Origin of the sequence: Streptomyces sp. NPDC051677, assembly GCF_044453465.1 — a bacterium.
Taxonomy (GTDB): Bacteria; Actinomycetota; Actinomycetes; order Streptomycetales; family Streptomycetaceae; genus Streptomyces.
The window spans coordinates 1-42,802 of sequence record NZ_JBITCT010000063.1 but is presented as its reverse complement, the minus strand read 5'-3'; the positions used below and the strand labels follow the sequence as shown (position 1 = coordinate 42,802).

Genomic DNA, 42,802 nt, shown 5'->3' with positions numbered 1-42,802 from the left:
ACCGACCCCAACCTGGTCGCCGCCGGCGCCCTGCTCACCGCGATCCCCACCCTGATCGTCTACTTCGTCCTCCAGCGCCAGTTCGTCAGCGGCCTCACGCTCGGCGCCAACAAGGGCTGAGCGGGCAGCTGAGCAGGCCGAGCCGTCCCGTTGTGAAAGAGACCTCCGTGCAGCACCCCTTCACCCACGTCGCCACCGTCCCCGTGGACCCGCGGCGCGCCCGCGTCCACGAGGAGGGCTGGCAGTCCTGGAGCCCCAGCGGCGCCTACGCCCTCGACGCCGCCCCGTACCGCCCGACCGACGCCAACTGGGCGACGGTCTGCTACCGGCCGGGCGTGACCGTGCCCGCCGGGGTCTTCCAGGGGGAGGGACTGCTGGCCCTCGCCCCCAAGGGCGAGGACGGACCGATCGTCGTGTGCGCGGCGGTGGATCCGCTGCGGTCCGTGCCCTCCATCCGGCTGGAGACACACGAGGACCGTGCGGCGATCAGCGCCGACGGCAAGGTGGACTTCTACTCCTACCTGGGCCCCGGCGGCATCCAGGGCGCCCTCGCCGACTGGGCCGACAGCCTCGGCCTGGAGGCGCCCCGCCCGGCCCCCACCGTCTGGTGCTCCTGGTACGAGTACTTCACCGCCGTCACCGAGGACGACATCCACGAGAACCTTCGTGCCATGGACACCCTCGACCTGCCCGTCGACGTCGTCCAGATCGACGACGGCTACCAGCGCGCCCTCGGTGACTGGCTCACGCTCTCCGGCCGCTTCCGCTCGCGTGCCGGCATCGCCGACGCCATCCGCGCCCGGGGTCGCCGGGCCGGCATCTGGACGGCGCCCTTCCTCGTCGACCCCAGCAGCGAACTGGCCGCCGAGCACCCCGACTGGCTGGTCGCTTCCGCCGCCGGCGGCTTCGCGCACGCCGGCCACAACTGGGGCCACGACCTGCGCGTCCTCGACACCACCCACCCGGAGGCGGCCGCGTACCTGACGGACGTCTTCCGCACCCTGCGCGCCGAGGGCTACGACTACTTCAAGGTCGACTTCCTGTACGCGGGCGCCCTGGACGGCGTCCGGCACGACCGGACCGCGGACCCCCTGACGGCCTACCGCTCAGGCATCGAACTCATCAGGGCGGCGATCGGCCCGGAGTCCTACCTCCTGGGCTGCGGCGCGCCGATCCTCCCCTCCCTCGGCCTGTTCGACGCGATGCGGGTCAGCCCCGACACGGCGCCGCACCGCCGTCCCGAGGCCGACGACTACAGCCAGCCCGGCCAGGACCCGGCCGAGTTCACCGGCGCCGGCCGCCAGTGGCAGCACGGCCGCCTCTGGGTGAACGACCCGGACTGCCTGATGGCCCGCCCGGCGGTGGAGACCCGCGAGCAGTGGGCGGCGCACGTCGAGGCGACGGGCGGCCTGATGGCCTCCAGCGACCGCCTGCTGTCGCTCGACGAGTGGGGCGTGCACACCACGCGCCGTCTCCTGTCGGGAGGCGAGTGATGGAGCGCGCTCTGAACGTCCCCGGCATCGCCTACGGCGGCGACTACAACCCCGAGCAGTGGTCCGAGGAGGTCTGGGCCGAGGACATGCGGCTCATGGCCGAGGCCGGCGTGACCATGGTCAGCGTCAACATCTTCTCGTGGGCGCTGCTGGAGCCCGCCGAGGGCGCGTACGACTTCTCGCACCTCGACCGCATCCTCGACATGCTCTACGCCCACGGCATCGCCGCCGACCTGGCCACCCCGACGGCCGCGCCACCGGCGTGGTTCTTCCGGGCCCACCCCGAGGCACTGCCGGTGGACCAGGACGGCCGGGGACTGTCGTACGGCAGTCGCCAGACGTTCTGCCCGTCGAGCCCCGCCTACCGGGAGGCGGCGCTGCGGATCGCCCGTGCGCTGGGCGAGCGGTACGCCGACCACCCCGCGGTCGTCATGTGGCACGTCCACAACGAGTACGGCTGCCACAACGCCGAGTGCTTCTGCGACACGAGCGCGCAGGCGTTCCGCCGCTGGCTGCGCACCAGGTACGCCGATGACCTGAAGGCGCTCAACGACGCCTGGGGCACCGCCTTCTGGAGCCAGTGGTACTACGACTGGGACGAGATCCTCCCGCCCCGCGCGACCGGCGCCGTCCCCAACCCCACCCACCGGCTGGACTGGCGCCGCTTCTGCTCGGACGAACTGCTGTCGCTGTGCACGGCGGAGCGAGACGTGCTGCGGGCGGCCGCCCCGTCGACGCCCGCCACCACCAACTTCATGGTGATGTACAACTTCGACGCGCTGGACTACTGGCGTTGGGCGCCCCAGCTGGACATCGTCTCCAACGACCACTACCTCCGCTCCACGGACCCCGAGTCGGAGATCGACATCGCGATGAGCGGCGACCTGGTCCGCTCCCTGGCCGGTGGCCGGCCCTGGCTGCTGATGGAGCACTCGACCGGCGCGGTGAACTGGCAGCCCGTCAACAGGGCGAAGACCGCAGGGGAGTTGCGCCGCAACGCGCTCGCGCACGTCGCCCACGGCGCCGACGGCATCGCCTACTTCCAGTGGCGGGCGGCGAAGGCGGGCGCCGAGCAGTGGCACTCGGCGATGCTGCCGCACGCGGGCACGGACAGCGTGATCTGGCGGGACGTCGTGGCGCTCGGCGCGGATCTGAAGGCGCTGGCCGAGGTGCGCGGCAGCACGGGCACGGCCGAGACGGCGATCGTCTGGGACTGGGACGCGAAGTGGGCGCTGGAACTCCCGTCCCAGCCAAGTGAGTCGATCCGGTACCTGGACCTGGTGCGCGCCTGGTACGAGCCGCTGTGGCGGGCGGGCGTCGCCGTGGACTTCGTCCGCCCGGACGCGGACCTGTCGGCGTACCGCCTGGTCCTCGCCCCGAGCCTGTACCTGGTCGACGACGCGGGCGCGACGAACCTGACGGCGTTCGCCGAGCAGGGCGGCACGCTGGCGGTCGGCTTCCACAGCGGGGCGGTGGACGAGAACTGCCATGTACGGCTGGGCGGTTACCCGGGCGCGTTCCGCGAGGCGCTCGGCGTCCGCACGGACGAACTGTTCCCGCTGCTGCCGGGCGAGACGGTGGGCCTGGACGGCGGCGGCACGGGCTCCCTGTGGTCGGAGCGGGTGCGGCCGGCCGGTGCGCAGACGGTGTCCTCGTACACGGAGGGCCCGCTGAAGGGCGTCCCGGCGATCACCCGGCACGGCTACGGCACGGGCACGGCCTGGTACGTGGCGACCCTGCCCGACCCGCCGACGCTGGCGGCGCTGCTGGACCGTGTCCGGCAGGAGACGGGCGTACGACCGGTGCTGGAGGGAGGTGTGCCGACGGGCGTGGAGGCGGTCCGCCGCCGGGGGAAGGACGCCGACTACCTCTTCCTCATCGACCACGGCGGCACAGGAGCGAAGGTGACCGTCGCCGCCGAGGCACTCGAACTCCTCACCGGAAACCCGGTACCGGACGGTTCGGTGACGTTGCCGCCGGGCGGCGCCGCGGTCGTACGGGAGCCGCACGGGGCATAGCCGGGGAGAGGACGGCGGGGCGCGGCACGCCCCCACCGCGTGCCGCGCCCCGTTCCCCGCTCCCCGGGTCAGGTGGTCATCAGGTGGCCATGTGCGGCCGAGTCATCAGGCCCTTTCGAGGTCAGGCCGTCTCGAGCCCCGGCAGGGTTCCCGTGCGGGCTGCCTCGCCGTACCACCGGGCGCTCGACTTCGGGGTGCGGGTCAGCGTCGCGTAGTCCACGTACACCGCGCCGAACCGCTTCTCGTAGCCGTACGCCCACTCGAAGTTGTCCAGCAGGGACCACAGGTAGTAGCCCCGGACGTCCGCGCCGTCGGCGATGGCTCGGTGGACCGCGGAGAGGTGGCCGTGCAGGTAGGCGATGCGCTCCGGGTCGTGGACACGGCCGTCGGGGTCGGGCTTGTCGTCGTAGGCGGCGCCGTTCTCCGTCACGTACAGCGGCAGGCCCGGGGCCTCCCGGGTGTAGCGCATGATCAGCTCGTGCAGGCCGGTCGGGTCGATCGTCCAGCCCATCTCCGTGCGGTCGCCGGGCGTCTGGTGGAAGGCGACGTCGTCGGCGGCCGGCCAGGGGGAGTGGTCGCTCGCGCCGTGGCCGTCCGTGCGCGGGCCCTTCACCGTGGCGTCCGCCGCCGAGACCAGCGTGGGCGTGTAGTAGTTCAACCCCAGCGCGTCCAGCGGCTGGTTGATGGCGCGCAGATCGCCGTCCAGGACGTACGACCAGTCCGTCAGGGACGAGGTCGCCGCCAGCAGGGTCTCCGGGTACGCGCCCCGCAGGATCGGGTCGTGGAAGACGCCGTTCGCCAGGTCGTCGATCTTCCGGACCGCCGCGAGGTCCGCCGGGTCGCCCGGGGAGAGCGGGCGCACCACCGACGAGTTGAGGCTGATCGCCACCGCGTTGCGGGCCGGCATGGCCGCGCGCAGCGCCGAGGTGCCGAGGCCGTGCGCCAGGTTCAGGTGGTGGGCCGCCTTCAGCGAGGCCGCCGGGTCCGTGCGCCCCGGCGCGTGCACCCCGGAGGCGTAGCCCAGGAACGCGCTGCACCACGGCTCGTTCAGCGTGATCCAGTTCTCCACGCGGTCGCCGAGCGCCTCCCCGACGATCTGCGCGTACTCCGCGAACCGGTACGCCGTGTCCCGCTCCGGCCAGCCGCCCGCGTCCTCCAACTCCTGCGGGAGGTCCCAGTGGTAGAGGGTGACGGCGGGCTTGATGCCCTTCGCCAGCAGCTCGTCCACCAGTCGGCGGTAGAAGTCCAGGCCCACCTGCACCGCGGGACCGCGTCCCGTCGGCTGGACCCGCGACCAGGAGATCGAGAAGCGGTACGCCGTGAGGCCCAGCTCCGCCATCAGCGCCACGTCGTCGCGGTAGCGGTGGTAGTGGTCGACAGCGATGTCACCGTGCTCGCCGCCGGCCGTCTTGCCCGGCGTATGGCTGAAGGTGTCCCAGATCGAGGGCGTGCGGCCGTCCTCGCGCACCGCCCCCTCGATCTGGTACGCGGACGTCGCCGCGCCCCAGAGGAAAGCGGAGGGAAAGGTCACCGGGGTGACGGGCTCAGGCATGGAAGCGCTCCCATGAAAGGTCGTCGAGACCGACGAAGGTTGGGGGGAAGTGGTGCGAAGGGGGCCGAGGCGGCGGTGACCCGGCCCCCGGGGAAGTCACGGGCGGGGGGCGTCGTACGGCGAGGCGGGCGTCGTCACCCCTTCACCGCGCCCTGCATGATGCCGCCCACGATCTGCTTGCCGAAGATCGCGAAGACCACCAGCAGCGGCAGCGTGCCCAGCAGCGCGCCCGCCATGATCAGGGACTGGTCCGGGGTGTAGCCACGGCCCAGGCCCGCGACCGCGACCTGCACGGTCGGGTTGCCGGTCTGGCTCAGCACCAGGAACGGCCACAGGAAGTCGTTCCACGTCTGGACGAACATCAGCATGCCCAGCACCGCCATCGCGGGGCGCGCCGCGGGGAACACCACGTGCCACACCACGCGCCAGCTGCTCGCGCCGTCCACCCGCGCCGCCTCGATGATCTCGTCGGGCAGCGCCTGGATCAGGTACTGCCGCATGAAGAACACCCCGAACGCGCTCACCAGCGACGGCAGGATCACCGCCTGCAGCTGGTCCGTCCACTCCAGCTTGGCGACCATCATGTACAGCGGGATCACGCTCAGCTGCGGCGGCACCATCATCGTGCCGATCACGATCAGCATCAGCGCGCCCCGGCCCCGGAACCGCAGCTTGGCGAAGGCGAACCCGGCGATCGTCGACAGGAAGACGATCGTCGCCGCCGACGTGCCCGCCACGATCGTCGTGTTGACGAACGCCTTGCCCAGGTTCGCGTCGTTCCAGGCCACGTCCAGGTTGTGGAAGAGGTTCGAGCCGAACACGAACGGCGGCGGGTTCTGCGCCAGCCGGTTGTTGTCCCGGGAGGCGGCGATCGCCGTCCACACCAGCGGGAACAGCGAAACGATGGTGAACAGGATCAGGATCGCGTACGCGATCGGGCCGCCGTGCATCTGCCCGCCCGCCCGCGCGGACTTCGGCCGGCGCACCTTGCGGGCCGCCGGTACGGCGTCCTCGGGCTCCACGGTCTTCGCGGTCGTTGTCGTCGTCGTCACGGCCGGTACTCCTAACTACTGGCGCGCAGCCGGCGCGAGATGACGTAGTTGACGATGCCGACCACGATCAGGATCAGGAACATCGTCCAGGCGATCGCCGAGGCCCGGCCCAGGTGCTGGTTCACCCAGCCCTGCTCGTACAGGTACAGCCCCAGCGTCTGGAACTGGTGCTCCGCGCCGCCCGAAGCGCCCTTGTTCGCGTCGAACAGCAGCGGCTCGCCGAAGACCTGAGAGGCGCCGATCGTCGACACGACGACCGTGAACAGGATCGTCGGCCGCAGCGACGGCAGCGTGACGTGCAGGAACTGCCTCCAGCGGCTCGCGCCGTCCAGCGCCGCCGACTCGTAGAGGTCCTGCGGGATCGCCTGCATCGCGGCCAGATAGATCAGCGCGTTGTAGCCCGTCCACCGCCAGATGACGATCGACGACACCGCGATCTGCGACGGCCACTTGTCGTTCTGCCAGTCGATCGCGTCGATCCCGACGAAGTGCAGCGCCCAGTTGATCATGCCGTAGTCGCGCCCGAAGAGCAGCACGAAGACGAGCGAGGCCGCCGCGATCGACGTCGCGTACGGCGCGAGCATCGCGACCCGGTAGAAGGTCGAGGCCCGCAGCCTGTAGTTGAGGATGTGGGCCAGGCCCATGGCCATCAGCAGCTGCGGAACGGTGGAGATGATCCCGATCGTCAGGGTGTTCTTCGCCGCGTTCCAGAAGAAGTCGTCGTCGAAGATGCGCGTGTAGTTGCGCATCCCCACCCACGTCATGTCGGTGGGCGCGGTCAGCTCCACCTGGTGCAGCGAGGCCCAGCCGGTGTAGAGCAGCGGGAACAGGCCGAACGCGAGGAACAGCAGGAAGAACGGCGAGACGAACGCGTACGGGCTCCAGCGCATGTCGCGCTGCCAGCGGCGGGAGAGCCGGGCCCGGCGCCGCTGTTCCGCCTCCGGTGAGACGGCGGGCGGGCGGCCCGGGGCCGCGCCCCCCTCCTTGACGGGGGGCGCGGCGGTGTCGTGGCGGGTGGCCATGCGGGTCACTTGTCCAGGTTGTTGTCGATGGTCTTGGTCGCCGTGTTCCAGGCTTCCGCCGCCGACTTGCCCTTCGTCACGAGGAAGACGCCGTTGTCGGACAGGCCCTGCTGGATGATCTGGTCCTTCGGGCCGATCACCTGCACCGGGGCGGTCTTGGCCGCCTCGGAGAAGACCGTGCCGACCGGCGAGTCACCGGTCATCGCGTTCTTGGCGCCGGTGACTTCGGGCATCGTGTACGTGGCCGGCGCGCTCGGGAAGTTGCCCTGCACCTTGAAGAGCTTCGCCTGCTGCTCGGGCGCGGTCAGCCACTTGACGAGCTCTTCGGCCTCCTTCACGTGCTTGCCGCTCTTGGGCACGCCCAGGAAGGAGCCGCCCCAGTTGCCGGACTTGGGTGCGACGGCCACGTCCCACTTGCCGGCGTCCTCGGCCTTCGCGTTGCCCTTGATGGTGCCGAGCATCCACGGCGGGCAGGCGATGGTGGCGAACTTGCTCTGGGCGATCGTCGTGTTCCAGGCCGGCTGGAACTGCGTCTGGGGCTGGACCAGGCCCTCCTCGGCGGCCTTCGCGGTCAGGTCGAAGGCGGCCTTCACGGCCGGGTTCGTCTTGTAGATGACCTCGCCGGAGGAGTCGTAGAACTTCTCCTTCTCACTGCTGAGGATCGCGTTGATCAGACCGCCGGGGGAGTCCATGAAGAACGTGCCCGCCTTGGCCTTCTTCTTGTACTGCTCGCCGGCGGCGATGAACTTGTTCCAGTCGCCGGCCCACAGCTTGCCGACCGCCTCACGGTCGGTGGGCAGACCGGCCGCCTGGAAGAGGTCCTTGCGGTAGCAGAGGGCCATCGGGCCGACGTCGGTGCCGAGGCCGATCGTCTGGCCGTCCTTGGTGGTGGCCTGCGACCACTTCCAGCCCAGCCACTGGCTCTTGTCGACGCCCGAGACCTTCGACATGTCCTCGAACTTGGCCGCCTGGGTGGCCACGACCTCGGCGATGTTGCCCACCTCGATGGCCTGGACGTCCATCAGGCCGCTGTTGGTGGTGAGGTGGTTGACCAGCGCCGGGTAGTAGTTCTCGTTCTTCTCCGTGACATTCTCGGCGATCTTGATGTCGGGGTGGAGCTTCTCGTACTCGGTGTAGAGGCCGGCCTCCTTGAAGCCGAAGGTGCCGAACAGACCCAGCGTGATCGTGGTCTTGCCCTTGCCGCCGCCCGACGACGCGCCGTCGGAGGCGTTGTCGTCGCCGCTGTCGTCGGCACAGCCGGCCAGCAGACCGGCGCCCAGTGTCGCGACGGTCGCGAGGACTACCGCCCGGCGGGCGGTTCGGGTACGTGCTCGCATTGCGTCCTCCTGTTGCCCTGACGTGCCGACCCCCCGGCCAACTGCATTGTTGGGCCCGTTAGTTACTCGCTGCGGCTCGGGCGGGGAACGTGCGGGATGTGTATGTGTCAGGTACCGTGGGAGCGCTCCCACAGGTGATGTGTTGAAGAGTCGTCGGTTCGGGCGGGGGTGTCAAGGGCGGGGGACCGGAGAGATGCGTTCAGTTATCGGCCCGTTAGCTAACTCGCCGGGACAGCGCTTTCCCGCCAGGGGAGGGCGAGTTGGGCCCGTCCGGCGCGGGGCGCCGACGGCCCGCGCGGCGGCGCCGCGGCGCAGGCCCCCGGCGACGGTGGCCCGACCGGGCCGGACCGGGCAGGACTGTTAGATTCCAGGCCAGCGCGAACAACGGCGGGAAGGCGGAGCCCATGGCAAGCCACGGAACGCGGGGGCGGAGCGGTGGTCGGCCGACCCTCGAAGAGGTGGCCGCACGTGCCGGCGTCGGCCGCGGCACGGTCTCCCGGGTGATCAACGGCTCGCCCCGGGTCAGCGACGCGACCCGCGCGGCGGTGGAGGCGGCGGTCGCCGAGCTCGGCTATGTCCCGAACACCGCGGCCCGCGCCCTCGCCGCCAACCGCACGGACGCGATCGCGTTGGTCGTCCCCGAGCCGGAGACCCGTTTCTTCGCGGAACCGTACTTCTCGGACATGCTGCGCGGCGTCGGCGCGGAACTCTCCGAAACCGAGATGCAGCTGCTGCTGATCTTCGCGGGTAGCGACCGCGAACGCCGCCGACTGGCCCAGTACCTGGCGGCGCACCGTGTGGACGGCGTCCTGCTGGTCTCGGTCCACGCCGACGACCCCCTGCCCGACCTGCTCGCCCAACTGGAGATCCCGGCGGTGATCAGCGGCCCCCGCTCGGCCGGGGAGACGCTGCCCTCGGTGGACTCCGACAACTACGGCGGCGGCCGCTCGGCGGTCGAGCACCTGCTCTCCCGCGGTCGCACCCGCATCGCCCACATCACCGGCCGCCTCGACGTCTACGGCGCCCAGCGGCGCGTCGACGGCTACCGCGACGCCCTGCGCGACGCGGGGTACGAGGTGGACGAGGGCCTCATCGCCCCGGGCGACTTCACCGAGGAGGGCGGCCACCGCGCGATGCGCGAACTCCTCGCCCGCACCCCCGCCCCCGACGCGGTCTTCGCCGGTTCCGACGTCATGGCCGCCGGCGCCCGCCAGGCGCTGCGCGAGGCGGGCCTGCGCATCCCGGAGGACGTCGCCCTGGTCGGCTACGACGACTCGGCCATCGCGCGCCACATGGACCCGCCGCTGACCAGCGTCCGCCAGCCCATCGAGGAGATGGGCCGCAGGATGCTGGACCTCCTGCTGACCGAGATCGCGGACCGCCGCCCGGCGGTGTCCCGGGGCCTGGAACGCCGACAGGTGGTGCTGGCCACGGAGTTGGTGGGGCGGGCCTCGTCCTGAGGCCGCTTTCGTGTGGGGGAGGGCTTCGCCGCGGTCGGGAGTGCCGGCGCCGGGCGGTGCGGGTCACTGCAGCAAAGACGACCGCCACCGGATCTCGCCGTCGTGTTCCTCGCCCGTCGGGGACAGTCCCGCCGCCGTGGCGACGGCGGCCGAGGCGTGGTGGTCCGGGTGGATGTGGGCGATGACCGTGTGCACGCCCTGCTCCCGCAGCCACCCCACGAGCCCCCGCGCCGCCTCCGCGGCGAGGCCCCGGCCCTGCCAGGGGACGCCGGTCACCCAGGCGATCTCGGCGGTGCGGCCCCGGTCCGTGATCGTCGCCTGGACGGTGCCGGTCAGGCAGCCGGCGTCGCGCAGGCGCAGGACCCAGTTGCACCAGGAGACGGCCGGGTCCGGGGAGCCGGCGACGAGACGTCCGTAGCGGGCGTGCAGGGCTTCCGGGCTGCTGGGGGCGCCGCCGATGAAGGTGTGCAGGGCGGGATCGGCCAGGACGGTCGCCATCTCCGCCGCGTGGTCCACGCGCAGGGGGAGGAGGTCGAGACGGGCGGTGCTGATCGGTTGGGCGTGGACTGCCGGCCCCATGGACGAACGCCCCCGTTCTCGGAAACACATCAGCCGGTGACCTCCCTTACGGGAAGTCACCGGCTGATGACTCAGGGTGAGTGACGGGACTCGAACCCGCGGCATCCTGGACCACAACCAGGTGCTCTACCAGCTGAGCTACACCCACCACGCCCGGCAGTTGGACTTTGCGGTCTCCCTACCGGCCGAGAAAAAGTGTACAGGGTCCGAAGGGGTGCTCGCGCACGGCTTTTCCGGGCGCCTCCCGCGGCCCCCTACTGGGCGGGCAGGACGTGCTTCGCGGCGATGGCCTTGGCCGTGTCGGAGTCCGGGCCGGGCTGCGGTACGAAGACGGCCTCGCGGTAGTAGCGCAGTTCCGCGATGGACTCGCGGATGTCGGCGAGCGCGCGGTGGTTGCCGTTCTTCTCCGGGCTGTTGAAGTACGCCCGCGGGTACCAGCGCCGGGCGAGCTCCTTGATGGAGGAGACGTCCACGATGCGGTAGTGGAGGTAGTTCTCCAGGGCCGCCATGTCCCGCGCCAGGAAACCGCGGTCGGTGCCGACGGAGTTGCCGCACAGCGGCGCCTTGCCGGGCTCCTTCACGTGCTTGCGCACATACGCCAGCACCTGCTCCTCGGCCTCCGCGAGCGTCGTCCCGCCGGCCAGCTCGTCGAGCAGCCCGGACGAGGTGTGCATCTCGCGCACCACCTCCGGCATCGTCTCCAGTGCCTTGGCCGGCGGGCGGATGACGATGTCCACACCGTCGCCGAGGATGTTCAGCTCGGAGTCGGTGACGAGGGCGGCAACCTCGATGAGAGCGTCGTCGGACAGCGAGAGGCCGGTCATCTCGCAGTCGATCCACACCATGCGATCGTTCATGCGACCACCCTAAAGCTGACGTCGGCTTTTCGGACGCCCCGCGTTTGTGTGGGCCTTGTCCACAAGGGACGCGACCGTGAGGTCCACGCCGAACGCCGGACGGGTCGAGTCGGTCCCGTCCGGCGTCACGAGGTACGTGCTCAGCTACCGCTGCGCTGCCCCGGCAGACTCGCCCGCGAGCTGGCGTACGCCTCGCGCGCGTGCTCGGACGGCAGGGACGCCGACGAGCCCACCGCGCCGGCCGCCGCGGTCGCCGTGCGCCGGACCTGCGGCGGGACCGGCCCCGGCCCCTCCGGGTGCAGCGACGGCGGCGGTGGCGGCGGCGACGGCTCGCTGTCCGTCGTGCGTTCGCCCTGTGGCCTGCGCGCCCGGTACGCCGCCCGGTACGCCGCCGGGGACGAGCCCAGCTGGCGCCGGAAGTGGCCGCGCAGGGCCACCGGCGAGCGGAAGCCGCACCGGCCCGCGACCTCGTCCACCGAGTAGTCCGACGTCTCCAGCAGACGCTGCGCCTGCAGCACCCGCTGGGTGATCAGCCACTGCAGTGGCGCGCTGCCGGTCAGCGACCGGAAGCGGCGGTCGAAGGTGCGGCGGCTCATATAGGCGCGTGCCGCCAGCGTCTCCACGTCGAACTGCTCGTGGAGGTGTTCCAGCGCCCAGGCGACGACCTCGGCGAGCGGGTCGGCGCCGATCTCCTCCGGTAAAGACCGGTCGAGATAGCGCTCCTGGCCGCCGGATCGGCGCGGTGGGACGACGAGACGCCGGGCCAGCGCGCCCGCCGCCTCGTTGCCGTGATCTGTCCGCACGATGTGCAGACAGAGATCGATTCCGGCCGCGGTGCCCGCCGACGTCAGGACGTCGCCGTCGTCCACGAAGAGTTCTCGTGGATCGACGTGCACCGACGGGTAGCGCTTGGCCAGCGTCGGTGCGTACATCCAGTGGGTCGTCGCCGGGCGGCCGTCGAGCAGGCCTGCGGCGGCCAGCACGAACGCGCCGGTGCACAGGCCCACGATGCGGGCGCCCTCTTCGTGCGCCCGGCGCAGCGCGTCGAGCGCCTCCTCCGGCGGCGGCGAGGTGATCGAACGCCAGGCCGGCACGACGACCGTGCCCGCCCGTGAGATCGCCTCCAGGCCGTGTGGCGCGGTGAGTTCCAGGCCCCCCGTGGTCCGCAGCGGGCCTTCTTCGCCGCCGCACACCAACAAGCGGTAGCGCGGCACGCCGGCGTCCTGGCGGTCAATCCCGAACACCGACAGCGGAATGGAACTCTCGAAAATGGGGCCGCCGCTGAACAGCAGCACCGCGACGATCTCCTTGCGGCGTCGCCCGGACAGTTTCCGGGCCGCGGCTTCCGGCGCGGCAGTGGAGTCGTGGCTCATCCTGCTAAGCCCCCCTCGGTGGTCGCGGCTCCTCGGTTGTGTCGCTCCTGCACGTTTCCCCTCGGTCCTGCACGAGTCCCCCGCCGTAGACAGTCAAGATCGAATCTACTGTGTCGCATGATGCCGGCGTGGCCAGTTCACCACCCGGCAGATTGTCGACATGGCAACTTGGCGTGAAGCATTCGATCACGAAGCGTTGCACTAGTGGGCCGTGCAGGGAAGTGCGCCTCGGTGCGGTGGCCAATCCACGTAGGGTGCGCAGGGCCCCTGAGGCCCTTTCCGTGCAGGTGGAACGGGGGGTGGGGGGTGGTTACGGCAAGGAATGCACAGGGTCGGGAAGTTGGCTGAAAAGATGCGGGTCCGTGCGCGAAAACCGGTCAACCGACCGGTGAGTTTCCCCCAGAGTGACGACCGCCACGACGGGACCCCGTTCCGGTGCGCTGACGGCGCCCCCGGTGGTGCGCCTGCGGCGCGTGCTCCTCGTCGAGCAACCGGGCCGCGCACCGCTCGGACCGGCGCAGCAACACCCGGCAGACGGCCGTGACGGCGGCGAGGCCGAGGGCGGTGCCGGCGGCGCCGGCCAGCGAGGCGCCGTACCAGAGGAGGACCACCGGGACCAGGACGCAGCTGAAGGCCGCCCAGCGCATCAGGTCGGTCGTCCGGTCGTCGCGGGGGTCACTGTCGCGGGTGGCGCGGGACGAGGGCACGGGGCGGGCTCCTTCCTGGGGCGGCGGTACGGCGGGCGGTGCGCGGGCGATGGTGCACGGGGTTGGCGGCGGTGCACGGGGTTCAACGTCCGTCCGGGCGGTCGGTCACTGTCGGGGTCGGTTCCGCGTAAATGAATCCTGTGCAAACCGCCTGTACGGGGCAGCAACCATTGCGTTACGGGCGTCCGCTCGTGCATGCTCCCTGGAACCCCCACCGGGGGCGTGCGGGATCTGGGCCCAGGAGGCGTGCCGCCGTACCCTTGGGGGTATGGGGTTGGGAAGACAATTCCCGGACAGCTCCGCCGCTCACCGCCGTCCCACCCGTATAAGGATCGATACGCCGAGACAGCCATGGCCGGTCACGAATTCTTCGAACCCGCGGACCGCAAGCGGCCCGTCGCCGACCCTACGGCGGCCGAGCCCCTGGCGGCGGAAGACGCACGCCACTCCTGCGATCCCGCCTTCAAGCACGGCGTGGTCGTCGGCTTCGACGGCTCCACGTCCAGTGAGCGCGCGCTCGCGTACGCCATCGGCATGGCCCATCGCTCCGGCTCGGGCCTGATCATCGTCCACGTCGCCAACCGGCTGCCCACCACGGTGTGGGCCGGCTGCGAGCCGCCCGTCTTCGTCGACGTGCCGGACCATCGCACCGAGGTGCTCGGTCTGGAGCTCGCGTGCGCGGAGTACCTCGCCGAGGTGCCCTGGATCCTGGTCGAGCGCGGCGGCGACATCTGCCACGAACTCGAAGAGGTGGGGCGGGAGTACGAGGCCGACGCGATCGTCGTCGGCTCGACCCACGGCATCGTCGGGCGCATCTTCGGCTCCGTCGCGGGGCGGCTCGCCAAGCGGGCGAAGCGGCCCGTCATCGTCATTCCGTAACGCGCCGCTCTCCGGGCGAGAGCCGCTCTCCGGGAGAGATGAGATCCGGGCGCCTCGCCCTCCTGCCGTCCACTCCCTTTGTGCGCAGCGTAATACTACCGACGCGTAGAGGTGTTTGTGCCCTTGTGAAGGGCATATATCGCTCACACACCTGCACATGCGTGAAGCATGAAGCGTGAAGGGAGCTTGCCGTGGACAACGACGTCTCTGCGGGAAGCAGCATCACCACCATCGCCGGCCGACTCGCCCTCGGCGTCACCCTGTTGGCCTTCGGCCTCGGGTACACCGACCTCATCGACGGCGTGACGGCTGCGGACGCCGTATCCATCGCCCACTACGTCGGCGGTGTCGCGCTGTTCGTCGCCGGCCTGTTCGCCCTCCGGGACCGCGATACGGCCACCGGAACCGCCTACACCGTGCTCGGCGCCTTCTGGTTCACCTGGGCGGTCTCCGCCGGGACCCAGGTCTCCGACAACGCCGCGGGGCTCTTCCTGGTCCTGTTCGCCCTCGTGGCGCTCTCCCTGACCGTCGCGGGCGGCGACCAACTGACCCAGGGCACCTACGGGTTGTTCCTCGTCGGGCTCGTCCTGCTCGCCGTCGCCCGGTTCGCCGGCAGCGACGGTCTCACCAAGGCCGGCGGCTGGTTCGCCGTCGCGGCGGGGGCGGTCGCCTGGTACGCGGCGACGGCGGCGCCGGCCCATTGGCCCACGGCGCTTCCCAGGCGTGCTGCTCGCCCCGGCGTGACGGCCACGGGCTGATCGGCAGCCGCGCCGGGGAGTTGGGCTTCCCCGGCGAACGAGAGCGGACCCCCCGTGACTGGTGGCGTCACGTGGGGGTCCGTTCCGTTCGTCCCGCCTACTCGACCGTTACCGACTTCGCGAGGTTGCGGGGCTTGTCGATGTCCCTGCCGAGGGCCTTCGCCGTGTAGTAGGCGAGGAGTTGGAGGGGGATGCCCATGAGGATCGGGTCGAGTTCGTCCTCGTTCTTCGGGACGACGATCGTCTGGTCGGCCTTCTCCTGGCACTCGTGGGCCACGGCGAGGATCCTGCCGCTGCGGGCCTTGATCTCCTCCAGGGCCGCGCGGTTCTTCTCCAGCAGGTCGTCGTTCGGGACGATCGCGACGGTCGGCAGCGCGGGCTCGATGAGGGCCAGCGGGCCGTGCTTGAGCTCGGAGGCCGGGTAGGCCTCGGCGTGGATGTACGAGACCTCCTTCAGCTTCAGGGAGGCCTCACGGGCGACGGGGTAGCCCCGGACGCGGCCGATGAAGAGCATCGAGCGGGCCTCGGCGAACTCCTCGGCCAGCTTCTTGATCTCCTCCTCGTAGGAGAGGATCTCGGCGATCTGGCCCGGCAGCTTGCGCAGTCCCTCGATGATGCGCTTGCCGTCGCGCACGGAGAGGTCGCGGGTGCGGCCGAGGTGCAGCGCGAGCAGCGCGAAGGCCACCGTGGTGTTCGTGAAGCACTTGGTCGACACGACGCAGACCTCGGGGCCGGCGTGCACGTAGACGCCGCCGTCGGCCTCGCGGGCGATCGCCGAGCCGACGACGTTGACGACGCCCAGCACCCGCGCGCCCTTGCGCTTCAGCTCCTGGACGGCCGCCAGCACGTCGTACGTCTCACCGGACTGGGAGACGGCGATGTACAGGGTGTCGGGGTCGACGACCGCGTTGCGGTAGCGGAACTCGGAGGCGGGCTCGGCGTCCGCGGGGATGCGGGCCAGCTCCTCGATCATCTGGGCGCCGATCATGCCCGCGTGGTACGAGGTGCCGCAGCCGAGGATCTTCACGCGGCGGATCTGACGCGCCTCGCGGGCGTCCAGGTTGAGGCCGCCGAGGTGCACGGTGGAGAAGCGGTCGTCGATGCGGCCGCGCAGCACGCGGTCCACGGCGTCGGCCTGCTCGTGGATCTCCTTGTGCATGTAGGTGTCGTGACCGCCCATGTCGTAGGAGGCGGCCTCCCACTCGACGGTGGTGGGCTCCGCGGTGGTGCGGGTGCCCTCCGTCGTGTAGGTGCGGAAGTCGTCGGCCTTGAGGGTGGCCATCTCGCCGTCGTCGAGCGTGACTATCTGGCGGGTGTGGGCGACCAGCGCGGCGATGTCCGAGGCGACGAACATCTCCTTCTCGCCGATGCCGAGGACGACCGGCGAGCCGTTGCGGGCCACGACGATGCGGTCGTTGAAGTCGGCGTGCATGACGGCGATGCCGTAGGTGCCCTCGACGACGCGCAGCGCCTCGCGGACCTTGTCCTCGAGCTTGTCGGCCTGGGCGCGGGCGATGAGGTGGACGAGGACCTCGGTGTCCGTCTCGGAGAGGAACTCGACGCCGTCCGCCTCCAGCTTCTTGCGCAGGTCGGAGGCGTTGTCGATGATGCCGTTGTGGACGACGGCGACCTTGAGGTCGGTCGACATGTGCGGGTGGGCGTTCACGTCGGAGGGGGCGCCGTGGGTGGCCCAGCGGGTGTGGGCGATGCCGGTGGTGCCCTTGAAGCGCGCCGGGACCTTGGCCTCCAGGTCACGGACGCGGCCCTTGGCCTTGACCATCTTCAGGCCGGCCGTCTTCGGGGCGGTGACGACTATGCCCGCGGAGTCGTACCCGCGGTACTCCAGGCGCTGCAGGCCCTCCAGGAGCAGGGGAGCGACGTCACGCTTCCCGATGTATCCGACGATTCCGCACATATACAGGTATCCCCAAGCTTCGGTTCAGCCGTAGACGATGCGCCGCAGTTGCCTGAGCGTGAGCTCGGGCGGGGCCACCGCACGGTATTTCAGGTCCGCCTCGATCCGATCGAAGATCTCCACGTTCACCAGGCCCTGGGCCTGGAGCTCGCGGTGGCGGCGACGGACGTAGTTCTCGGTCGTCTCGTCGAAGTAGGCGAGCACATCCTGGATCACCCGCAGCGCCTCGCCCCGCTGGAGGGGCGTGGAGCGCGTCAGGTGATCAACAAGTTCGTCGTGCACCCGTAGATCCTGAGGGACGCGAGCCGGTTTCGCAAGAAACGTGCCCGATTTCGGGCAGGCCTCTGTTAGGGAGCCTTGGGGGAACGTTGAATGTGTTATGAGCCCCTGTTCGCGATCCGTCCATTTGGCGTCTTGCGGCCCGTCGCCCGAGGCCACGAGTTTCAGACGTCATGGACACTCCTCGCATGGGCGTACCCGAGCAGCTCGCCGACCGCATGAGCATGGCCGAGCAGCACGAGTACCTGCGCTCCAAGTTCTCCCGGCGCACGATGATCAGAGGCGGCGCCGTCACGCTCGGCGCCGTCACCGGTGGCGCGTTCGTGACCGGCGCCACGGCCCAGGCCGCCGTTCCCACGCAGCCCCTCTCGCACACCGAGTCCGTCGACGGCGCCCTCGTCGCGCCCTTCGGCCGCCACCTCGCCTACGGCAACGACCCGCGCACCGAGATCACCGTCTCGTGGCAGGTCCCGGTCGCGGTGAAGAAGCCCTTCATCCGCATCGGCGCCCACCCCTGGGACCTCTCCCGCAAGATCGAGGCCGAGGTGCGCACCCTGTTCACCCCGGCGGGCGTGGGCGCGAGCGGCAACTACACCCAGTACTACGTGCACGCCAAGCTCACCTGCCTCAAGCCCGGCAAGACGTACTACTACGGCGTCGGCCACGCCGGCTTCGACCCGGCCGAGCCGCACCTGCTGGGCACCCTGGGCACCTTCACCACCGCCCCCGCCCACAAGGCGCCGTTCACCTTCACCGCCTTCGGCGACCAGGGCGTCAGCTACCACGCGCTGGCCAACGACAGCCTGATCCTCGGCCAGAACCCGTCCTTCCACCTGCACGCCGGCGACATCGCCTACGGCGACCCGGCCGGCCAGGGCAAGACCTCCGACACGGTGTTCGACTCGCGCACCTGGGACCAGTTCCTCGCCCAGACCGAGTCCGTCGCCAAGTCCGTGCCGTGGATGGTGTCGTACGGCAACCACGACATGGAGGCCTGGTACTCGCCCAACGGCTACGGCGGCGAGGAAGCCCGCTGGAGCCTGCCCGACAACGGCCCGGACGCGAAGAACCTCCCGGGCGTCTACTCCTTCGTCTACGGCAACACGGCGATCATCTCGCTGGACCCCAACGACGTCTCCTTCGAGATCCCGGCCAACCTCGGCATCTCCGGCGGCACCCAGACCAAGTGGTTCGAGGCGCAGCTGAAGAAGTTCCGCGCCGCGAAGGACGTCGACTTCATCGTCGTGTTCTTCCACCACTGCGCGTACTGCACCTCCACCGCGCACGCCTCGGAGGGGGGCGTGCGCCAGGAGTGGGTGCCGCTGTTCGACAAGTACCAGGTGGACCTGGTCATCAACGGCCACAACCACCAGTACGAGCGCACCGACGTCATCAAGGGCAACACGGTCACCAAGAAGCTGCCGATCGGCGGCACGGCCTACTCCGAGACCGAGGGCGTCGTCTACGTCACGGCGGGCGCGGCGGGCCGCAGCCTGTACGCCTTCACCGCCCCGGACTCCTACGAGGGCCACGAGCACGAGGTCGACTCCGTGGCCTCCTTCGTCAACCTCAAGGACGGCAAGCAGAACGAGACCGTCACCTGGTCGCGCGTCCGCTACCTGAACTACTCGTTCCTGCGCGTGGACGTCACCCCCGCGCCGAAGGGCCACTACACGACCCTGAAGGTCCAGGGCATCGCCGAGACGGGCGACCGGATCGACCACTTCACGGTGGCCCGCAAGGCCAAGTAACCGGATGCGCGCGCCCGGAAGGCGGGGCACGCACACCTGACGCCGGCAGGCGGTCCGCACCCGCGCTACATGCGCTTGAGGACCGCCTGTTTGGCCATCGTGAACTCCTCGTCCGTCAGGACGCCGTCGCGGTGCAGTTCGCCGAGTTCGCGCAGCCGGCGCAGCAGCGCGTCGTGGTCGCTGCCCGGCAGCGGGTCCGGCTCGGGCCGCTGCGCCGGTACGGCGTCCTCGGGGGCGGCGGCCGGATGCGGCAGCCGGGCCTGCACCGCGGCCGCGATCAGCGCCATCAACGGGTCCTTCTTGAAACCCCACAGCTGCACCGCGTTGGGGTCGTACTGCGGCGGCGTCGTGGTGACCGCGCCGCGCACCCGGAACCGCAGGAAGCCGCTGTCCAGACCGCCCGCGGGATGCCACTCGACGCCCGTGATGTCCTCGACGGCGAGGGTGCGGGCGCCGGCCGAGGACTTCGCCTCCTCCGTCTTCCAGTTCCACTCCAGGCGCACCCGCTCGCCGTCGAAGCTCGCCGTGCCGTCCCCGGCGGAGGCCGACAGGGGCACGGACGGCCCCGGCAGCAGATACCGGTCCACCGGCCCGGCCGGGACCTGGTCGAGGAGCAGCGCGCTGCGCACCTCGTCCACGACGTACTCGGCGACGCCGTACCGGTCGGACTCGACGGTCAGCTGGTAGGGGTCGTGCGGCTCGGCCAGCCGTCCGCCGGTCGCGTGCAGCAGCGGGTCCGCGCCGTCGCGCAGCCGCAGCCTCAGCCGTCCGGTCCTCTTGCCCTGCTCGAACGAGATCCCTGCCAACGCGCCCAGGGGGACGGCGAGTTCACCCAGTTCCTTGCGGAGCAGGCCGACGTTCTTGTCCCGTCCCGGGGTCAGCCGCAGGGCGTCGCCGTCGAAGACCCAGGTGCCGTCCCGCTGGATGATTTCCGCCATGGGGGGATTGTTCCAAAGAACAGGGCGGGCGCCCCCGAGGACCGTACTCGGGGGCGCCCGCCTGTCGTGATCAGAACCCCGAGACGGGATTCTTCAGGGTGCCGATCAGCTGGAGGGCGCCCGACGGGTCGGCCAGGTCCACCATCTGCTTGTTGTCGCGCAGCTGGAGCCGGTTGAGGCAGGACAGGGCGAACTCGGGCGCGAACAGGTCGTACTGGCGGAACCTGTCGGCCAGTTCGGGGTTGGCGTCCTGGTAGGCGTGGGTGACCTCGGCGACCGTGCGCCAGAAGTCGTCCTCCGCCAGGATCCCCTCGGTGGCGAGGTCGGCCGCGAGGAAGCGGAAGAAGCAGTCGAAGACGTCCGTGAAGATCGACAGCAGTTTCGTGTCCTCGGGCACGTCGACGCGGATCCGCCGGACCTCCGGCGGCAGCACCGCGTCCGGGTCCATGACGGCGATCTCCTCGGCGATGTCCTTGTAGATCGCCCGCTGCACGACCCCGTCCTTCAGCACCAGGATCGTGTTCTCGCCGTGCGGCATGAACGCCAGGTCGTAGGCGTAGAAGCTGTGCAGCAACGGGGTGTAGTACGCCTGGAGGTAGCGGCGCAGCCACTCCACCGGCGCCAGCCCCGACTGCTCGATCAGCGCGCCGGCCACCGACCGTCCCTCGTGGTCCACGTGCACCAGGGAGGCCATCGTGGCGAGCGACTCACCCTCCCGCAGCGTCGGCACCGGGCTCTCCCGCCACAGCGCGGCCAGCATCTTGCGGTACGGCGAGTAGCGGTCCGTCGCCGCCTCGTACTCCAGGTGCCGGTAGCCGACGGCCGCCCGCTCCCGGATGATCGACAGGCCCGTCGACTTCAGCACCGGGTCGTTGTCGATGAGCTGGGCCAGCCAGTCGTTGATGGCCGGGGTCGCCTCCATGTAGGCGGCCGACAGCCCGCGCATGAAGCCCATGTTGAGGACGGACAGCGCCGTCTTCACGTAGTGCTTCTCAGGGTGCGAGGAGTTGAAGAACGTCCGGATGGACTGCTGGGCCAGGTACTCGTCGTCGCCCTCGCCCAGGCACACCAGGTTCCGGCGCGCGATCTCGGCGGCGAAGGTGACGGTGAGCTTGTTCCACCACTGCCAGGGGTGGACGGGGATGAGGAGGTGGTCGGCGGGGTCCAGGCCCTGCTCGCGCAGTCGGCCGTGGAACCGCTCGACGGTCGCCTCGCCCAGCTCCTCCCGCACGAACGACTCGTAGTCGATCCCGACGCCGGCCGTGAACGCGGCCCGTGAGCGGTGCGCGGCCAGCCACACCAGCCGGACGGGGCTCGCCGTCTCCGGGGCGTACGACAGGTACTCGTGGACGCCGAAGCCGAGCCGCCCGTTGTTGGCGACGAAGCAGGGGTGGCCCTCGGTCATGCCGGTCTCGATGGCCTGGAAGCCGCCGCGCACCAGCTCGGCGGAGGTCACCTGCGGCTTGGCGAGCTTGTAGCAGGCGCCGGAGAGGGTGGAGGAGATCTCCTCCAGGTAGACCGGCAGGATCTCGTCGCTCAGGCCCAGCGTCTTCTTCAGCTCGATGAAGAAGTCCAGTGCGGCGAGCGGGAGCTCGGCGTCGTCGCGGGTGCGGGTGATCGAGTCGGCGTTCACCTGCCAGTGGTCGAGGGCGCGGCGGACGGCGGTGAAGCGGTAGTACGTCAGCCCGTCGTCGCTGCGGACGACGTACCGGCCGTCCCGCTCCTCGGGAGTGATGAGCCGCTCGTGCGCGAACTCCGCGAGGGCCTTGCGGACGAGGAGGCGGTTGGCCTTCTCCCAGCGTTCGGGGGAGAGGTGGGCGACGGCGTCGGCGAGGCTCATATGGTCGCTCCCTTCACGGCGGGGCGGTGCCTGTCGACGAAGCGGTCCCGGGTGCAGAAACTCAGCAGGGCCCTCTTCTCCGGCTTCTGGATCTCCCGCTCGGGCACGAATCCGACGGCTTCGTTCAGGGCGTGCACGGCCTTGTTGGACACGTCCGGCTCGACGACGACGCGGTGCACCTCCGGGTCCTCGAAGAGGTGGGCCATGACGGCGGTGATGACGGCCCGGGTGAAGCCGTGCACGGGCGTGTCGGTCGCCGGGGTGAGGAAGTGCATGCCGACGTCGCCGGGCCGCGGCTCGTAGAGGCCGACCAGTTCGCGGTGGGCGGGGTCGTACTTCTCCATCAGGAAGGCGGGGACGCCGTCCTCGTCGAGACCGAGCAGCGCGTGGTGGTGCTCGTCGGCCGCGATGTCCGTGTAGGCGCGCTCGACGTCCACCAGCGTCGCGTCCTGCATCATCCAGAAGGCGGCCTTGGGGTGGGTGACCCAGGCGTGCAGGAGCTCGGCGTCCTTCAGGGGGTCGAGCGGGCGGAAGGCGAAGGTCATGTGGCGAACTCCTGGAACGCGATGGTCTTCTCGACCGGGTAGTACTCGCTGCCGAGCAGCTCTCGGATGATGTAGCTGTTGCGGTAGGCGCCCATGCCGAGGTCGGGCGAGGTGATGCTGTGCGTGTGCACGCCCGCGTTCTGCAGGAACACGCCCCGGCCCGTGGTGTCGATGGCGTAGTTGCGGGCGACGTCGAAGTTGCCCTGGGAGTCGTAGCGCAGTCTGTCCTTGACCGGCGCGAGGAACTCCGGCTCGGCGTACCGGTAGCCGGTGGCCAGGACCAGGCCCTGGGACTCGATCTCGAAGTCCTTCTCCTGCTCCTCCTGACGGAAGGACAGGGTGTACGACCCGTCGGCGTAAGCGGCGCTGTTGAGCGAGGAGTTGGTGAGCAGCCGGGTGGGGACCGGGCCGCCGAGGTTCTTCTGGTAGAGCAGGTCGAAGATCTCGTTGATCAGGTCGCCGTCGATGCCCTTGAACAGGCCCTTCTGCTCGGCGGTGAGGCGGTAGCGGGTGCGCTCCGGCAGGGCGCGGAAGTAGTCGATGTACTCCGGGGAGGTCATCTCCAGCGTGAGCTTGGTGTACTCGAGCGGGAAGAAGCGCGGGGAGCGGGTGACCCAGTTCAGCCGGTAGCCGTGGACGTCGATCTCGCCGAGCAGGTCGTGGTAGATCTCGGCGGCGGACTGGCCGCTGCCGACCAGCGTGATCGACTCCTTCTTCTGCAGCTCCGCCTTGTGCTGCACGTAGCGGGAGTTGTGGATGAAGTCGCCGCCCAGCCCGGCGCAGGCCTGCGGGACGTATGGGGAGGTGCCGGTGCCGAGGACCAGGTGGCGGGCGCGGTGGACGTCCCCGGCCGTGGTCCGTACGGCGTACAGCGCGTCGCTCTCGTCGTACGTCACCTCCGCGACCGTCGTCGAGAAGCGCACGCTGCTGAGCTTGCCGGCCGCCCAGCGGCAGTAGTCGTCGTACTCGACGCGCAGCGGGTAGAAGTTCTCGCGGATGTAGAACGAGTACAGCCGCCCCTTCTCCTTCAGGTAGTTGAGGAAGGAGTACGGCGAGGTCGGGTCGGCCAGGGTGACCAGGTCCGACATGAACGGCGTCTGGAGGTGGGCGCCGTCGAGGAACATGCCGGCGTGCCACTCGAAGTCGGGCTTGGACTCCAGGAAGACGCCGTCGAGTCCGTCGATGGGCTCGGTGAGGCAGGCGAGGCCGAGGTTGAAGGGGCCGAGCCCGATCCCCACGAAGTCATGGATGCGGCTGGCTTCAGGAAGCGCGGTCAAGGGACTCTCCCAGGTACTGCTCGGCGTGGCCGGCGATCAGGTCGAGGACGGCGGCGATGTCGTCGGTCGTGGTCTCGGGGTTGAGCAGGGTGAACTTCAGGTAGTGGCGGGCGCCGACCTTGGTGCCCGCGACCACCGCGTCGCCGGAGGCGAACAGGGCCTTGCGGGCGTAGAGGTTGGCGCGATCGATCTCGGCGGGGTCGGTGACGGCGGCGGGGATGTAGCGGAAGACCAGGGTGGAGAGGGAGGGCTGCACGACGACGTCGAAGCGGGGGTCGGCGGCCAGCAGTCTCCAGCCCTCGACGGCCAGGTCGCAGACCTCGTCGAAGAGCTGCCCGATGCCGTCGGCGCCCATCGTGCGCAGCGTCATCCACAGCTTGAGCGCGTCGAAGCGGCGGGTGGTCTGCAGGGACTTGTCGACCTGGTTGGGGATGCGCTCGGTGACCATGCGGCGCGGGTTGAGGTACTCCGCGTGGTACGTCGCGTGCCGCAGGGTGGCGGCGTCGCGCACCAGGACGGCGGACGAACTCACCGGCTGGAAGAACGACTTGTGGTAGTCGACGGTGACGGAGTCGGCGCGCTCGATGCCGTCGACGCGGTCCCGGTACTTGAGGGAGGCGAGCAGCCCGCAGCCGTAGGCGGCGTCGACGTGCATCCAGGCGCCGTACTGGGTGCACAGTTCGGCGATCTCGGGCAGCGGGTCGATGGACCCGAAGTCGGTGGTGCCGGCGGTGGCGACGACGGCCATGGGGACGAGGCCGGCCTTCGTGCAGCGCTCCAGCTCGTGGGCGAGCGCGACGGTCTGCATGCGCTTGTCGTGGTCGACGGGGATGGAGACCACCGAGTCCTGGCTCAGCCCGAGGAGCTTCGCGGACTTCTTCACGCTGAAGTGGCTGACCTCGGAGGCGAAGATACGGAGTTTGCCGAGATCGTTCCCCTTGGCCTCCTCACGGGCGAGCAGCAGCGCCTGGAGGTTGGACTGGGTGCCGCCGGAGGTGAACACCCCGTCGGCGGCCGGGCCGAGGCCGATGCGCGCGGTCGTCCAGTCGATCAGTTTCCGCTCGATCAGGGTGCCGCCGGCCGACTGGTCCCAGGTGTCGAGGGAGGAGTTGACGGCGGACAGGACCGCCTCGCCCAGCACGGCGGGGATGACGACCGGGCAGTTGAGGTGGGCGAGGTAGCGGGGGTGGTGGAAGTAGATCGCGTCGCGGAGGTAGACCTCCTCCAGCTCGTCCAGGACGGCCGCGGTGTCGTGCAGCGGCTGGTCCAGGTCGATCCCGTCGATGCGGGGCGCGAGGGCGTCGACCGTGACGCCGGTGAACGGACGGTCGGTGGCGGCGAGTTTGGCGGCCACCCGCTCGACTCCTTCTGTCACGGAGCGGCGGTACTGCTCCGCGGTCGTGTCATTGAGCAGGTGCGAGCGCATGGTGGGGGTCCTCCGGGGGAAGGGGACGGGGCTGCTGCGGACGGATCGGGGAGCGGAGCCCCGGTTGGATTTAGGTAAGGCTAACCTAACTTTCGGCTAGGGAAACCTGGCTCCGCCGTGACTGTGATCACGCCCGTGCCCCCGCACAACTGCCTGCGGGGGCACGGTGGTTGCTGCTACTCCGCCTCGCGGAGCTGTTCCTCGCTCAGGCCCTGGCGCCAGTACCCGACGAAGGTGACCCGGCGCCGGTCCACACCGCGCTCCCGCACGAAGTGCCGGCGCAGCGCCTTCACCGACCCCGACTCGCCCGCGAGCCAGACGTACGGGTGCTCGGCGGGCGGGAGCTGTGCCTCCCGGAGGGCGTCGAGGGAACTCTCCCCGACCGTCCAGGTGATCTCGGCGTCCGCCGCGGTCGCCAACCCCTGCACGTCCCCGGCGTCATGCACCTGCAGCCACGCCCGCACCCGCTGCCCGGCCGGCAACGACTCCAGGATCGAGGCGATCGCCGGCAGCGCGCTCTCGTCGCCCCACAGCACCACCAGATCGGTGTCCTGCGGCGGCCGGAACCGGATCGCCCGGTTGTCGGCGATCGCGGGGCCCAGCAGGACCACCCGGTCCCCGGCGGCGGCCCGGGCGGCCCACGCGGAGGCGGGACCGGCCGGTGTGTGCAGCGCGAAGTCGACGTCGATCTCGTCGGGATCGCGCCGAAGGGCGCGGAGCGTGTACGACCGCATCACCGCCCGTACGTCGTCCGGCAGTTCCCGCCACCCCTGCCACCAGCCGTCCCCGAGCTCGAAGGGAACGGCGGGCTCCGACTGTCCCGGGTGCGGCAGGAAGAGGGACAGCGACTGGTCCTGCCCGTCGGAGAAGAAGTGCTCGAGATCCTCTCCGGCGAAGGAGACCCGGACCAGGGACGGCGAGAGCCGCCGGGTCCGTACGACGTGGAGCGAGAAGAAACGGAAGGGGGCGGCGACGGCGGTGGTCATGGGGGGCTCCCTGTACGCATCGGGGAGGGCGGCATCCTTGGGGGCGCGGGGGCTGTGCCGATATGCGGCTCCGCCGCGTGGGTGCGACAGGCCACAGACTGCCCGCAGTTCACCCCGCGACGCCGCATATCTTTCAGCTGACCTTCTTCGCCTTCTCGAGAGCCTCGGCGAGGTTCTCCAGCAGCGGCACACACTTGTCGTACGACAGAATCGGCTCCGGCGACCGGGCGATGACCTGCCCCGCCTTCACCGCGGGCAGCTTCTTCCACGTGGCTTCCGTGATCGCCGAAGGCTGGATCGTCGAGGACCGGTCGTCCATCATGATGATGTCCGCCGGGTACTTGTCGACGTTCTCCCAGCTCAGAGACTCGTACCAGCCGCCGCCCTGCTTCTTCGCGCTCTCCGGCGGCTCGACGAAGTTCACGCCGAGCGCCTTGAAGTACTCCAGGTCGATGGAGAGGTTGGTGCCGGAGACGTAGAACAGCTCGGCGCTCGCGGAACCGGCCATCACCTTGATGTCGGGCTTGGCCTTCGCGGCGGCGCGCAGCCGGGCGGCCGCGTCCTCGAACTTCTTCTTCGCGGCGGTGACCGCGGCCGCCGTCATGTCGGCGCCGAGGGACTCGGCCAGCTCCCACATGCGCTGCAGCGGAGCGGTCAGCTGACGGTCGTAGACGGAGATGCCGACGCTCGGGGCGAGCTTCGCGATCTTGTCCTTGGAGGCCTCGGGGACGTACCAGAGGGTGCCGGCGTCGTCGAACATCGTGGAGATGAGGACGTCGGGCGCGAGAGCCGCGTACTTCTCGACGTTGAACTCGTCCCAGACGTTGCCGAGGATCTCGACCTTGGCGATGTCCATGTCGCCGGCCTGGACGTCGGCCTTGCCGGTGGTGGTCTTGGTCGGGCCGAAGACGCCCTTGACCTGGATGCCGTAGTCGTAGAGCGCGGCGCCGACGCCGGTGAAGGCGACGATGTTCGCGGGGATCTTGTCGAGCTTCACCGCGGTGCCGCGGTCGTCCTTGAAGGTCCAGGGGCCGGACTTGCCCGAGGTGCTCGCCGACGACTGAGAGCCGCTGCTGCTCGCGTCGTCGTCCCCGCAGGCGGCGAGGACGGCGCCGAGTCCGAGGGCGCCGCCGGCGGCGAGGATGCCTCGGCGGGTGGGACGAGCGGCTCTGGCGTTGGACATGTCTCTGGCTACTTTCGAACGGGGCGGATCACCCGAGGACGGTTCGAATGTAGGTTAGCCTAACCTCAGTTTCTGTCCAGGGGGGCGGTAAGAGGGCGGCCCCAGGGGACTCCCTGAGACCGCCCTCTCACCGCCCCCGAAGCCGCCCTGAGGCCGCCCTGTCGGACCGATCAGCCCGCCAGGCCCAACTCCCTTGCGATCAGCATCCGTTGCACCTCGCTCGTGCCCTCCCCGATCTCCAGGATCTTGGAGTCGCGCCACATCCGGGCCACCGGGTACTCGTTCATGAAGCCGTACCCGCCGTGGACCTGTGTGGCGTCGCGGGCGTTGTCGACGGCGATCGTCGACGAGTAGAGCTTGGCGAGCGCCGCCTCCTTCTTGAAGGGCTCGCCGGACACCAGACGGGAGGCCGCGTCGCGCCAGGAGAGGCGGGCGGTGTGGGCCTTCATCTCCATGTCGGCGATCTTGAACTGGATGGCCTGGTTGGCGCCGATCGGACGGCCGAACGCGTGCCGTTCCTTCGCGTACTTCACCGACTCGTCCACACAGCCCTGCGCGAGCCCGGTGGCGAGGGCCGCGATGGCGATCCGGCCCTCGTCGAGGATCCGCAGGAACTGCGCGTACCCGCGGCCCTCTTCGCCCAGCAGGTTCGCCGCCGGGACCCGCACGTCGGCGAAGGACAGCTCACGGGTGTCCGAGGCGTTCCAGCCGACCTTCGAGTAGGGCGCGGCGACCGTGAAGCCCGGGGTGCCGGACGGGACGATGATCGCCGAGATCAGCGGTGCGCCGTCCGGCTTGCGGCCCGTCACCGCCGTGACCGTGACCAACCCCGTGACGTCCGTGCCCGAGTTGGTGATGAAGCACTTGGTGCCGTTGATCACCCACTCGTCGGTCTCCGGGTCGATCCGCGCCGTCGTCCGGGTCGCGCCCGCGTCCGAGCCGCCGTCCGGCTCCGTCAGCCCGAAAGCGCCCAGGATCTCGCCGGAGCACAGCCGCGGCAGCCACTGGCGCTTCTGCTCCTCGGTGCCGAACAGATGGATCGGCATCGCGCCCAGCGAGACGCCCGCCTCCAGCGTGATCGCCACGGACGAGTCGACGCGCGCCAACTCCTCCAACGCGATGCCGAGGGCGAGGTAGTCGCCGCCCATGCCGCCGTACTCCTCCGGGAACGGCAGCCCGAACAGGCCCATGCGGCCCATCTCGCGGACGATCTCGTACGGGAACTCGTGCCGCTCGTAGAAGTCGCCGATCTTGGGCGCGACGACGTCGTGCGCGAACTCCTCCACCGTACGGCGGAGTTCTTCGAGCTCGGGGGAGAGACGGTGGTCCATGGTGGATCACTCCTCGTGGGGCTGTGTTGTTTCGCCGAGTGCGCGGACGGTGCGGGACGGGCTGGGTCGGCCCAGTTGGCCGGCCATCCACTCGCTGGTGGCGACGAGACGGCCGAGGTCGACCCCGGTGTCGATGCCGAGGCCCTGAAGCATCCACACGAGGTCTTCGGTGGCGAGGTTGCCGGTGGCGGACTTGGCGAACGGGCAGCCGCCGAGACCGCCCGCCGAGGCGTCGACGACGGTGACGCCGTGCTGCAGCGCGGCGAGGGTGTTGGCGAGCGCCTGGCCGTAGGTGTCGTGGAAGTGCACGCCGATCACGTTCGTCGGCACGCCCCGCTCGTTGAGCGACGACAGCAGCTCCAGGACGTGGCCCGGGGTGGCGACGCCGATCGTGTCGCCCAGGCTCAGCTCGTCGCAGCCCATGTCCCGCAGCGCCGTGCAGACCCGCACGACCTGGTGCAGCGGGACCGACCCCTCCCACGGGTCGCCGAAGCACATCGACACATAGCCGCGTACGTGCGCGCCCTCGTCCTTCGCCCGCCGCACCAGCGGCTCGAACACCGCGAGCGACTCGTCCAGCGTGCGGTTGAGGTTGGCCTTCGCGAAGGACTCCGTGGCGCTGGCGAACACGGCTACGCGCCGCGCACCCAGCGCCAGCGCCCGGTCCAGCCCGCGTGCGTTCGGCACCAGGACCGGGAGCGCCACCGGCAGGCCGGAGACGAGCGGGAACAACTCCTCGGCGTCGGCGAGCTGCGGCACCCACCTGGGGTGGACGAAGCTCGTCGCCTCGATCGTCGTCAGGCCCGCGTCGGCCAGCCGGCGGACGAACTCCGCCTTCACGGCCGTCGGCACGGTCGACTTCTCGTTCTGCAGCCCGTCGCGCGCGCCGACCTCGTGGATCCTGATCCGCGCGGGCAGGTTCGGGGCCGGTACGACCATGGGGAGTGTCACTGGTCCTCCTCTGCCGATGCCGATGCCGAAGCCGATGCCGCTGTCTCTGCCGGCGCCTCGGTGGGAGCGATGACGGCGAGCACCTGGTCCATGGCGACCGTCGTCCCCGGGGTGACGTCCAGCTCGGCGACCGTGCCGGTGTGCGGCGCGGAGATCACGTGTTCCATCTTCATCGCCTCGACGACCAGCAGGCTCTGGCCCGCGGTCACCTCGTCGCCGACGGCGACCTTGACGACCGTCACCGTGCCGGGCATCGGCGCGGTCAGCGAGTCGGCGCCCGCGTGCCCGGCGCCGGACAGCGACGCGGCGACCGGATCATGGTCACGCACCTGCCAGGCGTCGCCGTCCCGCCCCAGCCAGGTGCCGTCCGGCAGCGCGACGAAGGTGTGACGGACGTCGTCGAGCCGGAAGCCGAACCGGTGTCCGGCCGCGCCCCGCGGGGGCACGCCCCCGGACCCCCGCAGGGGTCGGTCCGCGCCGGGCAGGAGCAGCTCCGCCGCGTCGCCCGGCGTGCTGCGCACGCGCACGGTCACCGGCTCGTGGCCGGCCGCCTGGAGGTGGTGCGGCGTCCAGGCCCGCTCACCGCCCAGGCGCCAGCCGTCGGCGGCGGCGAACGGGTCCGCCCAGCCGGAGCGGGAGCCGGAGCCGGAGCGGGCGTCGGTGTCGGAGGGGGCGTCGGTGTCGGGGGCGAGCGCGCCATGGCGCAGCAGCGCCGCCGCCGCGTAGACCTCCTGCGGCACCGTGTCCGAGATCAGCCCGGCCACCTCGCGCTCGACCAGCCCCGTGTCCAACTCGCCCGCCACCACCGCCGGATGGGCGAGGAGGCGGCGCAGGAAGCCCGCGTTGGTCTGCACGCCCAGCGTGACCGTCTCCGCGAGGGCCGCGCGGAGTTTCCTGAGCGCCGTCTCCCGGTCCGGGCCGTACGCGATCACCTTGGACAGCATCGGGTCGTACAGGCTGCCGACCTCGGTGCCCTCGCTGAGCCCGGAGTCGGTGCGCACGCCGTCGCCCTGCGGCTCATGCAGCTTGAGCACCGTCCCGCCGGAGGGCAGGAAGCCGCGCGTGGGGTCCTCGGCGCAGATCCGCGCCTCGACCGCGTGCCCGGTCAGCCGGACGTCCTGCTGTCCGAAGGACAGGGGCTCGCCGGCCGCGACCCGCAGCTGCCACTCCACCAAGTCGAGCCCGGTGACCAGCTCGGTGACCGGATGCTCCACCTGGAGCCGGGTGTTCATCTCCATGAAGAAGTACGACGACGGGTCCCGGCCGGGGACGATGAACTCCACCGTGCCCGCGCCCCGGTACCCGCAGGACCGCGCCGCCTGCACGGCCGCCTCGCCCATCGACGCGCGCGTGGCCTCGTCGAGAAGCACGCTCGGCGCCTCCTCGACGATCTTCTGGTGCCGGCGCTGCAGGGAGCACTCGCGCTCGCCCAGGTGCACCACGTTGCCGTGGCCGTCCGCCAGGACCTGGATCTCGATGTGCCGGGGCCGGTCCACCCACCGCTCGACGAGCAGAGTGTCGTCGCCGAAGGAGGCGCGGGCCTCGCGGCGGGCGGCCGCGATCTCGTCGGCCAGCAGTGCGGCGTCCCGCACCAGCCGCATGCCCTTGCCGCCGCCGCCCGCGCTCGGCTTCAGCAGCACGGGGACGCCGATCTCGTGGGCGGCGGCGACGAGCTGGTCGTCCGTCAGCCCGCTGCCGCTCGACCCCGGGACGACCGGCACCCCGGCCGCCCGCACGGTCTCCTTCGCCCGGATCTTGTCGCCCATGAGGGCGATGGCGTCGGCGGGCGGCCCGATGAAGACGAGCCCCGCGTCGCCGCACGCGCGCGCGAAGCCCGCGTTCTCCGCCAGGAAGCCGTACCCGGGATGGACGGCCTGTGCGCCCGTGCGCGCGGCGGCCTCCAGCAGCCGCTCCACGGACAGATAGCTCTCGGCCGCCGCGGCCGGACCGATCCGGACCGCCGTGTCGGCCTCCCGGACGTGCCGGGCGTCCGCGTCGGCGTCCGAGAAGACGGCCACCGAGCGCACGCCCATCGACCGCAGCGTCCGGATGACGCGGACGGCGATCTCGCCCCGGTTGGCCACAAGCACCGTGTCGAACATTGTCGTCATGCCCCTCACATCCGGAAGACGCCGAACTGGGGCTCGCCCAGGGGCGCGTTGGCGCAGGCGGTCAGTGCCAGCCCCAGCACCTGCCGGGTCTCCAGGGGATCGATGACCCCGTCGTCCCAGAGTCGGGCCGTCGCGTAATAGGCGTTCCCCTGGCGGTCGTACTGGGCGCGGATCGGATCCTTGAAGGCCTCCTCGTCCGCCGCGGGCCAGGACTCGCCGCGCGCCTCCAACTGGTCCCGCTTGACGGTCGCGAGCACCGACGCCGCCTGCTCGCCGCCCATGACGGAGATCTTGGCCCCCGGCCACATCCACAGGAAGCGGGGCGAGTAGGCCCGGCCGCACATGGAGTAGTTTCCGGCGCCGTACGACCCGCCGATCACGACCGTCAGCTTCGGCACGCGGGTGCACGCCACCGCCGTCACCATCTTGGCGCCGTGCTTGGCGATGCCCCCGGCCTCGTAGTCCCGCCCGACCATGAACCCGGAGATGTTCTGCAGGAACACCAGCGGGATCCCGCGCTGGTCGCACAGCTCGATGAAGTGGGCGCCCTTCTGGGCGGACTCGGAGAACAGGATGCCGTTGTTGGCGACGATGCCCACCGGGTGGCCGTGGATCCGGGCGAACCCGGTGACCAGGGTCTGCCCGAACTCGGCCTTGAACTCCGCGAACCGGGAGCCGTCGACCACGCGCGCGATGACCTCCCGTACGTCATAGGGGGTGCGGGAGTCGACCGGCACGGCGCCGTACAGCCCGAAGGGGTCCACCTTGGGCTCGACGGACGGGCGCACCTCCCAGGGGAGGGGCCCGCGCGCGGGGAGCGTGGAGACGATGTTCCGCACGATCCGCAGCGCGTGCGCGTCGTCCTCCGCGAGGTGGTCGGTCACGCCCGACACACGCGCGTGCACCTCGCCGCCGCCCAGTTCCTCCGCGGTGACGACCTCGCCGGTGGCGGCCTTCACCAGCGGGGGCCCGCCCAGGAAGATCGTCCCCTGGTTGCGCACGATGACGGCCTCGTCGCTCATGGCCGGGACGTACGCCCCGCCGGCCGTGCACGAGCCGAGGACGGCCGCGATCTGCGGGATGCCCGCCCCCGACATCCGGGCCTGGTTGTAGAAGATCCGCCCGAAGTGCTCCCGGTCGGGGAACACCTCGTCCTGCATCGGCAGGAAGGCGCCGCCGGAGTCGACCAGGTACAGACAGGGCAGGCGGTTCTCCAGCGCCACCTCCTGCGCGCGCAGGTGCTTCTTCACCGTCATCGGGTAGTAGGTGCCGCCCTTGACGGTGGCGTCGTTGGCGACGATCACACACACGCGCCCGGAGACCCGCCCGATCCCGGCGATGACCCCGGCGGCCGGGGCCTGCCCGTCGTACATCCCGTCGGCGGCCAGCGGCGCGAGCTCCAGGAAGGGCGACCCCGGGTCCAGAAGGGCGTCGACCCGGTCCCGGGGCAACAGCTTCCCGCGCGCGGTATGGCGGGCCCGCGCCTTCTCCCCGCCGCCCAGCCGGGCCGCGGCGAGCTTGCCGCGCAGCTCCTCGACGAGGACGCGGTGCGCGTCCTCGTTGGCCTGCCAGGCCTCCGACGCGGGATCCCCCGCGCTCGTCAGCTCCGGTGCCTGCTCCATCCTGCGGTTCCCCTCACCCGTGAGACCCGTAGACCCGTGAGACCCGTAGATCCGTGAGACCCGCTGGTCGCCCGTGATCGCCCGTGCTCGGCTGTTAATGAGCGTTAACCATCCCCTTTAGGTTAACGACCGCTAACCTCCCTGTCTAGAATCGTCTTCATGGCCACGAGAACCGACGCCCCCACCCGCCGCGAGCAGATCCTCAAGGAGGCCGCGCGGCTGTTCGCCGAGCGCGGGTTCCACGGCGTCGGCGTGGACGAGATAGGGGCCGCGGTCGGTATCAGCGGTCCGGGGCTGTACCGGCACTTCCCCGGCAAGGACGCGATGCTCGCCGAGCTGCTGGTCGGCATCAGCGGCCGACTGCTGACAGGTGCGAAACGGCGCCTCCAGGAGGCCGACGGCGGGCCCTTCGAGGCGGTCCTCGACTCGCTCATCGAGGGGCACATCGACTTCGCCCTCGACGACCGCCCTCTGATCACCCTGCACGACCGCGAGCTGGACCGCCTCCGGGACAGCGACCGCAAGCTGGTGCGCCAGCTCCAGCGGCAGTACGTGGAACTGTGGGTGGAGGTCGTCCGCGAGGTCTACCCTGCGTTGACGGAGCCGACGGCCCGTTCGGCGGTGCACTCCGTCTTCGGCCTGCTGAACTCCACCCCCCACCTGGGCCGCCCGGGTTCGCTGCCGGGCCGCGGCGTGACGGCGGAACTGCTGCACCGTATGGCCAGGGGGGCCTTCGCGGCGGCCGGAGCGGAGTGACGAGCGTTACGGGATCACCTCTGGACGCCCTCCCTACCCGCCGGTATTTTGATTGTCTGAGCAAGCGCTTAGACGAGTACCCCAGGAGGTGGCGGCGGTGCGCCGTACGGTGTTCAACGAGGACCACGAGGCGTTCCGGGAGACCCTCCGGGCCTTCATCGAGGCCGAGGTCGTCCCCGTGTACGACGAGTGGTTCGCCGCCGGCCAGGCGCCGCGCGACTTCTACTACAAGCTCGCCGAGCTGGGCGTCTTCGGCATCCGCGTCGACGAGGAGTACGGCGGCGCCGGCATCGACTCCTACAAGTTCGAGGCCGTCCTGTACGAGGAGACCGCCCGTGCGGGTGTCTCCTTCGGCGGCTCCGGCGTGCACGTACTGCTCGGCCTGCCCTACATCAAGCTGCTCGCCACCGACGAGCAGAAGAAGCGCTTCCTGCCGAAGTTCGTCTCCGGCGAGGAGATGTGGGCGATCGCGATGACCGAGCCGGGCACCGGCTCCGACCTCGCCGGCATGAAGAGCACCGCCAAGCTCTCCGAGGACGGCACGCACTACGTCCTCAACGGCTCCAAGACCTTCATCACCGGCGGCGTCCACGCCGACCGCATGATCGTCTGCGCCCGTACCTCCGCGCCCAGCGCCGAGGACCGCCGCCACGGCATATCCCTCTTCGTCGTGGACACCAAGGCCGAGGGCTACTCCGTCGGCCGCAAGCTCGACAAGCTCGGCCTGAAGACCTCCGACACCGCCGAGCTCGCGTTCGTCGACGTCAAGGTGCCCGTCGAGGACCTCCTCGGCGAGGAGAACAAGGGCTTCTACTACCTCGGCCACAACCTCGCCTCCGAGCGCTGGGGCATCGCCTACGGCGCGTACGCGCAGGCCAAGGCCGCCGTGCGGTTCGCCAAGCAGTACGTGCAGGAGCGCACCGTCTTCGGCCAGCCCGTCGCGCACTTCCAGAACACCAAGTTCGAGCTGGCCGCCTGCCAGGCCGAGGTGGACGCGGCCGAGGCCGTCGCCGACCGCGCCACGGAGGCCCTGGACGCGGGCGAGCTGACCCCCGCCGAGGCCGCCAGCGCCAAGCTGTTCTGCACCGAGGTCGCGCACCGCGTCATCGACCGCTGCCTCCAGCTGCACGGCGGCTACGGCTTCATGAACGAGTACCCGATCGCCCGCCTGTACGCGGACAACCGCGTCAACCGGATCTACGGCGGCACCAGCGAGATCATGAAGACGATCATCGCCAAGGACATGGGCCTGTAAGGCCCGCGAAACCCCAGGAAATGACCGGCGGGTACAACTGTCTGCCATGAGCCAGGCACTTCAGGATCTCCTCGATCTGCTCGACCTCGAACAGATCGAGGAGAACATCTTCCGCGGCCGGTCCCGGTCCGCCGTCGTCCCGCGCGTCTTCGGCGGGCAGGTCGCGGCCCAGGCGCTGGTCGCCGCCGGACGGACGGTCCCCGAGGACCGTCTCGCCCACTCCCTGCACGCGTATTTCCTGCGCACGGGCGACCCTGGCGCGCCCATCGTCTACACGGTCGACCAGATGAACGACGGCCGTTCCTTCACCGCGCGCCGCGTCGTCGCCGTCCAGCACGGACAGCCGATCTTCGCGCTGTCCGCGTCCTTCCAGCGGTACGAGGAGGGCTTCGAGCACCAGGCCCCCATGCCGCCCGCCCCGGACCCGGTCACGCTCCCCACCTCCGAGGAGCGACTGCGCGGCTACGACCACCTGGCGCCCGAGATCGTCGAGAGGTTCCTGGAGGCCCGCGAGGCGGTCGACCTGCGCTACGTCGACGAGCCGCCGTACGGCCGGTACGGCGAGCCGCGTGAGCCGCACTCCCAGGTGTGGTTCCGCGCCAACGGCAAGCTGGCCGACGACCCGCTCCTGCACGTCGTCCTCGCCACCTACGTCTCCGACATGACGCTCCTGGACTCGATCCTCCTCGCGCACGGCCGCGGCGGCTGGGCCGTCGGCGACGTCGTGGGCGCCTCCCTGGACCACGCGATGTGGTTCCACCGCCCGTTCCGCGCCGACGAATGGCTCCTCTACGACCAGGAGTCTCCGTCCGCGCACGGCGGCCGGGGCCTCGGCCAGGCCCGCATCTACACCCAGGACGGCCGCCTCGCGGTATCGGTGGTCCAGGAGGGCGTGGTCCGCGCCCCCCGACCCCGCGACTGACCCGCCGTCCTCCGGGCCGGCCGTCGCCCGGGCCGGGCCGCCCGCGAACCGGCTTGCAGCCGAGCGTCCTACAGGCCGGCCTCTGCCAGCAGGTACGCGACCATCGGGTCGTAGTGGCGCGGGCTGACGACGTGGTCGTCCAGGGGGACCGCCACCTGGACGACGCCCTCCGCCTCGCCGATGAACAGCGCCGGGTCGTTGCAGTCGGCGTACCCGACGGAGTCCACGCCGTGCCGCCCGGCGTAGCCCGCCCAGCCGTGGTCGGCGACGACCAGGTCCGGCAGCGGGCGCCCCTCGCGCTCCAGCGCCGTCAGGATGGCCTTCATCGGCTCGCCCGAGTGGGTGTGCCACAGCGAGGCCCCGTGCTCCAGCACCGCCACGTCCGCGAGCTGCCAGACATACCCCTCGTCCGTCTGCAGCCCCTCCGGGATGACGACGATCTCGCAGCCGGCCGCGCGCAGGGCGGCGGCCGTGGCACGGTGCACGTCGAGCAGCCCGCCCGGGTGGCCGGTGGCGAACAGCACCCGCTGCCGCCCCTCGGCCGCCTTGCGCAGCCGCGCCGCCAGCCGGTCCAGGCCGTCGACCGTCAGCTCGGGGTCGATGGTGTCCTGGCCGTACCGGTACTCGGGATCGTCATTGACTCCCACCCGCTCCGCCATCACCGCGAGCACGTCCTGCTCGTCGCTCCAGCGGTCGCCGAGTTCCAGCCCGAGCCAGAAGTTGCGCACGCCGTTCGCGAGTTGGCGGTAGTGGGAGAGGTTGTTCTCGCGAGGCGTGGCGACGTCCCCGGCGATACGGGTTCTGACGAGGTGGTCGACGAGTTCGGCGCGGCTGGGCGTCCCGGGTATCGGCATAACTCCCATTGTGAGGCAGCCGACTGTGCGCGTCCTGGCTGTTCCGGACGCTGGGACACGCGTCACTCGATGTACGTTCCCTCCACTCCGCGGCTCGCAGCTGGACGAAACGTACAGTTCGCAGTCGCTTTCCCGCTGCCTAGGGTCGATGGGGCGTCATCGGTACAGTCGCAAGAGAAGCAGTACATACGCGATAAAGCGTAAGAAAGAGGCATTTGACCATGAGTGGCAACGAGACTCCCCGCGGCCCTGTCGACTCCTCCCGCATCCCGAGGTACGCCGGCCCCGCGACCTTCGCCCGGCTGCCCCGCCTCGACGAGGTCGGCCGCGCCGACGTCGCCGTGGTGGGCGTGCCGTTCGACTCGGGCGTCTCGTACCGGCCGGGCGCCCGCTTCGGCGGCAACGCCATCCGCGAGGCGTCCCGGCTGCTGCGCCCGTACAACCCCGCGCAGGACGCCTCCCCCTTCGCCCTCGCCCAGGTCGCCGACGCCGGCGACATCGCCGCGAACCCCTTCGACATCAACGAGGCCGTCGACGCCGTCGAGGCCGCCGCGGACGACCTGCTGGGCACGGGCGCGCGCCTGATGACCCTGGGCGGCGACCACACCATCGCGCTGCCGCTGCTCAGGTCCGTCGCGAAGAAGCACGGCCCGGTCGCGCTGCTCCACTTCGACGCGCACCTCGACACCTGGGACACGTACTTCGGCGCGGAGTACACGCACGGGACGCCGTTCCGCCGGGCGGTGGAGGAGGGGATCCTCGACACGGAGGCACTTTCCCACGTCGGCATCCGCGGCCCGCTCTACGGCAAGCAGGACCTCGACGACGACGAGAAGATGGGCTTCGGCATCGTCACCTCGGCGGACGTCTACCGCCGCGGCGCGGACGAGGTCGCCGACCAGCTGCGGCAGCGCATCGGCGACCGCCCCCTCTACATCTCCATCGACATCGACTGCCTCGACCCGGCGCACGCGCCCGGCACGGGCACGCCGGAGGCGGGCGGCATGACGTCGCGCGAACTCCTGGAGATCCTGCGCGGCCTCGCGTCCTGCAACCTGGTCTCGGCAGACGTAGTCGAGGTGGCCCCCGCGTACGATCACGCGGAGATCACGTCGGTGGCCGCGTCCCACACGGCGTACGAACTGACCACGATCATGTCCCGCCAGATCGCCGAGGCCCGCAAGGAGAACGAGCGCACGTGACCCACGACCACGACCTGGAACTCCGCCCGACGGCCGCGCAGACGGAGGCGGCACTGAACCCCCCGCCGGGCCGCAACGGGGGAGACCTGGTCGTGGAAACGCTGTCCGGCCTGGGCGCGACGACGGTGTTCGGCCTGCCCGGCCAGCACGCGCTCGGCATCTTCGACGCCCTGCGCCGCTCCTCGCTGCGCTACATCGGCCTGCGGGTGGAGAACAACGCGGGCTTCGCGGCGGACGCGTACGGCCGCATCACCGGCGAGGCCGCCCCGCTGCTCCTCTCGACGGGCCCGGGCGCTCTGACGTCGTTGGCCGCGCTCCAGGAGGCGGCGGCTGCCTCGGCGCCGGTGCTGGCGATCAGCAGCCAGATCCCGACGGCGGGCCTGGGCGGCGGCCGCCACGGCTATCTGCACGAACTCCCGGACCAGGCGGCCTCGTTCCGGGGCGTGGTGAAGTCGGTCCACCAGGTCCGCACCCAGTCACAGATCCCGTCGGCGATCGCGGAGGCCTGGAAGTCGGCGCTGACGGCGCCGCACGGCCCGGTGTGGGTGGAGATCCCCCAGGACGTCCTCCTCGCCGAGACGATGCTGCCCGTGGTGACGGCACCGGACGCGACCCCGGAGGAACTGGTCCCCCGCCCCGAACTGACGGCCCTGGCAGCCCACTTGCTGTCCAGCGCCGCCCGTCCGGCGATCATCGCGGGCGGCGGAGTGGTGAGGGCGGACGCGTCCCGCAAGCTGCGACAGCTGGCGGAGAAGATCAACGCCCCCGTCGTCACGACCTTCGGCGGCAAGGGCGCGTTCCCGTGGACGCACCCCCTCTCCCTCCAGTCCTGGCTGGAGGACCGCCACACGACGGACTTTCTGGAGGACGCGGACGTCCTGCTGGTCGTGGGTTCGGGCCTGGGCGAACTGTCGTCCAACTACCACACGTTCAAGCCACGAGGCAGGATCATCCAGATCGAGGCCGACCTCGGCAAACTGGAGTCCAACCACCCGGCGCTGGGCATCCACGCGGACGCGAGACTGGCACTGCAGGCGCTGCTGGAAACGGTGGAGGACCGCCCGGACGAAACGGCGAGGAACCGGGTGGGAGAACTCCTGACGAAGGTGGCCGACCGCATCGCCGCCCAGGAACTCCCCCTGGAACAGGGCCTGTTGAAGTCGATCCGCCGAGCCCTCCCCGCCGACTCCCCGTCCTTCTGGGACATGACGATCCTGTCCTACTGGGCCTGGTCGGCCTTCGACCCGGAGTCCCCCAACACCATGCACTCGGCCCAGGGCGCCGGCGGCCTCGGCTACGCCTTCCCGGCAGCCCTGGGCGCGGCGGCGGCCGACCCGACCTGCCCGGTCCTGGCGGTCTCGGGCGACGGCGGCGCGCTGTACTCCATCGCGGAGCTGGCGACAGCGAAGCAGTACGCCCTGCCCGTCACCTGGCTGATCATCGACGACGGCGGCTACGGCATCCTCCGCGAATACATGACAGCCGCCTTCGGCGAAACAGCGACGACGGCGACGGAACTGACCCGCCCGGACTTTGTGGAGCTGGCGGAGTCGTTCGGGGTACCGGGGGTGCGGACGTCTCCGGGGACCTTGGAGACGGACCTGACGAAGGCCCTGTCGGAGCCCGGTCCGTCGGTGCTCGTACTCCCGGCGGTACTACGGATGTTCGCGCCTACGCACCTGGACTGACTCCTACGTCACCGCGAGTTCGGCCCAGGGGTGCGCGCACGGGCGGCCCTGTCGCCGCTCGCGCAGTTCCGCCCACACGGTCTTGCCCGGGGCGGCCGGGCGAGGGCTGACGCCCCAGTCGTCCGCGAGGGCGGCGACGAGGAGCAGGCCGCGGCCGGACTCGGATGCGGAGTCGGGGGTCGGGGGAATGGATGGGGGCTGTTTCTCGGCGCGGGTGTCGGTCACCTCGATGCGGAAGGTGTTCTCGGCCAGGGTGAGTTGGAGGTGAAAGTCCCGGCCGGGGACGTGGCCGTGGCGTACGGCGTTGGCGGTGAGTTCAGCTGTGATGAGGGTGAGCGTCTCGTTCACCGGGGTTGCGTAGGGGTGGCCCCAGTCGTCCAGGCGGTGCGAGACCAGTCGGCGGGCGAGGCGGGCGCCGCGCGGTGTTGAGGTGAAGCGCATGGCGAACTCGCGTTCGGGTGCGAGGCGCTGTGGCATATGCCCGTTCGGGGGAGTTGCTGACTTCATGGGGTCAACGGTCGGGGACTCTGCGTAGCGTTGACCAGGAGCGACGTGCTGACGGGTGCGGGCTGTACGCGTGGGCGGAGCGCTTGTGTGTGGTGTCGGGCGTGACCGGTTTCCTGGCCCTGCGTTGGGCGGGCGGAGTCCGGTGGCCGGGATGGTCGTACGGGAGGAGTCGCGGCGTGGACGACGAGGTTCAGCAGCCGGAGTACGAGGTCGGAACGGGCATGCTGTGCGTGTTCGGGCGGCAACTGAAGCTGTTCCGGGAGCAGGCTGGGATCGACCGGGCGAAGTTCGGGTCACTGACCGGGTACTCGGCCTCGACGATCGCGGCGTTCGAGCAGGCGAGACGTATTCCGCCGCCGAAGTTCATCGACCAGGCGGATGAAGTGCTGGGAGCGGGTGGGGTGTTGAGCACAGGCAAGGAGGAGGTGGCTCGGGCCCAGTATCCGGCGTTCTTCCGGGATGCGGCCAAGTTGGAGGCCGAGGCGGTGGAGCTTTATGTGTACGACACCCACGTGGTCAACGGCCTGTTGCAGACAGAGGAGTACACGCGGGCTCTGCTGGGGATGCGGCGTCCACTGCTGGACGAGGCGACCATCGAGCAACGTGTTGCAGCGCGGCTCGCACGACAGGAGATCTTCGACAGGTGGCCTGCTCCGTTGCTGAGCTTCGTCATGGAGGAGCCGGTTGTACGGCGGCTGCTCGGCGGTGAGCAGGTATGGCGCGGACAGCTTGAGCAGTTGCTTTTGCTCGGTCAGAAGCGGAACGTCGAGCTTCAGGTGATGCCGCTCGACCGCGAGGACAATGCGGGTGTCGATGGCGCGTTCACCTTGCTGACGCCAAGACAGGGGCAACAGGTCGGTTACATGGAGGCTCAAGGACGGAGCACACTGGTCACGGAGCGGGACGCGGTCCACGCGCTTTCCGCGCGCTATGGGATCATCCGAGCGCAGGCTCTCACCCCAAGTGAGTCCCTGGCCTTCATCGAGAAGCTGTTGGGAGAGAGATGAACGCTGAAGCAAAGCGCGGCCCCGCGTCTGCGCTTGTCTGGGCCAAGAGCAGCTACAGCGGCGCTGAGGGCGGTCAGTGTGTCGAAGTGGCTGCCACCCCCGCCAGGGTCCACGTCCGCGACTCAAAGGACACAACCCGCGCCGCACTCGCCGTAGACCCCACGGCGTGGACCGCGTTCGTCGAGTTCGCGGCCCTCTGACAGAGGCGGCACCGATGGCAGGGCCTTCCGGTGAGAGTGTGCTCGCCGAGGGCCCTGCGCGGTCGCCTTCCGCGAGTGTCCACGGAATAGGGCAAAGCCCGGACCATGTCCGGGCTGATCCTGATGGGCGCACCGGTCTACGACTCGTCCACTGGCCGATTCCTACAACATTTGCCGACCTGGCGCACCACCACTGCCACCGGTACATGGGCAACACCGCGACGACGTGAACACGGCCGCCTGACACGCCTCAGGGAGATCCACGCCTCGCCAACTGAACGGGCCCCGGCCGGGGCCCGTTCAGTTGGCAGCGGATTCAGGGCTGACGCGCCGCATCGTGCAGTCGGTCATGCGCTGCCCTCAGCAGGCCCTGTGACCATTCCGCCCGAGTGGCTCCCTCGGGTGGTCTCATCGACTCGGCGTGGCTGGCGCCCAATGCGCGGGCGATCGCCTCCCCCGCGAGACGCTGCACGAGGTCGTCGTCATACTCACCGCGGCCTTCCTCGGCGAGCTTCAGGAGGGTGCGGAGGAGTTCGGCGTCGAACCCGTCGTGCAGGATCTCCCCCGCCCCCGAGACCGCGGCCATGAACGCGTCGTCACTCAGGTCCCACTCTGGGGAGCCAAGCAACTCGAGGATGTGCTTCCGGTACTTCGCTCCCACTCTCCAGTGCCCGGTGAGCACCTGGACGGCGAGCGCCGCGACCTCTGGGTCCTCGGGGTGAACCAGATACTCGGCGACCAGCGATTCGTATGCCGGACCTCCTGCGCGGGCTACTGCGTACAACAGTTGGTAGAGGTCTCGGCCGGCCCGGCCCTCGGAAATGATTTGGGCGATCTCCTTCACCTCTCGTTGCGGGATGGATCCGTCCTTCGCTCGCGCGATGAGCTGCCGCCGGTACTCGTCATGCGTCATTTTCATGCCCTACTCACCCCCTGGGGACGAACTGCTCGGAATAGTCCAGCATCCTGCTGGCCCGTCCCAGGTCTGCGACGAGAAGTTCACGCTCGGCACCACCCGTCTTGGGATGGGCCAGCTTCTTGTTGATGTCACCGATTGTCTTGAGCAGGCCGTTCTGAGTGGACGTTAAGTCCGATCTTCCCCGGTTCGTGATCGCTCGATCGTGGGACTGATACTCGTCCGGGGCGACTGCTCGTCATGCCCATGCTGG

The 42,802-nt window shown here is 70.4% G+C and carries 38 protein-coding genes, 1 tRNA gene and 1 pseudogene; 14 read left to right on the top strand and 26 right to left on the bottom strand.

The features are described from left to right. From ACIBAF_RS43250 to ACIBAF_RS43240, 3 genes and pseudogenes are all read left to right on the top strand, one after another. Positions 1-120 (top strand): annotated as a pseudogene (locus tag ACIBAF_RS43250) (carbohydrate ABC transporter permease); the annotation flags it as partial. A 47-nt stretch (positions 121-167) separates the two neighbouring features. After that, on the top strand, positions 168-1,493 hold the full coding sequence (locus ACIBAF_RS43245) for a glycoside hydrolase family 36 protein (protein ID WP_399471253.1): 1,326 nt from the start codon (positions 168-170) through the stop codon (positions 1,491-1,493). Beyond that, positions 1,493-3,511, top strand: coding sequence for a beta-galactosidase (locus ACIBAF_RS43240; protein WP_399471251.1), 2,019 nt, complete (start codon positions 1,493-1,495; stop codon positions 3,509-3,511). Before ACIBAF_RS43245 ends, ACIBAF_RS43240 begins: the two co-directional genes overlap by 1 nt. A 121-nt stretch (positions 3,512-3,632) precedes the next feature. Here ACIBAF_RS43240 and ACIBAF_RS43235 read toward each other — a convergent pair whose 3' ends face one another. The 4 genes from ACIBAF_RS43235 to ACIBAF_RS43220 all read right to left on the bottom strand — a co-directional run bounded on the left by ACIBAF_RS43235 (position 3,633) and on the right by ACIBAF_RS43220 (position 8,474). Continuing rightward, on the bottom strand, positions 3,633-5,063 hold the full coding sequence (locus ACIBAF_RS43235) for a GH1 family beta-glucosidase (RefSeq protein WP_399471249.1): 1,431 nt from the start codon (positions 5,061-5,063) through the stop codon (positions 3,633-3,635). A gap of 134 nt (positions 5,064-5,197) precedes the next feature. Next, entirely contained in the window at positions 5,198-6,085 is an 888-nt protein-coding gene (locus ACIBAF_RS43230) for a carbohydrate ABC transporter permease (protein WP_399471266.1), read from the bottom strand. A 41-nt stretch (positions 6,086-6,126) separates the two neighbouring features. Continuing rightward, positions 6,127-7,137: a carbohydrate ABC transporter permease gene (locus tag ACIBAF_RS43225; protein WP_399471264.1), complete on the bottom strand. Its 1,011-nt coding sequence runs from the start codon at positions 7,135-7,137 to the stop codon at positions 6,127-6,129. 5 nt (positions 7,138-7,142) lie between these two features. Continuing rightward, on the bottom strand, positions 7,143-8,474 hold the full coding sequence (locus ACIBAF_RS43220) for an ABC transporter substrate-binding protein (RefSeq protein WP_399471247.1): 1,332 nt from the start codon (positions 8,472-8,474) through the stop codon (positions 7,143-7,145). A gap of 404 nt (positions 8,475-8,878) precedes the next feature. Here ACIBAF_RS43220 and ACIBAF_RS43215 point away from each other — a divergent pair, with 404 nt between their 5' ends. Next, positions 8,879-9,934, top strand: coding sequence for a LacI family DNA-binding transcriptional regulator (locus ACIBAF_RS43215; protein ID WP_399471245.1), 1,056 nt, complete (start codon positions 8,879-8,881; stop codon positions 9,932-9,934). Between the two features lie 63 nt (positions 9,935-9,997). Here ACIBAF_RS43215 and ACIBAF_RS43210 read toward each other — a convergent pair whose 3' ends face one another. The 5 genes from ACIBAF_RS43210 to ACIBAF_RS43190 form a co-directional block, all read right to left on the bottom strand. After that, entirely contained in the window at positions 9,998-10,513 is a 516-nt protein-coding gene (locus ACIBAF_RS43210; protein WP_399471243.1) for a GNAT family N-acetyltransferase, read from the bottom strand. A 75-nt stretch (positions 10,514-10,588) separates the two neighbouring features. Next, a tRNA-His gene (locus ACIBAF_RS43205) sits at positions 10,589-10,661 on the bottom strand. Between the two features lie 106 nt (positions 10,662-10,767). Then, entirely contained in the window at positions 10,768-11,370 is a 603-nt protein-coding gene (gene orn, locus ACIBAF_RS43200) for an oligoribonuclease (protein WP_399471241.1), read from the bottom strand. 140 nt (positions 11,371-11,510) lie between these two features. Beyond that, the gene (locus tag ACIBAF_RS43195; RefSeq protein ID WP_399471239.1) at positions 11,511-12,743 is read right to left on the bottom strand and encodes a helix-turn-helix domain-containing protein; all 1,233 of its coding nucleotides are present in this window, start codon (positions 12,741-12,743) and stop codon (positions 11,511-11,513) included. 377 nt (positions 12,744-13,120) lie between these two features. Then, positions 13,121-13,390 (bottom strand): hypothetical protein, encoded by a 270-nt coding sequence (locus ACIBAF_RS43190; protein ID WP_399471262.1) that lies wholly within the window; start codon positions 13,388-13,390, stop codon positions 13,121-13,123. A 411-nt stretch (positions 13,391-13,801) separates the two neighbouring features. Between ACIBAF_RS43190 and ACIBAF_RS43185 the strand changes: the two genes are divergently transcribed. Together ACIBAF_RS43185 and ACIBAF_RS43180 are read left to right on the top strand one after the other, a co-directional pair. Then, positions 13,802-14,329 (top strand): universal stress protein, encoded by a 528-nt coding sequence (locus ACIBAF_RS43185; protein WP_093772834.1) that lies wholly within the window; start codon positions 13,802-13,804, stop codon positions 14,327-14,329. A 191-nt stretch (positions 14,330-14,520) separates the two neighbouring features. Next, positions 14,521-15,087 (top strand): GPR1/FUN34/YaaH family transporter, encoded by a 567-nt coding sequence (locus tag ACIBAF_RS43180; RefSeq protein ID WP_399471237.1) that lies wholly within the window; start codon positions 14,521-14,523, stop codon positions 15,085-15,087. 97 nt (positions 15,088-15,184) lie between these two features. Here ACIBAF_RS43180 and glmS read toward each other — a convergent pair whose 3' ends face one another. Together glmS and ACIBAF_RS43170 are read right to left on the bottom strand one after the other, a co-directional pair. After that, positions 15,185-17,002, bottom strand: coding sequence for a glutamine--fructose-6-phosphate transaminase (isomerizing) (glmS, locus tag ACIBAF_RS43175; protein WP_399471235.1), 1,818 nt, complete (start codon positions 17,000-17,002; stop codon positions 15,185-15,187). Positions 17,003-17,026: 24 nt separating this feature from the next. After that, a complete protein-coding gene (locus tag ACIBAF_RS43170; RefSeq protein WP_399471233.1) occupies positions 17,027-17,284 on the bottom strand; it encodes a hypothetical protein in 258 nt (85 codons plus the stop codon). A gap of 185 nt (positions 17,285-17,469) precedes the next feature. Here ACIBAF_RS43170 and ACIBAF_RS43165 point away from each other — a divergent pair, with 185 nt between their 5' ends. After that, positions 17,470-19,032, top strand: a complete 1,563-nt coding sequence (locus ACIBAF_RS43165; RefSeq protein ID WP_399471231.1) for a purple acid phosphatase family protein — start codon at positions 17,470-17,472, stop codon at positions 19,030-19,032. A gap of 65 nt (positions 19,033-19,097) precedes the next feature. Here ACIBAF_RS43165 and ACIBAF_RS43160 read toward each other — a convergent pair whose 3' ends face one another. The 11 genes from ACIBAF_RS43160 to ACIBAF_RS43110 all read right to left on the bottom strand — a co-directional run bounded on the left by ACIBAF_RS43160 (position 19,098) and on the right by ACIBAF_RS43110 (position 33,242). Then, positions 19,098-19,970 carry a DUF4429 domain-containing protein gene (locus ACIBAF_RS43160; protein ID WP_399471229.1) on the bottom strand — a complete coding sequence of 291 codons (873 nt, stop codon included), beginning with the start codon at positions 19,968-19,970 and terminating at the stop codon, positions 19,098-19,100. Positions 19,971-20,040: 70 nt separating this feature from the next. Beyond that, a complete protein-coding gene (locus tag ACIBAF_RS43155) occupies positions 20,041-21,810 on the bottom strand; it encodes an IucA/IucC family protein (protein ID WP_399471228.1) in 1,770 nt (589 codons plus the stop codon). Then, positions 21,807-22,355 carry a GNAT family N-acetyltransferase gene (locus tag ACIBAF_RS43150; RefSeq protein ID WP_399471223.1) on the bottom strand — a complete coding sequence of 183 codons (549 nt, stop codon included), beginning with the start codon at positions 22,353-22,355 and terminating at the stop codon, positions 21,807-21,809. Before ACIBAF_RS43150 ends, ACIBAF_RS43155 begins: the two co-directional genes overlap by 4 nt. Continuing rightward, on the bottom strand, positions 22,352-23,632 hold the full coding sequence (locus ACIBAF_RS43145) for a lysine N(6)-hydroxylase/L-ornithine N(5)-oxygenase family protein (RefSeq protein WP_399471221.1): 1,281 nt from the start codon (positions 23,630-23,632) through the stop codon (positions 22,352-22,354). The genes ACIBAF_RS43150 and ACIBAF_RS43145 overlap by 4 nt, the downstream gene beginning before the upstream one ends. Beyond that, positions 23,616-25,058: a lysine decarboxylase DesA gene (gene desA, locus ACIBAF_RS43140; RefSeq protein ID WP_399471219.1), complete on the bottom strand. Its 1,443-nt coding sequence runs from the start codon at positions 25,056-25,058 to the stop codon at positions 23,616-23,618. The genes ACIBAF_RS43145 and desA overlap by 17 nt, the downstream gene beginning before the upstream one ends. 176 nt (positions 25,059-25,234) lie before the next feature. Next, a complete protein-coding gene (locus ACIBAF_RS43135; protein ID WP_399471217.1) occupies positions 25,235-26,044 on the bottom strand; it encodes a siderophore-interacting protein in 810 nt (269 codons plus the stop codon). 133 nt (positions 26,045-26,177) lie between these two features. Next, positions 26,178-27,227: an ABC transporter substrate-binding protein gene (locus ACIBAF_RS43130; protein ID WP_399471215.1), complete on the bottom strand. Its 1,050-nt coding sequence runs from the start codon at positions 27,225-27,227 to the stop codon at positions 26,178-26,180. A gap of 170 nt (positions 27,228-27,397) precedes the next feature. Continuing rightward, positions 27,398-28,558 carry an acyl-CoA dehydrogenase family protein gene (locus ACIBAF_RS43125; RefSeq protein ID WP_399471213.1) on the bottom strand — a complete coding sequence of 387 codons (1,161 nt, stop codon included), beginning with the start codon at positions 28,556-28,558 and terminating at the stop codon, positions 27,398-27,400. 6 nt (positions 28,559-28,564) lie between these two features. Continuing rightward, on the bottom strand, positions 28,565-29,497 hold the full coding sequence (locus tag ACIBAF_RS43120) for a hydroxymethylglutaryl-CoA lyase (protein ID WP_399471259.1): 933 nt from the start codon (positions 29,495-29,497) through the stop codon (positions 28,565-28,567). Positions 29,498-29,505: 8 nt separating this feature from the next. Continuing rightward, the gene (locus ACIBAF_RS43115; RefSeq protein ID WP_399471257.1) at positions 29,506-31,611 is read right to left on the bottom strand and encodes an acetyl/propionyl/methylcrotonyl-CoA carboxylase subunit alpha; all 2,106 of its coding nucleotides are present in this window, start codon (positions 31,609-31,611) and stop codon (positions 29,506-29,508) included. A gap of 14 nt (positions 31,612-31,625) precedes the next feature. Beyond that, entirely contained in the window at positions 31,626-33,242 is a 1,617-nt protein-coding gene (locus ACIBAF_RS43110) for a carboxyl transferase domain-containing protein (protein ID WP_399471211.1), read from the bottom strand. 159 nt (positions 33,243-33,401) lie between these two features. Between ACIBAF_RS43110 and ACIBAF_RS43105 the strand changes: the two genes are divergently transcribed. From ACIBAF_RS43105 to ACIBAF_RS43095, 3 genes are all read left to right on the top strand, one after another. Continuing rightward, complete coding sequence (locus ACIBAF_RS43105) at positions 33,402-33,998, top strand: TetR/AcrR family transcriptional regulator (protein ID WP_399471209.1); 597 nt, start codon at positions 33,402-33,404, stop codon at positions 33,996-33,998. Between the two features lie 97 nt (positions 33,999-34,095). Next, positions 34,096-35,253, top strand: a complete 1,158-nt coding sequence (locus ACIBAF_RS43100; RefSeq protein WP_399471207.1) for an acyl-CoA dehydrogenase family protein — start codon at positions 34,096-34,098, stop codon at positions 35,251-35,253. Positions 35,254-35,299: 46 nt separating this feature from the next. Next, positions 35,300-36,175 (top strand): acyl-CoA thioesterase, encoded by an 876-nt coding sequence (locus ACIBAF_RS43095; protein ID WP_399471205.1) that lies wholly within the window; start codon positions 35,300-35,302, stop codon positions 36,173-36,175. A 68-nt stretch (positions 36,176-36,243) separates the two neighbouring features. On the opposite strand, the gene ACIBAF_RS43090 is transcribed toward ACIBAF_RS43095, so the two are convergent. Next, on the bottom strand, positions 36,244-37,029 hold the full coding sequence (locus ACIBAF_RS43090; RefSeq protein ID WP_399471203.1) for a phosphatase: 786 nt from the start codon (positions 37,027-37,029) through the stop codon (positions 36,244-36,246). Between the two features lie 221 nt (positions 37,030-37,250). On the opposite strand from ACIBAF_RS43090, the gene speB reads away from it, so the two are divergent. Beyond that, positions 37,251-38,231, top strand: a complete 981-nt coding sequence (gene speB / locus ACIBAF_RS43085) for an agmatinase (RefSeq protein ID WP_399471201.1) — start codon at positions 37,251-37,253, stop codon at positions 38,229-38,231. Further along, positions 38,228-39,919, top strand: coding sequence for a thiamine pyrophosphate-binding protein (locus ACIBAF_RS43080; protein WP_399471199.1), 1,692 nt, complete (start codon positions 38,228-38,230; stop codon positions 39,917-39,919). The genes speB and ACIBAF_RS43080 overlap by 4 nt, the downstream gene beginning before the upstream one ends. A gap of 3 nt (positions 39,920-39,922) precedes the next feature. Here the strand turns inward: ACIBAF_RS43080 and ACIBAF_RS43075 are convergent, their stop codons facing one another. Then, complete coding sequence (locus ACIBAF_RS43075) at positions 39,923-40,426, bottom strand: ATP-binding protein (protein WP_399471197.1); 504 nt, start codon at positions 40,424-40,426, stop codon at positions 39,923-39,925. A 176-nt stretch (positions 40,427-40,602) separates the two neighbouring features. Between ACIBAF_RS43075 and ACIBAF_RS43070 the strand changes: the two genes are divergently transcribed. Together ACIBAF_RS43070 and ACIBAF_RS43065 are read left to right on the top strand one after the other, a co-directional pair. Continuing rightward, complete coding sequence (locus ACIBAF_RS43070; RefSeq protein WP_399471195.1) at positions 40,603-41,433, top strand: helix-turn-helix domain-containing protein; 831 nt, start codon at positions 40,603-40,605, stop codon at positions 41,431-41,433. Continuing rightward, positions 41,430-41,633 (top strand): DUF397 domain-containing protein, encoded by a 204-nt coding sequence (locus ACIBAF_RS43065; RefSeq protein WP_399471193.1) that lies wholly within the window; start codon positions 41,430-41,432, stop codon positions 41,631-41,633. Before ACIBAF_RS43070 ends, ACIBAF_RS43065 begins: the two co-directional genes overlap by 4 nt. A gap of 316 nt (positions 41,634-41,949) precedes the next feature. On the opposite strand, the gene ACIBAF_RS43060 is transcribed toward ACIBAF_RS43065, so the two are convergent. Both ACIBAF_RS43060 and ACIBAF_RS43055 read right to left on the bottom strand, forming a co-directional pair. After that, positions 41,950-42,552, bottom strand: coding sequence for a hypothetical protein (locus ACIBAF_RS43060; RefSeq protein WP_399471191.1), 603 nt, complete (start codon positions 42,550-42,552; stop codon positions 41,950-41,952). A 7-nt stretch (positions 42,553-42,559) separates the two neighbouring features. Next, a complete protein-coding gene (locus tag ACIBAF_RS43055) occupies positions 42,560-42,745 on the bottom strand; it encodes a polymorphic toxin type 28 domain-containing protein (RefSeq protein ID WP_399471255.1) in 186 nt (61 codons plus the stop codon). Positions 42,746-42,802 lie beyond the last annotated feature (57 nt).

What these genes read in the sequence shown, in the direction of transcription:
- orn (WP_399471241.1), bottom strand. Translation starts at nt 11,370, where the DNA reads ATGAACGATCGCATGGTGTGGATCGACTGCGAGATGACCGGCCTCTCG.
- ACIBAF_RS43185 (WP_093772834.1), top strand. Translation starts at nt 13,802, where the DNA reads ATGGCCGGTCACGAATTCTTCGAACCCGCGGACCGCAAGCGGCCCGTC.
- ACIBAF_RS43125 (WP_399471213.1), bottom strand. Translation starts at nt 28,558, where the DNA reads ATGGACCACCGTCTCTCCCCCGAGCTCGAAGAACTCCGCCGTACGGTG.
- ACIBAF_RS43095 (WP_399471205.1), top strand. Translation starts at nt 35,300, where the DNA reads ATGAGCCAGGCACTTCAGGATCTCCTCGATCTGCTCGACCTCGAACAG.
- ACIBAF_RS43195 (WP_399471239.1), bottom strand. Translation starts at nt 12,743, where the DNA reads ATGAGCCACGACTCCACTGCCGCGCCGGAAGCCGCGGCCCGGAAACTG.
- desA (WP_399471219.1), bottom strand. Translation starts at nt 25,058, where the DNA reads ATGCGCTCGCACCTGCTCAATGACACGACCGCGGAGCAGTACCGCCGC.
- speB (WP_399471201.1), top strand. Translation starts at nt 37,251, where the DNA reads ATGAGTGGCAACGAGACTCCCCGCGGCCCTGTCGACTCCTCCCGCATC.
- ACIBAF_RS43065 (WP_399471193.1), top strand. Translation starts at nt 41,430, where the DNA reads ATGAACGCTGAAGCAAAGCGCGGCCCCGCGTCTGCGCTTGTCTGGGCC.
- ACIBAF_RS43235 (WP_399471249.1), bottom strand. Translation starts at nt 5,063, where the DNA reads ATGCCTGAGCCCGTCACCCCGGTGACCTTTCCCTCCGCTTTCCTCTGG.
- ACIBAF_RS43075 (WP_399471197.1), bottom strand. Translation starts at nt 40,426, where the DNA reads ATGAAGTCAGCAACTCCCCCGAACGGGCATATGCCACAGCGCCTCGCA.
- ACIBAF_RS43220 (WP_399471247.1), bottom strand. Translation starts at nt 8,474, where the DNA reads ATGCGAGCACGTACCCGAACCGCCCGCCGGGCGGTAGTCCTCGCGACC.
- ACIBAF_RS43060 (WP_399471191.1), bottom strand. Translation starts at nt 42,552, where the DNA reads ATGAAAATGACGCATGACGAGTACCGGCGGCAGCTCATCGCGCGAGCG.
- ACIBAF_RS43160 (WP_399471229.1), bottom strand. Translation starts at nt 19,970, where the DNA reads ATGGCGGAAATCATCCAGCGGGACGGCACCTGGGTCTTCGACGGCGAC.
- ACIBAF_RS43115 (WP_399471257.1), bottom strand. Translation starts at nt 31,611, where the DNA reads ATGTTCGACACGGTGCTTGTGGCCAACCGGGGCGAGATCGCCGTCCGC.
- ACIBAF_RS43130 (WP_399471215.1), bottom strand. Translation starts at nt 27,227, where the DNA reads ATGTCCAACGCCAGAGCCGCTCGTCCCACCCGCCGAGGCATCCTCGCC.
- ACIBAF_RS43155 (WP_399471228.1), bottom strand. Translation starts at nt 21,810, where the DNA reads ATGAGCCTCGCCGACGCCGTCGCCCACCTCTCCCCCGAACGCTGGGAG.
- ACIBAF_RS43150 (WP_399471223.1), bottom strand. Translation starts at nt 22,355, where the DNA reads ATGACCTTCGCCTTCCGCCCGCTCGACCCCCTGAAGGACGCCGAGCTC.
- ACIBAF_RS43090 (WP_399471203.1), bottom strand. Translation starts at nt 37,029, where the DNA reads ATGCCGATACCCGGGACGCCCAGCCGCGCCGAACTCGTCGACCACCTC.
- ACIBAF_RS43210 (WP_399471243.1), bottom strand. Translation starts at nt 10,513, where the DNA reads ATGGGGCCGGCAGTCCACGCCCAACCGATCAGCACCGCCCGTCTCGAC.
- ACIBAF_RS43190 (WP_399471262.1), bottom strand. Translation starts at nt 13,390, where the DNA reads ATGCGCTGGGCGGCCTTCAGCTGCGTCCTGGTCCCGGTGGTCCTCCTC.
- ACIBAF_RS43165 (WP_399471231.1), top strand. Translation starts at nt 17,470, where the DNA reads ATGGGCGTACCCGAGCAGCTCGCCGACCGCATGAGCATGGCCGAGCAG.
- ACIBAF_RS43120 (WP_399471259.1), bottom strand. Translation starts at nt 29,497, where the DNA reads ATGGTCGTACCGGCCCCGAACCTGCCCGCGCGGATCAGGATCCACGAG.
- ACIBAF_RS43135 (WP_399471217.1), bottom strand. Translation starts at nt 26,044, where the DNA reads ATGACCACCGCCGTCGCCGCCCCCTTCCGTTTCTTCTCGCTCCACGTC.
- ACIBAF_RS43215 (WP_399471245.1), top strand. Translation starts at nt 8,879, where the DNA reads ATGGCAAGCCACGGAACGCGGGGGCGGAGCGGTGGTCGGCCGACCCTC.
- ACIBAF_RS43110 (WP_399471211.1), bottom strand. Translation starts at nt 33,242, where the DNA reads ATGGAGCAGGCACCGGAGCTGACGAGCGCGGGGGATCCCGCGTCGGAG.
- ACIBAF_RS43225 (WP_399471264.1), bottom strand. Translation starts at nt 7,137, where the DNA reads ATGGCCACCCGCCACGACACCGCCGCGCCCCCCGTCAAGGAGGGGGGC.
- glmS (WP_399471235.1), bottom strand. Translation starts at nt 17,002, where the DNA reads ATGTGCGGAATCGTCGGATACATCGGGAAGCGTGACGTCGCTCCCCTG.
- ACIBAF_RS43240 (WP_399471251.1), top strand. Translation starts at nt 1,493, where the DNA reads ATGGAGCGCGCTCTGAACGTCCCCGGCATCGCCTACGGCGGCGACTAC.
- ACIBAF_RS43105 (WP_399471209.1), top strand. Translation starts at nt 33,402, where the DNA reads ATGGCCACGAGAACCGACGCCCCCACCCGCCGCGAGCAGATCCTCAAG.